The 56024-nt window shown below is 70.2% G+C and carries 53 protein-coding genes and 1 tRNA gene (1 of these 54 only partly in view); 24 read left to right on the top strand and 30 right to left on the bottom strand.

What is annotated here, in order from left to right; all coding sequences use genetic code 11:
* Nucleotides 1-362: the 3' portion of a hypothetical protein gene (locus I3V78_RS30290; RefSeq protein ID WP_204492819.1), read on the top strand. It extends 292 nt beyond the left edge of the window; the window shows 362 of its 654 coding nt (coding positions 293-654); the start codon falls outside the window, past its left edge; the stop codon is at nt 360-362.
* A gap of 17 nt (nt 363-379) precedes the next feature.
* On the opposite strand, the gene dnaB is transcribed toward I3V78_RS30290, so the two are convergent.
* The 9 genes from dnaB to I3V78_RS30245 form a co-directional block, all read right to left on the bottom strand.
* On the bottom strand, nt 380-1777 hold the full coding sequence (dnaB, locus tag I3V78_RS30285; protein WP_204492816.1) for a replicative DNA helicase: 1398 nt from the start codon (nt 1775-1777) through the stop codon (nt 380-382).
* A 167-nt stretch (nt 1778-1944) separates the two neighbouring features.
* Nucleotides 1945-2391 (bottom strand): 50S ribosomal protein L9, encoded by a 447-nt coding sequence (gene rplI, locus I3V78_RS30280; RefSeq protein WP_204492814.1) that lies wholly within the window; start codon nt 2389-2391, stop codon nt 1945-1947.
* 33 nt (nt 2392-2424) lie between these two features.
* Complete coding sequence (gene rpsR / locus I3V78_RS30275; RefSeq protein ID WP_204492811.1) at nt 2425-2757, bottom strand: 30S ribosomal protein S18; 333 nt, start codon at nt 2755-2757, stop codon at nt 2425-2427.
* Nucleotides 2758-2810: 53 nt separating this feature from the next.
* Nucleotides 2811-3275 carry a 30S ribosomal protein S6 gene (gene rpsF / locus I3V78_RS30270; RefSeq protein WP_204492809.1) on the bottom strand — a complete coding sequence of 155 codons (465 nt, stop codon included), beginning with the start codon at nt 3273-3275 and terminating at the stop codon, nt 2811-2813.
* 203 nt (nt 3276-3478) lie between these two features.
* Nucleotides 3479-4057 (bottom strand): aminoacyl-tRNA hydrolase, encoded by a 579-nt coding sequence (gene pth, locus I3V78_RS30265; protein ID WP_204492807.1) that lies wholly within the window; start codon nt 4055-4057, stop codon nt 3479-3481.
* Between the two features lie 75 nt (nt 4058-4132).
* Nucleotides 4133-4831, bottom strand: coding sequence for a 50S ribosomal protein L25/general stress protein Ctc (locus tag I3V78_RS30260; protein WP_204492804.1), 699 nt, complete (start codon nt 4829-4831; stop codon nt 4133-4135).
* 180 nt (nt 4832-5011) lie between these two features.
* The gene (locus I3V78_RS30255; RefSeq protein WP_204492802.1) at nt 5012-5962 is read right to left on the bottom strand and encodes a ribose-phosphate pyrophosphokinase; all 951 of its coding nucleotides are present in this window, start codon (nt 5960-5962) and stop codon (nt 5012-5014) included.
* Between the two features lie 45 nt (nt 5963-6007).
* Nucleotides 6008-6310, bottom strand: a complete 303-nt coding sequence (gene spoVG / locus I3V78_RS30250; protein WP_204492799.1) for a septation regulator SpoVG — start codon at nt 6308-6310, stop codon at nt 6008-6010.
* 91 nt (nt 6311-6401) lie between these two features.
* The gene (locus tag I3V78_RS30245) at nt 6402-6770 is read right to left on the bottom strand and encodes a DUF5658 family protein (RefSeq protein ID WP_204492796.1); all 369 of its coding nucleotides are present in this window, start codon (nt 6768-6770) and stop codon (nt 6402-6404) included.
* Between the two features lie 175 nt (nt 6771-6945).
* Between I3V78_RS30245 and I3V78_RS30240 the strand changes: the two genes are divergently transcribed.
* Together I3V78_RS30240 and hpt are read left to right on the top strand one after the other, a co-directional pair.
* A complete protein-coding gene (locus I3V78_RS30240) occupies nt 6946-7548 on the top strand; it encodes a thymidine kinase (RefSeq protein WP_204492794.1) in 603 nt (200 codons plus the stop codon).
* A 39-nt stretch (nt 7549-7587) separates the two neighbouring features.
* Nucleotides 7588-8121 (top strand): hypoxanthine phosphoribosyltransferase, encoded by a 534-nt coding sequence (gene hpt / locus I3V78_RS30235; RefSeq protein ID WP_204492792.1) that lies wholly within the window; start codon nt 7588-7590, stop codon nt 8119-8121.
* A gap of 91 nt (nt 8122-8212) precedes the next feature.
* On the opposite strand, the gene I3V78_RS30230 is transcribed toward hpt, so the two are convergent.
* The 4 genes from I3V78_RS30230 to I3V78_RS30215 form a co-directional block, all read right to left on the bottom strand.
* Entirely contained in the window at nt 8213-8365 is a 153-nt protein-coding gene (locus I3V78_RS30230) for a hypothetical protein (protein WP_204492789.1), read from the bottom strand.
* Nucleotides 8366-8550: 185 nt separating this feature from the next.
* Nucleotides 8551-9507, bottom strand: coding sequence for an ATP-grasp domain-containing protein (locus I3V78_RS30225; protein ID WP_204492786.1), 957 nt, complete (start codon nt 9505-9507; stop codon nt 8551-8553).
* A gap of 25 nt (nt 9508-9532) precedes the next feature.
* A complete protein-coding gene (locus I3V78_RS30220; RefSeq protein WP_204492783.1) occupies nt 9533-10000 on the bottom strand; it encodes an MmcQ/YjbR family DNA-binding protein in 468 nt (155 codons plus the stop codon).
* Nucleotides 9997-10779: an IF-2 protein gene (locus I3V78_RS30215; protein WP_239576765.1), complete on the bottom strand. Its 783-nt coding sequence runs from the start codon at nt 10777-10779 to the stop codon at nt 9997-9999. Before I3V78_RS30215 ends, I3V78_RS30220 begins: the two co-directional genes overlap by 4 nt.
* Nucleotides 10780-10881: 102 nt before the next feature.
* On the opposite strand from I3V78_RS30215, the gene I3V78_RS30210 reads away from it, so the two are divergent.
* The 6 genes from I3V78_RS30210 to I3V78_RS30185 all read left to right on the top strand — a co-directional run bounded on the left by I3V78_RS30210 (nt 10882) and on the right by I3V78_RS30185 (nt 22784).
* Complete coding sequence (locus I3V78_RS30210) at nt 10882-15558, top strand: plectin 1 isoform 8 (RefSeq protein ID WP_204492780.1); 4677 nt, start codon at nt 10882-10884, stop codon at nt 15556-15558.
* Between the two features lie 15 nt (nt 15559-15573).
* Nucleotides 15574-16425, top strand: coding sequence for a diaminopimelate epimerase (dapF, locus tag I3V78_RS30205; protein ID WP_204492778.1), 852 nt, complete (start codon nt 15574-15576; stop codon nt 16423-16425).
* A 39-nt stretch (nt 16426-16464) separates the two neighbouring features.
* Nucleotides 16465-18315: a response regulator gene (locus I3V78_RS30200; protein ID WP_204492776.1), complete on the top strand. Its 1851-nt coding sequence runs from the start codon at nt 16465-16467 to the stop codon at nt 18313-18315.
* Between the two features lie 14 nt (nt 18316-18329).
* On the top strand, nt 18330-19832 hold the full coding sequence (locus I3V78_RS30195; RefSeq protein ID WP_204492773.1) for a DUF4388 domain-containing protein: 1503 nt from the start codon (nt 18330-18332) through the stop codon (nt 19830-19832).
* Nucleotides 19833-20220: 388 nt separating this feature from the next.
* Nucleotides 20221-21828, top strand: a complete 1608-nt coding sequence (locus tag I3V78_RS30190; RefSeq protein WP_204492770.1) for an anti-phage dCTP deaminase — start codon at nt 20221-20223, stop codon at nt 21826-21828.
* 698 nt (nt 21829-22526) lie between these two features.
* The gene (locus I3V78_RS30185) at nt 22527-22784 is read left to right on the top strand and encodes a hypothetical protein (protein ID WP_204492768.1); all 258 of its coding nucleotides are present in this window, start codon (nt 22527-22529) and stop codon (nt 22782-22784) included.
* A gap of 27 nt (nt 22785-22811) precedes the next feature.
* Here I3V78_RS30185 and I3V78_RS30180 read toward each other — a convergent pair whose 3' ends face one another.
* Nucleotides 22812-23147 (bottom strand): hypothetical protein, encoded by a 336-nt coding sequence (locus tag I3V78_RS30180; RefSeq protein WP_204492766.1) that lies wholly within the window; start codon nt 23145-23147, stop codon nt 22812-22814.
* A 79-nt stretch (nt 23148-23226) separates the two neighbouring features.
* Between I3V78_RS30180 and I3V78_RS30175 the strand changes: the two genes are divergently transcribed.
* Nucleotides 23227-24510, top strand: coding sequence for a tetratricopeptide repeat protein (locus I3V78_RS30175; RefSeq protein ID WP_239576757.1), 1284 nt, complete (start codon nt 23227-23229; stop codon nt 24508-24510).
* 9 nt (nt 24511-24519) lie between these two features.
* Here I3V78_RS30175 and I3V78_RS30170 read toward each other — a convergent pair whose 3' ends face one another.
* The 5 genes from I3V78_RS30170 to I3V78_RS30150 form a co-directional block, all read right to left on the bottom strand.
* Nucleotides 24520-25008 carry a GNAT family N-acetyltransferase gene (locus I3V78_RS30170; RefSeq protein ID WP_204492763.1) on the bottom strand — a complete coding sequence of 163 codons (489 nt, stop codon included), beginning with the start codon at nt 25006-25008 and terminating at the stop codon, nt 24520-24522.
* 23 nt (nt 25009-25031) lie between these two features.
* Nucleotides 25032-25994 carry a class I SAM-dependent DNA methyltransferase gene (locus tag I3V78_RS30165; RefSeq protein WP_204492761.1) on the bottom strand — a complete coding sequence of 321 codons (963 nt, stop codon included), beginning with the start codon at nt 25992-25994 and terminating at the stop codon, nt 25032-25034.
* Nucleotides 25995-26004: 10 nt separating this feature from the next.
* A complete protein-coding gene (locus I3V78_RS30160; RefSeq protein ID WP_204492758.1) occupies nt 26005-26625 on the bottom strand; it encodes a DUF2378 family protein in 621 nt (206 codons plus the stop codon).
* Between the two features lie 127 nt (nt 26626-26752).
* The gene (locus tag I3V78_RS30155) at nt 26753-28048 is read right to left on the bottom strand and encodes a M16 family metallopeptidase (protein ID WP_204492756.1); all 1296 of its coding nucleotides are present in this window, start codon (nt 28046-28048) and stop codon (nt 26753-26755) included.
* The gene (locus I3V78_RS30150; protein WP_204492754.1) at nt 28045-29586 is read right to left on the bottom strand and encodes an ATP-binding protein; all 1542 of its coding nucleotides are present in this window, start codon (nt 29584-29586) and stop codon (nt 28045-28047) included. Before I3V78_RS30150 ends, I3V78_RS30155 begins: the two co-directional genes overlap by 4 nt.
* A gap of 138 nt (nt 29587-29724) precedes the next feature.
* Between I3V78_RS30150 and I3V78_RS30145 the strand changes: the two genes are divergently transcribed.
* Entirely contained in the window at nt 29725-31245 is a 1521-nt protein-coding gene (locus I3V78_RS30145) for a Kelch repeat-containing protein (protein WP_204492752.1), read from the top strand.
* A gap of 43 nt (nt 31246-31288) precedes the next feature.
* On the opposite strand, the gene I3V78_RS30140 is transcribed toward I3V78_RS30145, so the two are convergent.
* On the bottom strand, nt 31289-32356 hold the full coding sequence (locus tag I3V78_RS30140) for a coiled-coil domain-containing protein (protein WP_420840438.1): 1068 nt from the start codon (nt 32354-32356) through the stop codon (nt 31289-31291).
* Between the two features lie 219 nt (nt 32357-32575).
* On the opposite strand from I3V78_RS30140, the gene I3V78_RS30135 reads away from it, so the two are divergent.
* Nucleotides 32576-33454 carry a 2-oxo acid dehydrogenase subunit E2 gene (locus I3V78_RS30135; protein WP_204492750.1) on the top strand — a complete coding sequence of 293 codons (879 nt, stop codon included), beginning with the start codon at nt 32576-32578 and terminating at the stop codon, nt 33452-33454.
* 21 nt (nt 33455-33475) lie between these two features.
* Here the strand turns inward: I3V78_RS30135 and I3V78_RS30130 are convergent, their stop codons facing one another.
* Together I3V78_RS30130 and I3V78_RS30125 are read right to left on the bottom strand one after the other, a co-directional pair.
* Entirely contained in the window at nt 33476-34408 is a 933-nt protein-coding gene (locus I3V78_RS30130; protein ID WP_204492748.1) for a zinc metalloprotease HtpX, read from the bottom strand.
* Nucleotides 34409-34496: 88 nt separating this feature from the next.
* The gene (locus tag I3V78_RS30125) at nt 34497-34907 is read right to left on the bottom strand and encodes a hypothetical protein (protein ID WP_338023783.1); all 411 of its coding nucleotides are present in this window, start codon (nt 34905-34907) and stop codon (nt 34497-34499) included.
* Between the two features lie 177 nt (nt 34908-35084).
* On the opposite strand from I3V78_RS30125, the gene fni reads away from it, so the two are divergent.
* From fni to I3V78_RS30085, 8 genes are all read left to right on the top strand, one after another.
* On the top strand, nt 35085-36140 hold the full coding sequence (gene fni, locus I3V78_RS30120; protein ID WP_204492746.1) for a type 2 isopentenyl-diphosphate Delta-isomerase: 1056 nt from the start codon (nt 35085-35087) through the stop codon (nt 36138-36140).
* Between the two features lie 50 nt (nt 36141-36190).
* Nucleotides 36191-37519 (top strand): hydroxymethylglutaryl-CoA reductase, degradative, encoded by a 1329-nt coding sequence (locus tag I3V78_RS30115; RefSeq protein ID WP_204492743.1) that lies wholly within the window; start codon nt 36191-36193, stop codon nt 37517-37519.
* 5 nt (nt 37520-37524) lie between these two features.
* Nucleotides 37525-38472, top strand: a complete 948-nt coding sequence (mvk, locus tag I3V78_RS30110; RefSeq protein WP_204496849.1) for a mevalonate kinase — start codon at nt 37525-37527, stop codon at nt 38470-38472.
* A complete protein-coding gene (mvaD, locus tag I3V78_RS30105; protein WP_204492741.1) occupies nt 38469-39461 on the top strand; it encodes a diphosphomevalonate decarboxylase in 993 nt (330 codons plus the stop codon). The genes mvk and mvaD overlap by 4 nt, the downstream gene beginning before the upstream one ends.
* Nucleotides 39461-40540: a mevalonate kinase family protein gene (locus I3V78_RS30100; protein ID WP_204492738.1), complete on the top strand. Its 1080-nt coding sequence runs from the start codon at nt 39461-39463 to the stop codon at nt 40538-40540. The genes mvaD and I3V78_RS30100 overlap by 1 nt, the downstream gene beginning before the upstream one ends.
* The gene (locus I3V78_RS30095) at nt 40537-41409 is read left to right on the top strand and encodes a DUF4846 domain-containing protein (RefSeq protein ID WP_204492736.1); all 873 of its coding nucleotides are present in this window, start codon (nt 40537-40539) and stop codon (nt 41407-41409) included. The genes I3V78_RS30100 and I3V78_RS30095 overlap by 4 nt, the downstream gene beginning before the upstream one ends.
* A gap of 67 nt (nt 41410-41476) precedes the next feature.
* The gene (locus tag I3V78_RS30090) at nt 41477-42127 is read left to right on the top strand and encodes a hypothetical protein (protein WP_204492733.1); all 651 of its coding nucleotides are present in this window, start codon (nt 41477-41479) and stop codon (nt 42125-42127) included.
* A 198-nt stretch (nt 42128-42325) separates the two neighbouring features.
* Nucleotides 42326-42958, top strand: a complete 633-nt coding sequence (locus tag I3V78_RS30085; protein ID WP_204492731.1) for a hypothetical protein — start codon at nt 42326-42328, stop codon at nt 42956-42958.
* On the opposite strand, the gene omp85 is transcribed toward I3V78_RS30085, so the two are convergent.
* A complete protein-coding gene (gene omp85 / locus I3V78_RS30080; protein ID WP_204492729.1) occupies nt 42955-44139 on the bottom strand; it encodes an Omp85 family outer membrane protein in 1185 nt (394 codons plus the stop codon). The two genes, I3V78_RS30085 and omp85, sit on opposite strands and share 4 nt — an antisense overlap.
* Before the next feature lie 160 nt (nt 44140-44299).
* On the opposite strand from omp85, the gene I3V78_RS30075 reads away from it, so the two are divergent.
* Complete coding sequence (locus tag I3V78_RS30075) at nt 44300-45907, top strand: alkaline phosphatase family protein (RefSeq protein ID WP_338023782.1); 1608 nt, start codon at nt 44300-44302, stop codon at nt 45905-45907.
* Nucleotides 45904-46986 carry a lysylphosphatidylglycerol synthase transmembrane domain-containing protein gene (locus I3V78_RS30070; RefSeq protein WP_204492726.1) on the top strand — a complete coding sequence of 361 codons (1083 nt, stop codon included), beginning with the start codon at nt 45904-45906 and terminating at the stop codon, nt 46984-46986. The genes I3V78_RS30075 and I3V78_RS30070 overlap by 4 nt, the downstream gene beginning before the upstream one ends.
* A 59-nt stretch (nt 46987-47045) precedes the next feature.
* Here I3V78_RS30070 and I3V78_RS30065 read toward each other — a convergent pair.
* The 7 genes from I3V78_RS30065 to I3V78_RS30035 all read right to left on the bottom strand — a co-directional run bounded on the left by I3V78_RS30065 (nt 47046) and on the right by I3V78_RS30035 (nt 52411).
* A tRNA-Leu gene (locus I3V78_RS30065) sits at nt 47046-47129 on the bottom strand.
* A gap of 114 nt (nt 47130-47243) precedes the next feature.
* Nucleotides 47244-47621 (bottom strand): 2Fe-2S iron-sulfur cluster-binding protein, encoded by a 378-nt coding sequence (locus I3V78_RS30060; RefSeq protein WP_204492723.1) that lies wholly within the window; start codon nt 47619-47621, stop codon nt 47244-47246.
* Nucleotide 47622: 1 nt separating this feature from the next.
* The gene (hscA, locus tag I3V78_RS30055) at nt 47623-49467 is read right to left on the bottom strand and encodes a Fe-S protein assembly chaperone HscA (RefSeq protein ID WP_204492722.1); all 1845 of its coding nucleotides are present in this window, start codon (nt 49465-49467) and stop codon (nt 47623-47625) included.
* Nucleotides 49464-50093 carry a Fe-S protein assembly co-chaperone HscB gene (hscB, locus tag I3V78_RS30050; protein WP_204492720.1) on the bottom strand — a complete coding sequence of 210 codons (630 nt, stop codon included), beginning with the start codon at nt 50091-50093 and terminating at the stop codon, nt 49464-49466. The genes hscA and hscB overlap by 4 nt, the downstream gene beginning before the upstream one ends.
* 91 nt (nt 50094-50184) lie before the next feature.
* Nucleotides 50185-50580, bottom strand: a complete 396-nt coding sequence (locus I3V78_RS30045; protein WP_204492718.1) for a HesB/IscA family protein — start codon at nt 50578-50580, stop codon at nt 50185-50187.
* Nucleotides 50581-50608: 28 nt separating this feature from the next.
* Nucleotides 50609-51004 carry a Fe-S cluster assembly scaffold IscU gene (iscU, locus tag I3V78_RS30040; RefSeq protein ID WP_204492716.1) on the bottom strand — a complete coding sequence of 132 codons (396 nt, stop codon included), beginning with the start codon at nt 51002-51004 and terminating at the stop codon, nt 50609-50611.
* Between the two features lie 45 nt (nt 51005-51049).
* Nucleotides 51050-52411, bottom strand: coding sequence for an IscS subfamily cysteine desulfurase (locus tag I3V78_RS30035; RefSeq protein ID WP_239578580.1), 1362 nt, complete (start codon nt 52409-52411; stop codon nt 51050-51052).
* 355 nt (nt 52412-52766) lie between these two features.
* On the opposite strand from I3V78_RS30035, the gene I3V78_RS30030 reads away from it, so the two are divergent.
* Both I3V78_RS30030 and I3V78_RS30025 read left to right on the top strand, forming a co-directional pair.
* Entirely contained in the window at nt 52767-54419 is a 1653-nt protein-coding gene (locus tag I3V78_RS30030) for an SPFH domain-containing protein (protein WP_204492712.1), read from the top strand.
* 417 nt (nt 54420-54836) lie between these two features.
* Nucleotides 54837-55757 (top strand): FG-GAP-like repeat-containing protein, encoded by a 921-nt coding sequence (locus I3V78_RS30025; RefSeq protein ID WP_204492710.1) that lies wholly within the window; start codon nt 54837-54839, stop codon nt 55755-55757.
* Nucleotides 55758-56024: the final 267 nt, after the last annotated feature.

The following is a 56024-nucleotide window of genomic DNA, read 5'->3' as shown; positions in this document are numbered from 1 at the left end:
CTGGCCACCGCTACACGCTGCGCCTGACCCTGGACGGCCGACGCTATGGCGTCACGTTCCAGGACATCTCGGAGTACTTCAACGTGAACGCGGTGCTGGCGCTGCTCAACGCGGCGCTGGAGACGTGCGGCACGCCGCTGCGCTTCTTCGGCCTGGGCGACGTGGTCGTGGTGGGGCCGCTCCGGGGCGTCCAGCAGGCGCTGCGCGAGGGCTTCATCCCGGGCTACGAAGGGGAGGGCATCCTCGAGGCGTGGGAGCTGGAGTCCATCGACGCCTGGAGCGAGTCCGGCGACACGCCCGAGTCCCTGGCGCGCCAGCTCGACAAGGGCCGGCGGCGCGTCCAGGTCTCGCTCGTAGTGTAGCGCCGCGTGTAGCGCCGCTACTCCATGCGCGCCCGGCTCTCGAAGCGCGTGTACTCGGCGAGGAAGACCAGGTCGATGTCGCCGATGGGGCCGTTGCGCTGCTTGGCGATGACGAGCTGCACGGGAATGGCCGTGATGCCACCCCCTCCGCCGCCCCCGCCACCGCCGCCGCCTCCGGCGCCGCCCTCGCCCTCGCCCTGATCCTCGCGGTGGATGAACATCACCACGTCGGCGTCCTGCTCGATGGCGCCCGACTCACGCAGGTCGGAGAGCATGGGCTTGCCGCCCTTGCGCTCTTCCACCTTACGGCTGAGCTGCGAGAGCGCGACGATGGGCACCTCCAGCTCCTTGGACAGCTGCTTGAGCGCGCGGGAGATCTCGGAGATTTCCAGCTGACGGCTCTCCACCTTGCCCTTCTGGTGCATGAGCTGGAGGTAGTCGATGATGATGAGCGAGAGCCGGGGGTCGCGCTGCTTGAGCCGCCGCGCCTTGGCGCGCAGGTCGAACGGGGACAGGCCGCCCGAGTCGTCGATGTAGAGGGGCGCGTTGTAGAGCCGGCCCGCCATCTCCTGGAACTTCTCCTCGTCGTTGGGGGTGAGCCGGCCGCCGCGCAGCTTCTTCATGTCCACGCGCGCGCACGAGGCGAGCAGACGCATGAGGAGCTGATCCGCGGGCATTTCCAGGCTGAAGATGGCGGCCGCCTTGGCCTCCTCCTGCAGCGCCACGTGCGTGGCGATGTTCATGGCGAAGGACGTCTTGCCCACGCCGGGACGCGCCGCGAGGATGATGAGCTCGCCGGCGTGCAGGCCCGTGAGCTGGTTGTCCAGGTCGACATAGCCCGTGGACAGGCCGGTGATGCCCGTCGTGGCGGTCTTCATCTTGTCGAGCAGATCGAGCGTGTGCTCCATCAGCTCGCTCACGGGTCGCAGGTCGCCCTCGCGCTTCTTCTCGGCGAGGAGGAAGACCTTGCGCTCGGCCTCGTCGAGCAGCACGTCCAGCTCGCCGGTCTCCTGGCTGGCGAGGTCCTGGATCTCCCGGCCCACGCCCGCGAGCCGGCGGCGCAGGGCCTGATCCTTGACGATCTTCGCGTACGCCACGGCGTTGCCCGGCACGGGCACCACCTGATCCAGGCTCATCAGGTAGGCGGGACCGCCCACCGCGGCGAGCTGGCCGAGCACCTTGAGCTCCTCGGCGAGGGTGAGGTGATCGACCTGGCGCGAGGAGCCGTCCAGTTTGATCATCGCGGCGAAGATCTGCGCGTGCGCGGGGGCCGCGAAGTCGTCGGTGCTCACCACCTCCGCGAGACTGGCGAAGATGCTGTTGTCCGCCAGCACGGCGCCCAGCACGGCGCGCTCCGCGGCCAGGTCTTCGTGACTGCGCCGTCCACCTGTCCGAATGTCGAGGATGTTGTCCATGGGTCCTGGGCCAGTCTCCGCGCTACAGGGGTGTCGCGCAATCCTGTCCCTCACCCCTGACGTGCGCCCGTGGTTGCCCGCTTGGGCTCGCGGCCGGGCGGGAAAAGAAAAGGGCCGCCCGGGAGGATGTCCCGGACGGCCCTGGAACTTCACGCGGCGCGAGGGTTTCAGGCCTCGGCGGCGACCTCGACCTTGATCTTGGCCGTCACGTCGCGGTGCAGGCGCAGCTCCACCTCGTACTGACCGGTGGCCTTGATGGGCTCGGCCAGGTGCAGCTGGCGGCGGTCCACCGACTGGCCCTGGGCGGCGAGCGCCTCGGCGATGTCCAGCACGGTGACGGAGCCGTAGAGCTTGTCCTGCTCACCCACCTTGCGGCGGATGGTGACCTTCACGGCGCCCAGCTTCTTGGACTGCTCCTCGGCGGCGCCCTTGAGCTTGGCGTTGCGCGCGGCGATGGCGGCCCGCTCGTGCTCGAGCTGACGCACGTTCTGCTCGCTGGCCAGCACGGCCAGCTTGCGCGGCAGCAGGTAGTTGCGGCCGAAGCCGTCCTTCACCGTCACGAGCTCCCCGGACTTGCCCAGGTTCGCGACGTCCTCACGAAGAATGACCTTCATAGTGATGTCTCCGGTGTGGAGGTGGGGGGACTGCTAGCCCACCATCGCGTTGTAGGGGAGCAGGGCCAGGCCGCGGGCGCGCTTGATGGCGACCGCCACCTCGCGCTGGTGCTTGGCGCAGTTGCCCGAGATGCGGCGGGGGATGATCTTGCCGCGCTCGGTGACGAAGTACTTCAGGGTCGCCTGATCCTTGAAGTCCACCTTGGCGTTCTTCTCGGCGCAGAAGCGGCAGACCTTCTTGCGGCCAAAGCCGCGGCCACCGCCACGCTTCTCGTCGTCACCACCGGCGCCGCCCCGGCCCGCGTCCCGGTCACCCCGGTCGCGATCACCGCCGCGGGAGGAATTCCTGTCGTTGTTGCCAATCATGAGCGTTCTCTTTTTTCTCTAGGAGAGTGGATCCGTGGAGGACCGCGGGGGCACTAGGCCTCCTCGGTGCTCTCCTCCTCAGTCTCGGCGGCCTCGTCGGGGGCGCCCGCGCGCTCGGGGGCGCCCGTGGTGCCCGGACGGGACTCCTCGACGTCACCGGCCAGCTTCACGTCCTCGAGCGTCTGACGCGACTCGGGGTCCACTTCCTCGGCGATCTTCGTGGACAGGTAGCGCGTCACCTCGTCCAGGTTGCGCAGGTTGCGCTCGATCTCGGCCACCAGCGTGCTGCCACCCAGGTAGTGCGCGTGGATGTAGATGGCGCGCGGCTGCTTGGCCAGGGTGTAGGCGGTCTTCTTCTTGCCCCACACCGTGAAGCGGATGACCTTGCCACCCTCGCGGCCGACGATGCCCCGGACGCGCTCCTTGAGCTTGTCCACGTTGTCGTCGGTGAGGTCCGGCTTGACCAGGAAGATGGTCTCGTACTCACGAAGCCGCTTGGCGGCCTGCGTCTCAGCCATGTTTCTCTCCCCTTGGGGTTGGTGCCCCCCGGGAAGCCCGAGGAGCGGGGAAACGGTCGGAGAGTCCAAGGGGGACCTTCCGCCGGGGACGGGAAACCGCGCGCCCGTCACCCTCGCGCCATGAAAAAGAACAACGTCCCCCCAGCGTCCTGGCTTCCCAGATCGCGGGGAACGCGCCTTCTAAGGGGGCCCGCGCCCCAAAGTCAAGGCGCGCGCTTGTTGAAGCGGTTCATCGCCGTGGACAGGCCGTCGCGCACCCACGTCTCGGCCGCGTCCGCGGCCTGGGCGAGCAGGTCGTCCAACTGGCGGCGCTCGCCGTCATCGAAGTTGGACAGCACGTAGCCGGCCACCCGCTCCTTGGCGTTGGGGCCCTGGGGCTTGCCGATGCCCAGGCGCAGCCGGATGAAGCCGTCCTCGCCCAGGCACTGCACCGTGCTCTTCAGGCCGTTGTGCCCGCCGCTGCCCCCGCCCGCCTTGAGCTGCAGCCGGCCGAAGTCCAGGTCCAGCTCGTCGTGGATGATGAGCACGTCGGGCACGGCGATCTTGTAGAAGCGCGCCGCCTCGGCCACCGAGCGGCCCGACAGGTTCATGTACGTCTGCGGCTCCAGGAATATGACCTTCTCGCCGCCCAGGGTGCCCTGGCCCACGTGGGCCTGGAACTTCCCCTGGTGCAGCTCGGCGCGCGCGCGGGGCAGCAGGGTCTCCACCGCCATGAACCCGATGTTGTGCCGGTGCCGCTCGTACTCGCGCCCGGGATTGCCCAGTCCACAGATGAGCTTCATGACCGTTGCTCCCCGAAAAACAGACGGGGCCAGCCCGTTGGGCCGGCCCCGCGCAGTGCAAACGACGGGCGAGGACTACTTCTTGCCCGCCGCGGGCTTGGCCGCACCGGCCGCGGGCTTGGCCGCACCGGCCGCGGGCTTGGCCGCGCCCGCCGCGGGCTTGGCCGCCGCGGGAGCCGCCGCCGCCGCCGCGGGAGCCGCCTCCACCGCGCCCTCGGGCGCGCTGAGGACCGCGATGGTGTAGTTGACGTTCGTCTTCACCGTGGCGCCCGCGGGCAGCGTCACGTCGTTGATGTGCAGCGCCTGGTTGATCTTCAGCGGCGTGACGTCCACCTCGATCTTCTCGGGGATGGACTCCGGCTTGGCGTAGATCTCCAGCTCACGGCGGACCTGGGTGAGCAGACCGCCGTCGGCCAGACCCTCGGCGCGGCCCGTGAGCACGAGGGGCACGTTCACCTTGACGAGCTCACCGGCGCGCACGGCGATGAAGTCCACGTGCAGCATCTGCCGGGTGACGGGATCCTGCTGGTAGTCCTTGAAGAGCACCTGCTGGTCGCCCGCGACGCCCTTGAGCGTCAGCAGGGTGTTGAACTTGTGCGGGGTGTTGATGGCCGCGCGGACCGCCTTGGGGTCGACGGCGATGGACAGGGGCTTCTCCAGGTGCTTGCCGTAGACGACGGCGGGCACCAGGCCCTGGCCGCGCAGACGGCGCGCGGCGCCCTTGCCGTGGCCCTCACGCGACTTCACCTCGAGCGTGCGATTGTCAGTGGACATGGAAGTTCCTCAGGTGTGTGGACTGCGGTGGAGCCCTCGCCACGTCCCGGCGCCTCTGGCATCCCGCCCCCGTGGCGGGCCCCAAGAGCAGCGCCCGCGTTCCTCGTGAACAGGAGCGTGGGGGGTTGAGGACGCCACATGCCAGCCCGGGCGCCCGGAGTCAAGACCGCGCTCGTCCGGCTACACGAAGAGCGAGCTGAGCGAGTCGGCGCGGTGGATGCGCGCGATGGCCTCGCCGAAGAGCCGGTCGGTGTTGATGACACGCATCTTGCCGCAGGCCTGGGCCGCCGGGGACAGGGGCACGGTGTCGGTGAAGACGATCTCCTCCAGGGGCGAGTCCTGGATGCGCTGGATGGCGGGCCCGGAGAGCACCGGGTGCACCGCGTAGGCGAGCACCCGGCGCGCGCCCCGCTCCTTGAGCGCGATGGCCGCCTGGGTGAGCGTGCCCGCGGTGTCCACCATGTCGTCGATGAGCAGCGCGTCCTTGCCCGACACGTCCCCGATGAGGTTCATCACCTCGGAGGAGTTGGGCCGGGGCCGGCGCTTGTCGATGATGGCCAGGCCGCAGTTGAGCCGCTTGGAGTAGGCGCGCGCCCGCTCCACGCCGCCCGCGTCCGGCGACACGATGACGAGCTCGTGCGTGTCCGGGAAGCGCTCGCGCACGTCCTCCAGGAACACCGGCGAGGCGTAGAGGTGATCCGTGGGGATGTCGAAGAAGCCCTGGATCTGCCCGGCGTGCATGTCCATGGACACCACCCGCGTGGCGCCCGCGACCTCGAGCAGGTCGGCGATGAGCTTGGCGGTGATGGGCGTGCGCGGCGCCACCTTCCGGTCCTGCCGGGCGTAGCCGTAGTAGGGGATGACCGCGTTGATGGAGGCGGCGCTCGCGCGCTTGAGCGCGTCGCACATGATGAGCAGCTCCATCAGGTGATCATTGGCCGGCGGGCACGTGGACTGGACGATGAAGATGTCCTGTCCCCGGACGTTCTCGCCGATCTCGATATGGATTTCCCCATCCGAGAACCGGCCCACGTGGGCCTTGCCCAACGGGCGCTTGAGGTAATCGCAAATCCGCTGGGCCAAGACCGGGTTGGAGCTTCCGGCGAACACCTTGAAGTCGCGCGCGTCCATGAGGCGCGCTCCTAGCGCGCCCCGTGGCGGAAGGGAAGAGTTCTCTCAGTCCGCCTCGGCCGCGCTCATGAACGCGCCGAGGGCGCCCAGGCCCGTCTGCTGCTGGCGCTCGTACTCCAGCAGGATGGCGCGCTCCATCTGCGTGCGCGTGTCGGCGTTGAGCGGATGCGCGATGTCCTTGTAGGTGCCATCCTTGCGCCGCTTGGCTGGCATCGCGATGAACAGGCCCGAAGCCCCGTGGATCACCTTCAAGTCACGGATGACGAAGCAGTGGTCCAGGGTGATGGTCACGTAGGCCTTCAGCTTGTCTTCTTCAACCGGATACACCTTCACGTCGGTGATGTTCATGGTCCCCCCAAGGACCTCGCAGGTCCAGTGCTGGGGGGAGCCTGAGTCAGACCGGCCCGGAAAAGCAAGTCTGTCGGGGCTTGGTTGTGTGTCAGACGACGGTCTCCCGGACCAGGTGGGTCAGGAAGGCCAGGTGGTAGATGTCGATGACGGTGTAAAGCGCGGCCCCTGCCTGGATCGCCCGCTGGCTCATGTTCATGGAGCGGTGCAGGCACAGGAGCATCAGGCCCAGGCTCACGATAGTGAGCTTGGCGGCCATGAACGAGAGGGGCGAGTGCGCATAGGCCACGCGCATGAGCGGGTTGAGCTCCTCGGCCACGTTCATCTGCAGGAAGGTGAGGGTGAACAGGCCATCGAAGAGGTTGAGCACGAGCAGGAGCGCCGCCGCGGGGGTGATGTGAAAAGATGCACCCTCGATCCCCCAACCCGCCACCTGCGTCTGCGTCGTCGTCGTCGCCACCCAAGACCTCCCCGGTTTGAACCCGAAGCAACGTCATTCAAGATGCTTGCCACGGGGCCGGGGGCGGACGGCGCGTGTGGGGCCTCGGGTCGCGGGGGGCGGGAAGTTGACGTGCCAGGAGGGGCGTGTCAGAGCTGACCCGCGCTCCAACCCCCACCCCGATCGAGTTCCTCGCGTGCACCAATTCCCCAAAGACATCGGGTGGATAGAGGTCATCTGCGGGTCGATGTTCTCCGGAAAAACGGAAGAACTCATCCGTCGCGTCAAGCGCGCCGTCTATGGCAAGCAAGCGGTCCAGGTCTTCAAGCCGAGGATCGACAACCGCTACGACGAGACCCAGGTGGTCAGCCATTCCCAGTTGAAATTGACCTCCATTCCCATCGAACGGGCTGAAGAAATTTTCCGTCATCTCTCTCCCCACACGCAGGTGGTGGGCATCGACGAGGTGCAGTTCTTCGGCAGCGAGGTGGTGGCGGTGTGTGAGGCACTGGCGCACAGGGGCCTGCGCGTCATCCTGGCCGGGCTGGATCAGGACTATCAGGGCCGTCCCTTCGAGCCGATGCCGCAGCTGCTGGCGATCGCCGAGTACGTGACGAAGCAACTGGCCATCTGCGTCGTGTGTGGGAATCCCGCCAATCGCTCGCAGCGGCTGGTGGATCGCGGCGAGCGCGTGGTGGTGGGCGCGGCCGGCGCCTACGAGGCGCGCTGCCGCAAGTGCCACCGGGCCGAGCCCACCGAGGCCACGCCGCCTCAGACGCTCGAGCTGTTCGGCAACTGAACTTCATCACCCACGCGGACGCGTGGAAGGGGTCATCCCGTGGCTTTCTACGAGCAGGACGTCGGCATCCACATCGACGAGCAGAAGCTCCAGGCGCGCGTGCGCGAGCTGGGCGAGCAGATCACCCGTGACTACCAGGGCAAGGACCTCACGCTCATCTGCGTGCTCAAGGGCTCGGCCTTCTTCGCCATGGACCTGGCGCGCTACGTGGACCTGCCCCTGACGGTCGAGTTCCTCGGGGTGTCCTCCTACCACGGAGGCACCGAGACGACCGGCGAGGTGCGCATCACCACCGACGTGAGCAAGCCCATGGCGGGCAAGCACCTGCTCGTCATCGAGGACATCATCGACACGGGGCTCACCATGAGCTTCCTGCTGGAGAACCTGCGCGCCCGCCACCCGGCGTCGCTCAAGGTGTGCTCCCTGCTGGAGAAGCCCGCGCGCGCCCGGACGAAGATCCCCATCGACTACAAGGGCTTCGTCATCGATGACGTGTTCGTGGTGGGCTATGGCCTGGACTACGCCGAGCGCTACCGCAACCTGCCGTTCATCGGCCTGATGAAGGGCAAATAGGGCGAGCGGCTCGAGGCGCCCCAGGCAGACCGGCGGGGGAGCCCCGCCGTGCCTGTCCCGTGCCCATGACCTGGGCGCGGCTTGACTGAAACTATCTGCCCGATTCCTCACCCAAGGCGAGCGTGGTGTACTGATCCATCGCCGCCGCGTGAGTCGGTTGCACGTCGCCCTCGGCGCGGGCGAGCTCCTTCACGAACAGCTCCTTGATCTTCTTGACCTTCTGCTCCTGTTTCTCGTGCTTCATGACCGCCTCCTGAAGCCACTGAATCCCACGGGTCCATCCCATGGTGACGAGGGCGTCACGCGTGTCCGTTGTGCGCCCTCGAACACAAGCTGTGCCTTCGGGGTGGGGAGACCAAGCGGGGCGCATGGGCGGGCAGGCGTGATCGGCAGGCCCACGGCATGTCGGCCCCTTGCTCCCTTCCTCGTTCAAGGAGCAGGCAGGCGAGCCGCGCGGGCGAGTCCCCGGGCCAGGTGCCCCAGGATGTCCGTGCCGGCCCGGGCATCGAAGCCGAGGAACATGGGCGACTCGTTGAGCTCCAGGAAGCGCCAGGTGCCCTGGGCATCGCGCTTGAGGTCCATCCCCGTCCAGCGCAGGCCCAGCACCCGCGTGGCCAGCAGGCACTGCCGGGCCACCTCGTCGGGCAGCGTGATGGACTCGAGCCGCTCCTCGTGGCCGCGGAAGTCGATCGCGCGCGAGTGGATGCGCACGCTGGCGATGATCTCCCCGTCGAGCACGTAGACGCGGAGGTCCTCGCCCGTGAGCAGCTCCTGGAACGTCACCGGCGCGGCCTCCAGGGCGGCGAGCCGCTCGTCGCTCAGGTCTCCCGGGCCGAGCTCCAGCGTGGCCGCGCCCCCGTCCACGGGCTTGTAGGCCACGCGCCGGCCCTCGGCGAAGCGGCGCACCGCCACGGAGTCGTTGGTCCAGAGGGTCTCGGGCACCGGCAGCCCCGCCTGGGCCAGCAGCGCGAGCTGGACCGGCTTGGGCATGCGCCAGCTCGTGGACTCGGGGTTGTAGACGGGAATGCCCATCGCCTCCCAGCGGCCCACCAGCCCCCGCAGCAGGGTGGACTTCTCGCGGAAGGCCACCAGCGTCGTGCGCCAGTCGTCGTCCATGGCCTCGCGCGCGTCCACGCCGAAGGCCAGGGGGTGGCCATGGTAGCCGCGCAGGTAGACGGCGCCCGGGGTCGGCAGCGCGCCCCCGTTCACGTGGATGCCGTCGAGCGCGTCCGTGAGCGCCAGGCGCGTGTCCTCGGGGAAGGCGAGGGTGTCCACGACGAGCGCCACCACCCCCTCCTGCCCCAGCCGCTGGGCCAGGCGGGAGACGTGGGCATCGTCACGCGCGCCCAGGAGGACCACGGGGCGGACCTGCGAAGGGGAAGCCATGCGGAGAGACTCCTTGCTCGGAAGATCAGGACCGGGGGGAGCGGCGAGCGGCCTTCTTGGCGGCCAGCGGCTTCTTGGCGGCCGGGGGCTTTCGGGCCGAGGGCGTGCCTCCGCCGTCCAGGCCCGCCACGAGCTTCTTGGGCGCCACCGCGCGGTAGCTCTCGTCGAGCCACTGGCGCAGCAGCTCCAGGGGGGGCGTGTCCTTGGCGCCAAAGCGCGCCGACACCCAGCCGCTCTTGCCCAGGCCATAGCCGGTGGGTTGGGCGAACGGCAGCATCAAGGCCGCCTCGTGGGAGTGGGGCAGCTTCACGGACAGGGAGAGGCCCTCCGCGCTGAGCGAGAAGAACACGAACGCCTTGCCCTTGACCTTCACCGTGGGGTGGCCCCAGGGGAAGTCCTCGGTCGTCTCGGGGTAGGCACGGGCCGCCTCGCGCAGGGTCTTCTCGAAGGGCGCGAGCCGCTTCATCTCGGGGGGCACCGGGGTCGTCGTCATGGGGCGTTGGGGGGGGTGGAGGCGTCGGGCGTGGGCTGGGTCTCGGGGGCCGCGGTGGGCGTCGCGGCGGGGGGCGTCTCCCGGGGCGGCTGCTCGGCCGGGGTGTTGCCCAGGCTGGCCTCGGCGGCGCGCAGGGCCTGCTCCAGCGCCTGGGCGGCCGGCCCCACCGTGGTGAGGAACTGGTTGGCCAGGGGCGTGTTGCGGTTGCGGCTCTCCGCCGCGAGCTTGAGCTGGACCATGGCCTCGCTCACGCCCCGGCGCGCCTCCTCCAGCTTCTGCTTGGCCTGGAAGAAGGCCACGTCCGCCTTCATCGACGCCAGCGAGCGGCGCTGCTCGTCCGTGAGGCCCGAGAGCAGCTCGGCGCGCCGCAGGTAGTACAGCCCCCGCTCCAGCTCGGCCGGCTTGTCCGAGAGCACCTTGTAGCGGGCGAGCGACTCCAGGAGCGAGAAGAGCGCCCGGTCCAGCTCGTCCCGCTCGGAGAACCGGCGCTCGACCAGCCCGGACACGTCCTGGCCCTCCACCGTCAGGGGGGCATAGGCGTCCGCCTGGCGCGCGTCCCCGGGCTGGTAGGGCAGGGCCCCCATGGGCAGCATCCGGCCCTTCATCACCACGAGCTGGCCGTTCTCCTGGGCGAAGGAGAAGGTGCGGGCATTGAGCTGGGACAGCAGGAAGGCCACCGCTCCCCCCAGGCCCAGCACGAGCAGGGTGACGAGCAGCCGGGTGAAGGCCGTCGCGGCCCGATGGCCCAGTCCCGGGCGCGGATTCATCGTCGAGTTCATATCGCTTGCTCTCCCCTCGTCCGGGCGATGCGGCCAGGCACAAGCCCGGGTGCATTCCTTAGGGACATCCCTCCCCGGGGCTATACTCGGCCGCTCTACCGCATGCATCCTACATTCCGCCGCCTGGGGACCAGTGAGCTGTTGCCCCGGTACATCTTCGCGGAGAGCCTCTTCGCCCGCCGCCGCGTCCTGGAAGTGGACGCGATCGCCACCACCGGTGGGGAGAGCGCGCGCTTCCTTCTGGAGCGCGGCGCCCGCTCCGTCGTGGCGTGTGATGCCGACCTCCAGGCCGTGGAGGCCGCGCACAAGGCCCATGGCGGCCCCGCGCTGCGCTTTCGCGCCAACGTCTACGACGACCTGGAGCCGGGCAGCTTCGACCTCGTGCTCGTGGCGGACCTGGCGCCCTATGTGCGCGCCCCCATGCTGCTCGCCGAGCTGACGCGCCTGGTGGGCCGGCAGGGGCACCTGATCGGCGGCCTGCGCAACGTGGCGGGTCTGGCCCTCTGGCAGTTGATGGAGGTGGACGAGGGCGCGCCGCCCACGTACGGCCAGCTGCTCGACGCGCTCTCGCCGCACTTCTCCCACGTGGAGGTCGCCACCCAGTCCCCCGTCCTGGGCTACCAGCTCGCCTTCGAGAAGGGGGACGGGCTGCAGGTGGACGGCTCGCTCATCCGCGGCGGCGAGGCGGCCTATTTCCTCGTGGTGGCCGGCCAGGAGCCCGCCCGTGTCGTGGACCCCACCTGGGTGCAACTGCCCCCCGAGCCCCTGGCCTTCACGCGCGGCAAGCTGGACGAGGTGGCCCAGCGGGGCAAGGGCTGGGAGGAGCGCGCCGGACGGCTCAAGGAGTCCCTCACCCGCGTGCGCGCCGAGCTCACCGAGCGCGAGACCGAGCTCGTGTCGATCAAACCCGCGCTGGAGTCCTCGCGCGAGGACGTGGCGCGGCTGTCCGCCCAGCTCGAGCTGGCGCGGGGCTCGCCCGACTCCCTGCGCGAGCGGGATGAGCTGGCCTCGCGCCTGCGTCGCACCGGCCTGGAGCTGCAGGTGGCCCAGGAGCGACTGGGTGACGCGGACCGGCGCCTCGCCCAGCAGCGCCTGGAGGTGGAGACCGCCGAGCGCGCCCGCAAGGAGTCCGAGGTCCAGGCCCTGGCCGCCCAGGAGGCCGTGCGCCTGGAGCGCGCGCGCCGCGAGGAGCTGCACACCTCGCTGGAGGAGTCCCGGGAGCGGCTCACCCAGGCCTACGCCGAGCAGCGCGGCCTGCGCGACGAGCAGGCCGGTCTGCGCGTGGAGCGGGAAAGGGACCGGCTCGCGGCGGATCGCGCGCGCGAGCAGGCCGAGGCCCTGCGCCGCGAGGCGGAGGCCGCCCGCGAGCGCGAGGTGAGGCTGGCCGAGCAGCACTCGACGGCGCTCGCCGCGGTGGAGTCGCTCCAGGCCGAGGTGGCCCGCGTCGAGCAGGGACGCGAGGCGTCGGAGAAGTCGCTGCGCCTGCAGGACGCGGACGTGTCCCGGCTCACGCGCGAGACCGAGGCCCTGGCCCGGCGGCTGTCCACGGCCGAGGCCGCCCGGCGGGACGCGGAGATGCACCTCACCACGCGCGAGGCCGAGCTGCGCGGGCAGGTCACGGAGCTCACCGCGGCGCGCGCCGAGCGCGAGCGGCTGACGGCCGAGGTCCAGGAGAGCACCCGCCTCCAGGCCCAGGCGCGCGAGCTGGCGGCGCGGCTCGAGCAGGAGCTGCACGAGACGCGGACGCGCTCGGCCTCGCTGGAAGAGGAGCGGGTCCGGGCCGCGGCCGAGCTGGAGGACACCATCGAGGAGGAGCGCCAGCACGCCGAGCAGCGGCTGGCGCGGGCCCTCACCGAGGAGCGGGCCCGCACGCAGGAGGCCCGGGACGAGGCGTCCCGCGAGCGCTCCGCGCGCGAGGCCCTGGAGCAGGCCGCCGCCGCGCTCGAGCATCAGCTCCGGATGGAGGAGGCCGCGCGCGAGGAGGCCACGCACTCCGTCGCCGCCTTGAAGGAGCAGCGGCAGGACTGGGCGGACGAGCGCGGCGTGCTGCGGCGGCGCCTGGCCGAGGTCGAGGCCTCGCTCGCGGAGCTGGAGCGGGTGCGCGCCTCGGACGTGGAGTCCATCGCCCGACTCGACGGCGAACTCCAGGCGACCCAGGGCGGCATCTCCGCCGAGCGGGACGCCCGGCTCCAGGCCGAGGTGGAGCGGGACCGGGCCCACGTGGAGCTCTCCCTGGAGGTCGAGGCCCGCGCGGCCCTGGATGCGTCGTTCACCCAGCTCCAGGCAGGCCTCACCACCGAGCGCCAGCACATGGCCGAGGCCCAGGAGCAGCTCGCGCGCGTGCGCGCCGAGGCCAAGGCCGAACACCAGCGGCGGCTCCTGGCGCTCGAGGAGGGCACGAAGCTCCAGAAGGCCCTGGAGGCCGAGCGGCAGCAGCGCGCCCACCTCGAGGCGGGCGCGCGCGAGCTCCAGGAGGCCCTGGAGGCCGAGCGGCGGCAGCGGACCCAGGGGGACGCGGGCTCGCGCGAACTCCAGGCGGCGCTGGAGGCAGAGCGTCAACAGCGCGCCCAGCGGGACGCGGAGCTGCGCGCGCTTCAGGAGGCATTGAAGGCCGAGCGTCAACAGCGTGCCCAAGGGGATACGGGCCTGCTCGCGCTCCAGGCCACGGTGGAAGCCGAGCAGCGGCAGCGCGCCCAGGTCGAGGCGGCCCTGCTGGAGATCCAGGGGACGTTGGACGCCGAGCGGCAGCAGCGTGCCCAGGTCGACGAGGCCCTGGAGGAGACGCGGGGCGTCGTGAAGACGGGCCGGCAGCAGCGTGCCCAGGTGGAGGCGGCCCTCGCGGAGGCCCAGCGGGGGCTGGAGGCCGAGCGGCGCCAGCGCGCCCAGGTGGACGAGGCCCTGGCGGAGCTTCGGATCGCGCTGGAGGCGGAGCAGGGGGCCCGGAGCGGCTCGGAGGAGGCTCTCGCCCAGGCCCGTGAGGCGCTGGAGGCCGAGCGGCGGCGCGGCACCGAGAGCACGACCTCGTGGGAGGCCTCGCTGGCCACCGAGCGCGCGCACCGGGCCCGCGCCGAGGCCTCGTGGGGGCTCACCCAGCAGGAACTGGAGGCGGAGCAGCGCCAGCGCGCGGACGTCGAGGTGTCCCTGGCGAACACCGAGGGGGAGCTCGAGGCCGAGCGCGAGCGGCGCGCGTTCGCGGAGGAGTCGCTCACGGGCACCCGCTCCGAGCTGGAGGCCGAGCGCGAGCAGCGCGAGCGGGCCGAGCAGTCCCTGTCCCGCGTCCGGTCGGAGCGGGACACCGAGCGGCTGCGGCTCGCCGAGACGGATGCCTCGCTCACCGGCAAGGACGAGGCGCTGGAGGCCGAGCGGCTGCGACGCTCCGAGGCCGAGGCGTCGTTGGCCGGGCGGGACGCGGCCCTCGCCGCCGAGCGGTCCCAACTCGCGGCGGCCCGCGAGGAGCTGGAGGGCGAGCGCGAGCAGCGCGTGTTCGCCGAGGACGCGCTGACCCAGGCGCGCGTGGAGCTGGAGGGCGAGCGCGAGCAGCGCGCCGACGGCACCCGCTCCCTGTCCATCTTCCAGGAGGAACTCGCGGCCGAACAGCGGCGGCGCGCCGCGCTCGAGGTGGCGCTCGAGGAGAAGGACGAGGCCCAGGCGCGCGCCCAGGCGGAGTGGAGCGCCGAGCTCGACGCGGAGCGCGCGGGCAAGGCCCGGGTCGAGGTGTCCCGCGCGAAGCTCCAGGCGGAGCTGGGCACCGAACGCAAGCAGCGCGCCGAGCTCGAGACCTCCCTGGCGTCCATGAGCGCCGCGTGGGACGTGGAGCGCGAGACGCGGGCGCGGGCCGAGGCGGCGCTGGGCACGGCCCAGGCGGAGGAGCGCGAGTCGCTGGCCCGGCTCCAGGCGGAGCTGGACACCGAGCGGCGCCAGCGCGCCGAGACGGAAGGCCTGTTCGCCGCCGAGCGTGAGGAGGCCGAGTCCGTGCTGGCCGCGGTGCGCGCCGAGCTGGAGGCCGCCCGGTCGGAGCGGGCGGAGCTGGAGGCGTCGCGCGGGGTGCTCCGGCAGCTCGTCGAGTCGCTCGAGGTCCGGCTCGCCTCGGAGCGGGACACGCTCGCCACCGCCCAGGCGCGCGAGGCCGCCACCACCCTGGAGCGCGAGGCCCGCAAGCGCGAGGCCGTGGAGTCGCGCATGGAGCTGGAGGGGCTGCGCGAGGAGCTCACCCAGGCGCGCGAGGCCGCCACCCAGCTGGAGGCCTTCCGCTTCCAGGCCCATCAGGCCTCCATGGCCCTGCAGCAGGCCCACATGACCCTGCGCGAGCGCGAGTTGCTGGTGGAGGACCTCCAGACGCAGCTCGTCGAGACCAAGGCCAAGCTCTCCTCGGAGAGCGAGCACCAGGACCTGCTGGCCGTGAAGCTGGAGACGGCCCGGCGCATCGCGGGCAAGGCCACCTCGCTCGAGACGGCGCTGGAGGAGGCGCGCGCGGCGCGGGTCGCCGCCGAGGAGCGGCTGGCGCGACTGGAGGCGGACACGGCCCGGCTCTCCGCCGAGTCCGAGCAGCTCAAGACCGAGCTCGCCGAGGCGCAGGCGGCCCGGGAGCGGGCCGAGGAGCGCCTCTTGTCCCTGGAGGCCCCGCCCACCGCCCTGGCACGGGCGCCGGACTCCGTCCAGGATATCTACGCGCGGGCCAACGCCGAACTCAACGCGGTGAAGAATGAGTTGCTTCGCCGCCCCAAGGGGGGAACATCGTCGCCCGCCTCCCCCTCCTCGAAATCCGAGGAGCCCGGCTGAAGTGAGTCATCGCCCATGAGCACGACAGAGTTCTTCTTCAAGTACCACGGTCTCGGCAACGACTTCATCGTGCTCGACCGGCGCCAGAATGGCGTGGACATCGACGCGGACACCTCGCGCTGGCTGTGCGATCGGCGCCTGGGCGTGGGCGCGGACGGGGTGCTGGCCATCCTGCCCTCCGAGCAGGGCATGGCGCGCATGGTGGTGCACAACGCGGACGGCAGCATCGCCGAGATGTGCGGCAACGGCCTGCGCTGCGCGGTGAAGTACCTGGTGGACAACTCCGGCGAGAAGCCCGAGCGCATCGAGGTGGAGACGGGCGCGGGCGTGCTCTCGTGCGCGCCGGGGTTCGGCTCGGACGGGGTCGCCCAGGTGGAGATCTCCATGGGGCCCGCGCGGCTCGTGGCGCCCAACCTCCCCTCGGGGGCCACCCAGACGCCCTTCCTCGCGGCGCCCGTGCCGGGCCACCCGGGCCTCACCGGTTACGCCGTGAGCATGGGCAACCCGCACTTGGTGCTCCTGGACCAGCCCCTCGAGGACGCGGGCCGCCTGGGCCCCGAATTGGAGCGCCACCCGGGCTTTCCCGAGCGCACCAACGTGGAGTTCGTCCGGGTGGACGCGGACGGGCTCACCGTGAGCGTGTGGGAGCGCGGCTGTGGGCTCACCCAGGCCTGTGGCACCGGGGCGTGCGCGGCGGCCGTGGCGGCGGTGCTGGACAAGCGCCTGGCGGCCGATACCTGGTGGCGCGTCAGCCTGCCGGGGGGAGACCTGCGCATCCGTGTGCCCTCGGACCTGTCCGACATCCGCATGCGGGGCCCGGTGGCCTTCGTCTTCACTGGCGTTGTCCCGGACGCGCCGGGCCGGTAACCTGCGGGGTCTCCACTCCTGCTCGCCGAGTGTCCCGCCGTGGCCGGTCCCATCCTCGTCGTCGACGACGACAACTTCTTCCGGCAGGTCGCCTCCGACATGCTCACCAAGCGGGGCTACCGCGTCGTCTCCGCGGCGAGCGCCGCCGAGGCGCTGGAGGTGGCGGGCCGCGAGGCCTTCGATCTGGTCATCTCCGACGTGGTGATGCCCGGCATGGACGGACTCGCGCTCACCGAGCGGCTGCGCGAGCACGACCCCGCGCAGGAAGTCATCCTCGTGAGCACGCGCACGGACGTGAAGGGCTCCACCATGGCCCTGAGCGCGGGCGTGTCCGTGGTGCTCACCAAGCCCGTGGACGAGGCGGACCTGCTGCTGGCCACCGAGCGCAGCCTGGAGCGCGCCCAGCTGCGCCACGAGCGCGCCCAGTTGCAGAACGAGAACCTGGAGTTCGCCCGCTACCAGGACCTGCACCAGCGCTGCCTGGAGTTCCTCTCCCAGCCGGACCTGGAGTGGTTGCAGGAGCGCGTGGCCGCGGAGCTGGCCTCCGTGTGTGACGCCCAGAGCGCCGCGCTGTGGATCTCCGATGATCGGGGCCCCCTGGTGCTGCGCGCCTACCGGGGCCTGCTCGACCGCCACTTCCTCGCGGACCGGCTGAGCCCGGAAGGCCCGCTGGGCAACCGCATGCGCGAGGCCCTGCCCTGGGTGGTGCGCGAGGGCAAGACGCCCATCCTCTATGTCCCCTTCGTGAGCAACGGGGAGCTGATGGGCCTCGCCCAGCTGTCGGATCCGCTCGCCGGGGACTTCCGCATCGAGCACCTGCGCTACGCGAAGATCCTCGGGGACTCGGCGGCGGTGGGCGTGAAGAACGGGCGCAAGATGCTGGCCCTGCAGCGGCTGGGCCTGCGCGACCGGGACACCGCCGCGTACAACCTCAGCTACTTCACCGACTACGCCTCCAAGGAAATCTACAAGGCGCGCCGCTACGGCCGCATGTTCTCGCTCTTGACCTTCTCCGTGGACAACCTGCCCCTGGTGCGCATGCGCCTGGGGCCCGCGGACGCCAAGCTCGCGGTGCGCGGCATCATCAAGGCGCTCTCGCGCATCGTGCGCGACTCGGACGTCATCGCCAAGGCGAGCGAGCAGGAGTTCTACCTGCTGCTGCCGGAGACGGACTTCTTCGGCGCGATGATGTTCGTGCGCCGCGCCCTGGCGGCCGTGCGCGAGGAGCCCGAGGCCCAGGAGGTGGAGGCGCGGCTGCCGCTGGCGCTCGTGGGCGGGGCGAGCACCTTCCCCAAGGACGGCGAGGACTTCGACGAGCTGATGTACCGCTGCCGCCGGCGCATGGACGAGCGGCGCGCCTCCCTGCAGCGCAAGCTGATGCTCGACACGCTGCCCTTCTGGGACGAGGTGGACCTGCTGCTGGGCAACGCCTCCAGCCCCAAGCTGCCGGTGGAGGAGCACGCCGAGCCGAGCCGCCGGGGCAAGGTGTCCGACGTGCTCTTCGACGAGCTGCAGACGGAGATCGCCCGGGAGCTGATGCGCGACCCGAGCTCGCGCGGCCTGCTCTACGTGGGCGGCCCGGAGATCCGCTCGGACCTGCCCATCGCCCAGGGGCTGGAGTCGGCCTCGCCCGACCTGGCCTCGCGCATCTACCTGCTCGGGCGGCGCGTGGACCTGGAGTCGCACCGCGCGCTCACCCCGGTGTTCCTCGAGGGCGACGAGCGCATGGGCCGCCACGAGTTCATCCTCTGGCTGTCGGAGAACGCCGCCTACGCGCTCATCCAGCGCCGGGGGCTCGGCGCCACCTGGGGCTTCCACTCGTCCGACACCGCCGTGGTGGATGGGCTCATCACCCGCCTGCAGGCCGAGTACGACCTGCAGCCGTACTGACTCGCGAGCGTCCCATGGCCCAGGTCCGAAAAATCCTCATCGCCGACCCCGACCTCGAGTCCGTCCGTCCGCTGTCGCGCGCCCTGCGCACCCGCGGCTACCAGGTGCACTACGCGCCGGACGGCTCGCGCGCGCTGGAGGTCGCCGTGCTGCGCCACCCCGACCTCATCCTCTTCGACGAGGCGTGCCGGATGCTGGACGCGCGCACCTTCATCAACATCCTGCACACCAACCCGCGCACGGACGACATCCCCGTGGTGGTGTCCACCAGCCAGCTCGAGGCCGACAAGATGCGCGGCCTGCGCGATGGCTTCCTGCGCAAGCCCTTCAACCTGGACGAGGTGCTCTCGCGCATCGAGCACGTCTTCCGCCGCAGCGACGCGGCCAAGGATCTCAAGAGCGAGGCCCAGGAGATCGAGGGCTCGCTGAGCCAGCTGAGCATCCCGGACCTGATGCAGATCCTCGGGATGAACAAGCGCAGCGGCAAGCTGACGCTGGAGCGGGGCAACGAGCGCGGGGAGATCGTCGTGGTGGAGGGTCGCCCCTTCAACGCCCGGGTGGGCCGCGCGGAAGGGGAGAAGGCCCTGTTCCGGCTGCTCGTGTGGACCGAGGGCACCTTCACCTTCGCGCCCGGCAATACCTCCGGCAAGCCGCGCATCCAGCGGGCCATGGACAGCGCGCTGCTGGAGGCCATGCGCCAGGCGGACGAGGTGAACCGGCTGCTGCCCGGCCTGCCGCCGCGCCACACGCGCCTGGTGCTCGCGCCGGACATGGACCTGGCGGGCGACCAGCACCCGGTGACGGCGCAGGTGGTGGAGCTGTTGCGCCAGCCCCGGGCCGTGAACGAGGTGTTGGACCTGGCGCCCGCCACGGATCTGGAAGTGGTGGGCGTGCTGCACGCGCTCTTGCAGAAGGGCGTGGCGCGCATGGCCGAGGGCGACGCGGACGCCGGCACCAGCGCGCCCCTGCTCGCGCCCGCCGAGCTGCACGCGCTGCGCGGCCGCATCCTCCGGGGCCGGGGCGTGTCGCGCGAGGCCACCGCGAAGCTCTTCGTGTGTGGCAGCGGCCCGGCCGTGGCCCGGCGGGTGCTCTCCCAGCTCGCGGAGCTCGCCGCCGTGGCCGCCGAGCCGCCCGCGGTGCGCAGCGGCTTCGGCACGCTCGGCCGCATGGAGCTCAACGAGCTGCTGCACCTGGACTTCTGCGTGCTGCCGCCCGCCGAGGCGGCCCGGCCCCTGTGGCGGCCCTTCAGCTCCGGGGCGGTGGGAGCGCTCCTGTTCGACACCACCGAGGCGGCGGTGAAGCTCGCGCACTTCCTCGCCTGGGACATCCGCCTGCCGGTGGTGGTGCTGGGCCACGAGGTGCCGCCCGAGCTCCAGGACGCGCCCGCGGGCTCGGTCAGCGTGGGCGAGGACTTGAAGGACGCGCTGCGCAGCCTGCTCGTGCTCGCGCTCAACCCCACGCCCCTGATGCCCGGCATTCCCCAGCCCGCGCGCATCGCCACGCCCTCGGCGCCGTAGTTTATGGGAACACATAGGACTCAATCTATTTGTAGGAGTCCGGCTCTTTGTCCTGATCCGTCCGCCTGCCGCCCGAAGCTTAACCCCTTAAAACGCTAAATTGCTCAATGCGTACGTTCCATCCACAGTAGTTACGGGGACTTACGTAAATCAGAGCGTGAGTGGTCATGGCATCAAGAATGCAGCCCCGAAACCTCTTCGAGTATTAGGTCTCGCTCGGGGACTTCGTTCGCTCGTTCTGTGGCCTTATGTGTGTTCGCAAATCCCCTTTTCCTACATCGCGCTGGTTGATGGAGAGTTCGGAACGGGACAGCGTTGAGTTCGTTGCTTCAATGCGCACTTCCCCGATGTGCCCGAAACCAGCATCTTAATCTGGTACGATTTCGTCATGTCCGCTGCCGAAACCGTTGTGTCCCTCCAAAGTAGAAGGCGCCCGGGTACCGGCGCTCAAGAGCTGTTCAAAGAGCACGCGTCCAACGAACTTGTCTTCGCTGTCGTCGGCCATGTCGGCTCAGGAACCTCGTTTATCGCCGAGGCACTCCAAAACCTACTATCGAGCCGAAAGGGTTACGAAGTTGAGATGCTAAAGGCACGAGAAGTAATTGTTGATTGGGCACGCCGGAGCGGCAAACTAACAGAAGAGCCCAAAAAGACAGATTTAAAGCACGCTATCAATCTGCAGGATTGGGGAGATGAGATGCGCAGCAGTGATGCTACTGCTGTCGCTCGTTCGATGGTCGAAAGAATCCGACTGGCTAGGGCCCGAATGCAACGTATAGAAAACCCTGGCGTTGGAGCTGTTCTTCCAGATGGAAAACCTCGCGCTTACATCATCGACGCTATACGGCATCCGGCGGAAGCACATCTGCTGCGAAGCTTGTATCGGAACGCATTCGCGCTTGTTGGGGTTGTGTGTCAAGAAGACATTCGTCTGGAACGTTTGCAAAAGACGAAATTTACTGATGCGGGTCAAGTCCACATCAAAAAGTTCATGGAACGTGATGCTAAAGAGAAGGACCCAAAAAAGAAGAAGCACGGCCAGCGCGTCTCGGACGCCTTCCATCTAGCGGACTTCTTTGTTGATAATAGTGAGGAGCGTCAACTAGAGGATGGGGGGCAGCTTAAAGATAATCCGAACTGGCGAGTAGATGAACATCTGGTTCGATTGGTGCGTATAATTACGCAATCGAGTATTGAGCGACCAACTTCAAGCGAGACGGCTATGCATGCGGCATATGGAGCCCAAATGCGTAGCGCGTGCTTGTCTCGTCAAGTTGGGGCCGCCCTGATTGATGCGACAGGTAATATCGTTTCGACAGGAGCAAATGAAGTCCCTAGGGCGGGGGGAGGCGTGTATGCTCAGGATTCCGACGAAATTGCACCGTCGAACGATAATCGCTGCGCATTTCGTCCCGAGAAGTACTGCAGTAATACTCGCGAGCAAGCCGACATTATTGAGAAAGTCCTCGAAGTTATTCACGAGGAAAAACCGCTAAGCGCAGCAGAGCGTGACGCGCTTAAAGCCAAACTTAGAGATAATTCCCCAGTCGGAGAATTGATCGAGTTTAGTCGTGCAGTTCATGCCGAGATGGATGCCCTACTGAGTGCCGCGCGCCAGGGTGCTTCTCCTCAGGGATGTCGACTGTTTGTAACCACTTATCCTTGTCACTACTGCGCCCGACATATTGTTAGTGCTGGAGTAGATGAGGTTCAATACATTGAGCCTTACCCCAAAAGCCGCGCTCTAAAGCTTCATGGTGATTCGATTAGTCACCGGGCTCATGAAAAAGGGAAGAAAATCCCATTCCTTCCTTTCACTGGTGTTGCGCCGCGGCTCTATTGGCGTGCCTTCCTTAAAGACCGGGAATTTAAGAGCAAGGACGATGGCGCGATGAGCATTGGAGAACCTGATTGGGGATCCGCCTGGGATATTAGCAAACTGAGTCACGCCGAAATGGAAGCAAAACTGCTTGAACCGGGGCCTTCGAATGTCTAGGGGCAATGCCGTTTCGCACCTCAAGCTGATTGTTTCTCCTGAGAGATTGGACGTATCGGCGAGTTCGCCTCGTTCTTTTCGAGAGCCGTTGCAGTTGCCGTTGTTTTTGATGTCCAGTCCTAAGTTGTTGTGTTTTATTGATATGGCTGCGATGCCAGCTGCGCCATTTGTTTCTCTGTTGCGTGATTTGCGGCCCCGCTGGGTAATGGACCTTCGAACTCTCCCTCTGTTGGATTTGGGGGGAACAAATCGAAGGTGGTTCTTCGACTTGTTCGTTCAGCTTGGTGTGCAGTATCGAGATATCGCGGGTCGCTTGAGTAGAGACGCGGGCCGCGACTTTGATGGTTTCTCTGAGGAGTTGGTTGTTTTGGTTAATGCGCTGCTTTCGCAGGAGTTGAACCCTGCTGGCCCAGGGCCTGTTCTAATGTTGCTGGACGGGCCTTCTCATTTGTCGAGGGCGGAGCATGTGCTTCCCTCCAAATTACGGCCAAGTCCAGCCGAGGGATGGGAGTTCTACTCAGTTGATGCTCGCGTGCTTTCTCGTGCGCGGTGATTACTGCTTGGGTGAGTAGTGGATGTGGGCTTGTTTGGGGTGTAGTTTAGTGCTGGAATTTGGAGGCATGCGTCAGAGGGCGTTGTTTCCCCGACGCTAGACTCTTCGGCTATGGCCCCTGTGGCGGCCCTTCAGCTCCGGGGCCGTGGGGGCGCTCCTGTTCGACACCACCGAGGCGGCGGTGAAGCTCGCGCACTTCCTCGCTTGGGACATCCGCCTGCCGGTGGTGGTGCTGGGCCACGAGGTGCCGCCCGAGCTCCAGGACGCGCCCGCGGGCTCGGTCAGCGTGGGCGAGGACTTGAAGGACGCGCTGCGCAGCCTGCTCGTGCTCGCGCTCAACCCCACGCCCTTGATGCCCGGCATTCCCCAGCCCGCGCGCATCGCCACGCCCTCGGCGCCGTAGCCGCGGCGCCCGGGCCTCGGCCGGGTTTCAGAGGTCGCCCGCGAGGGCCTCGCTCACGCCTGGCAGCTGGGCGAGCAGCTCCAGCTCGGCCTTCTTGAGGTGGGACACGCGGCGGCCGGCGATGCGCTCGAAGTGCAGCTCGAGCCGGTGCTCGCCTCCGGGCTCGAGGTGACGGAAGAGCCGCGCCCGGCGCCCCTCGCGCACACACGCGAGGATGTCCTGATGCAGGCTCTTGAGCCGCTTCGACACCTTGAGGGCCAGGCGGCCCTCGGGCGTGTCGAACGTGTGGAAGTGGCGGTTGCGCGACAGGGGACGCGCTGGGTCATGGAGCCTCTCCACGAGGCGCCGCACGAATGGGTCCATCGACGCGGCAGGATAACATCCGCTACCCTGCATCTCAGCGATGCATTTGAGACTCCTTCGCCCGCTCTGGGCCCTACCCTTGTTGCTGTCGCTTGCCTGTAAGGACGCCGACACCCGTTCCTCCGACTCCCAGGAGAAGAAGTACCAGGCGAAGATGGACGAGGGCCGCGCGCTCATGGCCAGTGAGCAGCCCGCCCTGGCCGCCAAGTCCTTCATGCAGGCCTCGGGCATGGCGCCGGACCGCACCGAGCCCCTGTTGCGCATGTCCGAGGCGCACCACCGCGCGGGCAACTCGGGCGCGGCCATCCTCGCGCTCAAGCAGGCCATGTCCGTCAACCCCGCCGAGGCGCCCGACATCAAGCGCAAGCTCGCCGAGCGCTACGAGCGCGACGGCCTGCCCCGCCAGGCCATCGCCGTGCTGATGGAGATGCGCGAGGCGGAGCAACTCGGGGACCTGGATCTCCTGCGGCTCGCGCACCTGCAGACCCAGGATGGCCAGCACGACGCCGCCTTCAAGACGCTCGAGCGCATCCAGAAGAACCGTCCGGACGACCTGGACGCCAAGGTGGTGGAGGCGGAGATCCTCCTGGCCAAGGGCGAGGAGGTGCTGGCCGCCAAGCTGATGGACCGGCTGCTGCAGGAGCAACCCGGTCTGACGGCGGCGCGCGTGCTGCGGGCCCGCTACTTCCTGCGCAGCGGCTACGCCGAGTACGCCCAGCAGGACCTGGAGCAGCTCGCGCCCGAGGTCTCCCTGCGGCCGGAGATCGTCACCCTGCGCGTGGAGGTGCTCTCGGCGCTGGACCGTCGGCCGGAGGCGGAAACGCTGCTGGGTCAGGCGGTGGCCCAGTACCCGCAGAACGCGGACCTGCTGGCGCGGCTCGGCCAGATTCAACTCGAGCTGGGCAACCCGCCCGAGGCCCTGGCCCGGGTGGAGCAGGCGCTCCGGGCCCAGCCCGGCAGCGCGCGTGCCCTCTACGTCCGGGGCCTCATCGCGGAGACGGCGGGGGATCTGCCACGCGCCAAGCGCGACTTCGGCATGGCGCTCGACGAGAACGGCCGCTTCATCCCCGCGCTCAACAAGCTCTGGCGCATCCACCGGCAGGCGGGGGACGTCATCCTGGCGCGCGAGTCCCTGGAGCGGCTGGTGAACCTGGGCGCGGGCTCGCTGGAGGACAAGGTGACGCTCGCGGAGATGTACGCCCAGGCGCGCACGCGCACGGACCTGGGCCTCAAGCTCATCGCCGAGGCGCTCAAGCAGGAGCCGAAGAACACGCGCTACCAGGCCATCGAGCGGGAGCTGAAGAAGTCCCAGCCCGCCAAGAAGTCCTCGGGGCCGCTCATCATCCGCGGCGGCCGGCGCTGAGCGCGCCGCTCAGCCGAGTTCCTGGAAGGGCGGCGCGTAGGCCACGCTGCCCTCGCCGGGAATCAGCCGGGCGCCCCGCAGGGACAGCGCCAGGAAGTGGGGGCCCGCGTAGGGGGAGCTGAAGCCCGAGGCCGTCGCCGCGCTGAAGCCGAAGCGCTCGTAGTAGCGCGGCTCGCCGAGGACGAACACCGCCTCCCAGCCCGCCTGCCGCGCCCGGGCGAGCCCCTCGCGGATCAACGCCGCGCCCACGCCCCGGCGCTGGGCCTCGGGCAGCACCGCCACGGGCGCCAGGCCCAGGGCCCGGAAGGGCGCGTCCAGGGGCGACAGGAGCACGTGACCGATGACGGCGCCGCCCTCCTGCGCCACGAGCGACACCACCGCCTCGCCCCGCTCGCGCAGGGTGTCCACCAGCCGGGCCTCGTCCGCGCGGCCGAAGGCCTGGGTGTGGACGTGGCGGACGGCGGCGGTGTCGGGGGGAATCTCGTCGCGCAGGCGCATGCGGTTCTTCCTTGTCGGGCACGTCAACGGCCGGCGAGCACCACCACATGGCCTTGGACGGGCTGCCCCGCCTGCCGCCGCAGACCGCGCTCCCACTCCACCACGGGACGCAGGCCCGCGTCATGGGCGCACCGCCGCACGTAGTCCAGGTGGTGCGCATACCGCGCGCTCGGCTGGAGCCGGTAGCCGGGCGCTTCACCCTTCTCCACGGTGAAGGCGAACACGCCTCCGGGTGCGAGTCGCCGGGCCACCCCGGCCATCACCGCTTCCAGTGCGCCGAAGTAGACGAGCACGTCCACGGCGGTGATCAGATCGTACCGGGAGGTGCCGGCCTCCAGGTCCGCGGAGATCTCCGCCACCCGCAGCGTGTCGTACACCCGCCGCTCGCGGGCCTTGTCGATCATCAGCGGGGACAGGTCGAGCCCCTCCAGGAGGCGGGCGAGGGGCCTCAGCAGGGGGCCCGCCAATCCGGTGCCACAGCCCAGGTCCAGCACGTCGAGGTGGCGGCGGGGGCCCAGCACCTCCTGGACGGCTTCCATCAGGCACTCCGGGGCGCGGTACGCCAGCAGGCCGCGGAGGCTGTCGTCGAAGGAGGGCGCGTAGACGTTGAACAGGGCGGTCACGTAGGCCGCGACCGAGCGCGCCGGGGCGCCCAGGCCCGTCTCGGCCGCCTCCAGGTAGGCGGCCACCGCGTCCCGCTCTTGCTCGGGTACGCCCAGTTGCTCGCAGCGCCGCTCGAGGAGGTGGCGGCGCACGGCGGACTCCTCGTCGGCGCGGCCCAACTCGCGCAGCACGGCCACGAGCGTCTTGAGGGCGTCCTTGTCCTCGGGTTGAAGCTCCAGGTGCTCGCGCAGCGCGGCCTCGGCGGCCAGGGGCTCGCCCCACGAGCGCAGCAGCTGGGCGCCCAGGCTCGCGGGCACGTCCGCGCCCTCCGAGATGCCCAGGGCTTCCAGACGCGCGCGCCAGTCCACGCTCGGGGGGGTCATGACCGCGCGCTCAGGAGTTCGAGGCTCGAGGAAGAGGCACCTTGCGTTCCATCACGAAGACGGCGCGCTGGGAGTGGGGCTCCCAGTGCTGGAGCTTGCCGGGCTGGAAGGGGGCGTCCACCAGGGCCATCATCGCGTCCATGTTGCCGTTCATGAAGTGGGGATCGATGCCCGAGGTGGGACCGAGCGCGGCATGGAACTCGGGCAGCACCTCGAAGGTCATCTCGAGCGAGCCATCCTCCAGGAAGCGCGTCCGGGCCGAGAGGAAGTTGATGCCGGAGTTCAATCCCTTGTTGATGCGCGAGAGCGAGTGCTCGAAGCCCAACATGCGCATCATCATGAAGACCGCCCGGCCCATGGTGGTCCGGCCATAGGCCGCCACGAACGCGAAGCCGACGCGGTAGTGGGCCCGCGCAGGGTCCAGGCCGGGATGGAGCAACTCCGCGCACACCCGGACGAAGCCGAACCAGGTGGGCAGCGAATAGGCGACGAGCAAGGGTTGATCCAGATCAATCCCGATGGCCTTGAGCCATTTGCGTTTCTCGGAGTCGAAGCGCTCCCGCCCGCCCACGAGCTTGATGAGCGCTTCCACCATCGTGCTGAAGACCACGGGCTCTCTCGGTCCGGTCATGACTCGCTGAATCCCCCGCACGGCGGCCCCCGGAACGTCTGGCCCCCGCCGCGCTACGCTGCGCGGGCAGGGTACCCCCCTGGGGGGGGCTCCGACCACCGCCCACGAGAGAAAGACGCCCACATCGTCATCTGGCGGATGGCAGGGCCTCGGCGGCGTCCACGACCTTCTCCAAGGCCTTGATTCCCTTGCGCTGGCCCACCGCCACCACCGTCAGGTTGTCCCGAGCGAAGTAGCGCCGGGCCACCGCGCGCACCTGCTCGGCGCTGGCGGCGTCCACCCAGTCGGCCCGCTGGCCGAAGGATTCCGGAGCGCGGAAGAGCTCCGTGCCGCCAAACCACCCGGACAGCTCGCCGGGCGAGTCCTGGGAGAACTCCAGCAGCATCCGGTGGCGCCGCTTGGCCCGGGTGAGCTCCTCCTCGGTGACACACTGGGTGGACAGCTCGCCGAGGACCCGGAAGGTCTCGGCCACCACGAGCGAGGCGCGCTCCGGGGCGCTCGCCGCCTCGATCTCGAAGATGCCCGCGTCGTGGAAGGCCTCCAGCGAGGCGTGGACGGAATAGGCCAGCCCCCGCTTCTCGACGATCTCGAAGGGCAGGCGGGAGGACAGGCCGTCGTCCAGGAAGCGGCGCAGCAGTTGCAGGGCGGGCCAGTCCGGGTGGTGCTCGGGCACGGTGCGAAAGCTCAGGCGGAACTCCGTCTGGGCCTCGTCGTGGGTGACCACGTGCAGCCGGGGCCCCCGGGGCGTCGGGGGCGGGGGGACGTCCTGGCTCGCGGGGCCCTGGGGCAGCCCGGAGAAGTGCCGGTGGACGAGCTCCAGCACCTGCTCGCGCTGCACCCGGCCCGCGGCCGTCACCACCAGGTTGCCGGTGACGTAGTGGCGCGCGAAGTGCTCGAGCACCTGGGCGTGGGTGAGCCGGGAGACGGACTCGCGCGTGCCGGCGATCTTGAAGGCCAGGGAGTGCTCCGGGAAGAGCGCGCGCTTGGACAGGTTGTCGATGTCGATGTCCCGGCCTTTCTCGTCCACCTCGTCGAGCATCTCCTCGAGGATGATGCTGCGCTCCACCTCCATGTCGGTGAGCCGGGGGCGGGTGAGCATGTCGCCGAGGATGGCCATGCCCACGTCCAGGTGCGCCGGGTGCAGGGGGGTGTAGTAGTAGCCGTGGTCGCGCGTGGTGACGCCGTTGAGGTTGCCGCCCACCTCCTCAACCGCGGAGTTCATCCGCACGGTGTCCGGCCAGCCCTCCGAGCCGCGGAAGAAGAGGTGCTCGAGGAAGTGGCTCACGCCGTTGTTGGCCGGCGTCTCGTGGCGGCTGCCGGCGCGCACGTACACGGCGAGCAGGGCGGTGTGCAGGTGGGGGGTCTCGACGGTGACGACCCGCAGGCCGTTGGACAGCGCGTCGCGGTGGTAGGTGAAGCTCATGCGCGGGGAAGCCTGACGAAGAAGGTGGTGCCCTGGCCGGGCGCGCTCTGACACGAGAGCTCGCCGCCATGGGCCTTGAGGATCTGCTGACAGACGGCCAGGCCCAGGCCCGTGCCGTCCTCCTTGGTGGTGAAGAAGGGCTCGAAGAGCCGCGAGCGCACGGCCTCGCTCATGCCGTGGCCCGTGTCGCGCAGGGCCACCTCCACCTCGCGCGCGTGGGCCAGGGTGGTGATGGTGAGCCGGCCGCCCTCGCGCATGGCCTCGCGCGCGTTTCTCAGCAGGTTGAGGAAGACCTGGCGCAGCTGGCCCTCGTCGGCGAGGGCGCGGGGGTTGGTCGGGGACAGCTCGCGCACCACCTCCACGCCGGCGCGCTCCAGCTCCTCGCGTGAGAAGTCCAGCACGCTGGCGAGCACCTCGGTGACGTCGGTGGGCTCCAGGCTGGGGCGGGGCGGCCGGGCCATGCGCAGGTACTGCTCGGTCACCTCGGCGAGCCGGTCCACCTCGCGCGTGACGGCGCCGAGGATCTCCCGGGCCTCGCGCGCCTCGGCGGGCGTGTCGAAGGTGGCGTGCTCGAAGGCGTCCTGGAGCAGCTCGGCGTTGAGGCCGATGGAGGACAGGGGGTTGCGCACCTCGTGGGCCACCTGGGCGGAGATGCGGCCCACGGCGGCGAGCTGCTCGGCGCGCATGAGCGCCTCGGCCTGGGCCTTGAGCTGGGCCTCGCGCGCCTGGAGCGAGCGCGCCATGGCGTCGAACTCGCGGGCGAGCACCGCCACCTCGTCCTGGCCCGCCACGCCGAGCTGGGCGCTGTAGTCCCCCCGGCCGATGCGCGACACGGCCTCGATGAGGGTGCGCACCGGCCGCAGCGTGCGCGCCGACCAGGCGGTGGCCATGAGCCCCACGATGATGGCCAGCACGGACAGGGTGATGATGGCCAGGCCCGTCCTGCGCTCGCGCTCCTCGGCGCCGTCCACGCGCTCGCGGATGCGGTTGTTGAGCGCGGCGCGCAGGAAGCGGATGTCGCGGCCGATGGCCGTCTCCTGCTGGCGCAGCTCGGCGCCCACGCGCGCCACCTCGTCTGGCGCGGGCGCCTCCCGGGCGAGCACCGTGAAGACCGCCTCGGCGGCCCGCCCGTAGCCCTGGGCGCGCTGGGTGAGCTCGCGCAGGCGCGACTCCAGATCCGCCACGAAGCGCACCTCACCCGCGGGCGCGAGCGCGCGGACCTCCTGGGCACGGGCCTGGGCCTCGCGCAGGCGCTCCAGCATGAGCGAGGGCACGTAGAGCCGCGCCAGGCGGATGAAGCCCCGCCGGGTCTCCGCGAGGGGCTCCTCGAGGATGCGCTCGGTGTCCTTCTCCTGGTTGGTGTGGAAGGACTCGAGCGCGGCGGCGTCCTGGGACAGCTGGAGGTAGCCCTGGCTGACGAGCCGGATCTCCAACTGGTTGCGGTGCAGCTCCGCCACGCTGAAGAGCGACACGGCACCGAAGGTGACGAGCACCACCGCGTAGCCCAGGAAGATGCGGGTGGCGAGCGAGAGCTTCACGGGAGCGTCACGAGGGGCGGACGGTCGCGTTGACCGGGGCCAGAAGCCATCGCTACGCTCGCGCCGGTCCGAGCGCAAGCCCTCTTTCGTCCGGGCCGGGACTGGTTGGGCGCGAAAGGGAATGACATGAGGCGTGGGATGGCCCGGGGACGAGGACGACGGCTGGGCTGGAAGGCGCTTGCCCTCTCGCTGGGGTGTTGGGTGCCAGGCTGCGCGTCGACGGGCGAGGACGGGCCCACCGTCCTCCTGGAGACCCGGGCGTGCGCCGGGACGCCCGTGTTGCAGGGGGTGCGCTACCTGCGCTGGCGGGTGACGGGCCCGGATCTGGAGCCCCAGGTGGTCTTCACGCCCGTGGAGGAGGGGGCGGCGGGCGCGCCCTCCCTGGCGGGGGGCGGTCGGACCCTGGAAGTCCGGGGGTACACGGAGCTGCCGCGCGCGGGCGGACGGGTCGTGGCCCTGGGCCGCGCGGACACCGTCGCCCGGACGTCGGGGGACGGGGCCGCGGTGCGGATCGTGCTGCGCCGGGTGGGCGAGTACGCGCCGCCGGTCGACGCGCAGGGCAAGTGCCTGTCGCTCGGGACCGCCCGCGCGGCCCACACGGCGACCCTGCTGGAGGATGGGCGGGTGCTGCTCGCCGGCGGCTTCGCGCTGGACAAGGACGGTCGGTCCACCCCCCTGGGCGTGGTCCAGGTCCTCGATCCCGCGGGGGGGACCCTGAGGGCCCTGCCGGCGCTGAACCCGGCGCGCGCCTTCCACACGGCGACGCGGCTGTCCGGGGGCCAGGTGATGCTGGTGGGGGGCGAGACCCAGACGGAGGACGGTCCGCTCCCGCTGCGCGTGGCCGAGGTGCTGGACGAGACGGGCCAGGCCTCCTCGCGTGTGGAGTGGGCCCGGGAGCGCAGCCGTCACGTGGCGGTGGTGGACTCGGGGGGGCGGGTGCTCGTGCTGGGGGGCGTGGGGGCGGACGGGGCCGTGGTGGCCGAGGCGGAAGGCTACGACAGCGCCTCCGGGCGGCTGTTCCCCGTGGCGACGCCGGTGCCGCGCGTGGGCATGGCGGCGTACCTGCTGGGCGATGGGCAGCGCATCGCGGTGGTGGGGGGCTCGGATGGGCTGGAGCTCCAGCCGGAAGTGCTGGTCCTCGCGTACCAGGAGGACGGCTTCGCGCCGGTGGCGGGCGGGGGCGTGCTGCGCGAGCCCCGCCGGGACGGGGCGCTCGCGGCCTTCGGTCCCTCGGGGCGCCTCGTGTACGTGGGCGGCAGCTCCGCGCCCGGCGAGACCCAGACGGACTCGGTGCTGGCCTCCTCGGAGTTCGTGTTCGCCTCCGAGGAGCCGACGGCGGGCGCGACGCCCCAGGTGTTCGCCCGGAGCGAGCCGTGCGCGGTGACCCTGCTGGATGGGCGCGTGGTGGTGCTGGGCGGGCGGGGCTTCGGGCCCGGGGGCCTGGTGAGCGACGCGCACGCGGAGCTGCTGGTTCCGGGCGGGGCGGGGGAGGCCTCGGGGCTGCTCGGGATGCCGAACCTGACGCTGTCGCGCTACCAGCACACGTGCACGGTGCTGCGGGACGGCGCGGTGCTCGTCGCGGGCGGGGTGACGGACGACGGGGGCGAGCGCGCGACGCTCGGCGACCTGTTCGTCTACACGCCTCCCCCGCTGGACTGAGCGCGGCTCGCTCCTTCCGCGGAAGGAGCGAGCCAGCGGGGAACTACGTCGTCGCGGGCTTCTCCTCGGCGGGGGCCTCGGAGGACGGGGCCGGCTCGGTGGCGGCGGCCTGGGGCTCGGCGGCGGCGGCGGCCTGCTGCTGCGCGGCCTCGGCGGCGGCGCGGGCCTGGGTGGCCTCCTCCACCTTGCGGTCGCTGGCGGCCATCTCGTCCGGCGTCAGCTCCGTGCGCTCGGCGAGCATGCCCGTCTTCTTCTCCAGGTCCTTGATGGCGCGGCGCAGCAGGTCGCGCTCCAGCAGGGTGCGGTTGAGTCGCTTCTCCAGCGCCTTGTACTTGTCCTTCACCAGGTCCAGCTCACGCGAGCCGGCGGAGAAGATGCGCTGCTGCGAGTCGGCGCGGCCCTTGATGCGCTTGAGCTCGCGCTCCAGCTCGGAGGCGCGGGTGCGCTCCTTGTTGGCCGTGGTCTCCAGCCGCTCCATCTTCTCGCGGTCCGCGTCGTTGAGCTCCCGGTAGCGGCGGGGGCCCTTGTCGGCGGCGGGGGCCTCGGCCGAGGCGTTGGGCGTCACGGTCGTGGCGGCGGCCACCACGGTCTCGCCGGGCTGGGCGGGCGCGGACAACTGCTGGGTCGGCACCACGGGCGCGGGGGTGGGGGCCACGGGGGCGGGGGCCGGGGCGGGGGCGGCGCGGCGGTTGCCCCGGGCCAGCTCCAGCTCCGAGCGCAGGCGGGACAGCTCCGACTCGGCCTGGGACAGCTCGCCCCGGACGGCCTCGAGCTGCAGGGACGCGCCGCGCTCCACGTCGGCGCGCGCGCGCGCCAGCTCCCGCTCGCCCTTCTCGGACTCCTTCTGATCGTAGTTCTTGCGCTTGGCCTGCTTGAGCTGCTCCTTGACCTCCTGCAACTGAGTGCGCTGCTCGCTCAGCTCCTTGTTCTTGCGCTCGACCTCCGACTCCAGTCGCGCACGCGCCTTCGCCTCGGACTCGGCCGCGTCGCTCCGGGAGGAGGACGAGGAGGAGGCGGGCAGGGCGGGCGCGTCCGGGGCCTTGCGGAAAATCAAGAGGCCAAGCGTGGTCAGAAAGCCGATCGAGACGGCGACGAGGAGTATTTCCAGCACGAGGGGGATCTCCAGGGACAATGCAAAAAGCGGCGCAGCCTAACGTCGGCCGGGGGGACGTCAATAGGAGTCGTCGCTCGCCCTCCTGGGGACGGGCCGGACGCTCGCCGGGGGGTCGCCCTGGGATGACGCGGCGCGGCTTGGGTGGGGGGCTATCTCCGGGCGGCGGAACACGCGATGCTCCGGGCTCCGCTCTCGTCTCGGAGGAACCCCCGCCTCATGGCGCACCTGGAGCTCACCCCGAAGGACAACATTTCCAGCTTCCGCAAGCTCGCCATTGGCAGCTGGAAGACGGCGTACGACCCGACGGTGTACGGGACGATGACGCTGCGCATGGAGAAGGCCCTGGCCTACATCGAGGCCTTCCGCCAGAAGACGGGCATCCGCCTGACGGTGACCCACCTGGTGGCCAAGGCCATGGCGGAGGCGCTGCGCCGCTGCCCCGAGGCCAACGCCATCCTGCGCTTCAACAAGATCTACCTGCGCAAGCGCATCACCATCTCCATGCTGGTGGTGCAGACGGACGGCGGCAAGGTGGACCTGAGCTCGGCGAAGGTCGACGACGCGGAGCAGAAGAGCCTGCGGGACATCGCCACGGAGATGGAGCTGGCGTTCCAGCGGGTGCGCGAGCGCAAGGACTCCATGATGGAGAAGGGCAAGGGCACGGTGCAGAAGGTGCCCTACCCGCTGCTCAACCTCTTCACCTGGCTCATGTCCTTCTTCATGTACACGCTCAACTGGGACATGCGCTGGGCGGGCATGCCCCATGACGCGTTCGGCTCGGCCATCCTCACCAACATCGGCTCGCTGGGCCTGGACACGGCCTACGTGCCGCTCGTGCCCTACTCGCGCGTGCCCATCCTCATCGCGCCGGGCGCGGTGAAGGACGCGCCCGTGGTGGAGAACGGCCAGGTGGTGCCCGGCAAGGTGATGAACATCAACGCCACGTTCGATCACCGCTTCATCGACGGCCTGCACGCCGCCATCCTGTCCAAGACGCTGCGCGAGCTCCTGGAGGACCCCTTCGCGCACTTCGATCCGCTCGACGAGGTGCCCGCCCAGAAGGATGCCCCCACCCCGCTCGCGGTGGCGGGGTAGGGGCGGTCTAGGGGCGGAGCCTCACGCCCAGGCGCTGCGCCAGGCGCGGCCTCCACCGCGCGGGGCGCTCATCGCGCGCAGGCGCCGCACCCGCTCGTCCATGGGCGGGTGCGTGGAGAACAGCCCCATGATGGCGCCGCCGGACAGCGGGTTGACGATGAACAGGTGCGAGGTGGCCGGCGCCCGGTCGTAGGGCATCAGCTCCGCGCCCCGCTCCAGCTTCATCAGCGCGTCGGCGAGCGCGTCCGGATCCCCGCACAGCTCGGCGCCCGTGGCGTCCGCCCCATACTCCCGCGAGCGGCTCACCGCGAGCTGCAGGAGCGTGGCCGCGAGGGGGGCCACCAGCAGCACGCCCAGGTTGCCGAGCGCGTGGCCCAGGCCGTCCTCCTCGTCGTCGCGGCTGAGCAGCGAGCCGCCGAACCAGAAGAGCGACTGCGCCGCGTAGCTGATGACGCCCGCGATCGTGGCCGCCACGGTGCCGATGAGCGTGTCGCGGTTCTTCACGTGGCCAATCTCGTGCGCGAGCACCCCCTCGAGCTCCCGCCGGTCGAGGATCTCCACGATGCCCTCGGTCACGGCCACCGCGGCGTGCGCGGGGCTGCGGCCCGTGGCGAACGCGTTGGGCGTCCGGGTGGGCAGCACGTACACCTGGGGCTTGGGAATGCCCGCGCGCGCGGCCAGCCGCTCCACCATCTGGTGCAGCCAGGGCGCATCCGCGTACGCCACCGGCCGCGCCCCGTGCATGGCCAGGGCGATGCGGTCGCTGAACCAGTACGAGCCGAAGTTCATCACCACGACGAAGACGCCCGCGATGACGAGGCCCTGCGGCCCGCCCAGCCGGGCACCCACCCACAACAGCAGCGCCGTGAGACCCGCCAGCAGCACGGTCGTCTTCAACGCGTTGCTCAGCCGGTGGCCCCAATTCTCGGAGATGCGCTTGTCACCCGCGCTCATGGACACGCCTCGACTTTCCTTTCCCGTTGCTTGGTTCTGGAACCAACCTAAGCAGGCGAAAGGACACGTCAAATGGCGGCGGCGGCCCTCACAGGTAGAAGCGGTCCACCACGCCCGCGGTGCGCTGCAGGATGGCGCTCCAGCCCACCCAGCCGTCGATGGGCGCGCCCTCGGTCGAGCGCTCGGCGCCCAGTGCCCCCAGCGAGCCCGTGCACCCCTGGATGGTGCACAGCCCCGAGTCCGCCAGGTGCTCCAGCAACTCGCGCAACGTGGGGATGCGGCGCGTCTCGAAGCGATCCGCCACGTCCTCGCGCGGGGGGTGGAAGTCGGGCGCGTCCAGCCGCCCCTGGAGGAAGCGCTCCAGGGCCCACCAGAAGAGGTACACCTCCGCGCGCCGCCCCGACGCCACGGCCGCCGCGGCGATGGCCAGTCCCTGGTGCACGCGGTCGTAGTCGCCGCTGTGGAGGAAGACGGCCACCTTGGATGCGGGAGCGTTCACGGCGCCCTCCTTACCGTCGTGTCACGGACGCGTCCACCGGCGGGGCGCCTTCATGCGACAAGGAGTCGTGGCTTGCGCCGGTAGTGCCTCCTTGCTAGGCACACGTGTGGTCGGATAATCTTGGCGTTCTTGCATTTTTCCAGACAGATGGCTCGGACAGAGGGCAGGCGGGACGAGATGGAAGAGGCGACGGCGAAGCGGAAGGACGCCCACCTTGACCTCTGCGCGACGGGCGACGTCGAGCCGGCGGGCAACAGCACGCTGCTGGAGGATGTGCGGCTCGTGCACTGCGCGATGCCGGAGATGGCCGTGGAGGACGTGGACCTGTCCACGGAGTTCCTCGGCAAGCGGCTGCGCCATCCGCTGCTCATCACCGGCATGACGGGTGGGACCGAGCGCGCCGGGGTGGTGAACCGGGACCTGGCGCTGCTGGCCGAGCGGCACGGCCTGGCCTTCGGCGTGGGCAGCCAGCGCGCCATGGCGGAGAAGCCCGATCTGGGGAGCACCTTCCAGGTGCGGCAGGTGGCGCCCACGGTGCCGCTGCTGGGCAACATCGGCCTGTACCAGGCGGTGCAGATCGGCGTGGACGGCGTGCGGCGGCTGGCGGACGCCATCGGCGCCGACGGCATGGCGCTGCACCTCAACGCCGGCCAGGAATTGACCCAGCCCGAGGGCGACCGCGACTTCCGGGGCGGCTACACGATCGTGGAGGCGCTGGTGAAGGCCTTCGGCGCGCGCCTGCTCGTGAAGGAGACGGGCTGCGGCATCGGTCCCGAGGTGGCGCGTCGGCTGGTGGAGCTGGGCGTGCACAACGTGGACGTCTCGGGGCTCGGCGGCACGTCCTGGGTGCGCGTGGAGCAGCTGCGCGCCTCGGGCATCCAGGCCGAAGTGGGCGCCGAGTTCTCCAGTTGGGGCATCCCCACCGCCGCGGCCATCGCCTCGGTGCGGCGCGCCGTGGGTCCCGAGCCCCGGCTGGTGGCCTCCGGCGGCCTGCGCACGGGCCTGGACGCGGCCAAGGTGATCGCCCTGGGCGCCAACGTGGCCGGCATGGCGCTGCCGCTCTTCCGTGCCCAGCAGGCAGGAGGGCTGGAGGGGGCCGAGCGCGCGCTCGGCGTGATCCTGTCAGGATTGCGACAGGCCCTCGTTCTGACGGGCAGTGCGTCCTGCGTGGAATTGCAGCGCCGGCCTCGAATCATCGTGGGCCAGTTGAAGGATTGGCTCGCGACACTGTAGGAATTGTCCGAGCGGTGCGCGCGACGCACCTCCGTGGAGAAGAACAGATCATGTCCGAAACGTTGACGTCCCGGTTGGCGGGGTTCCACAAGCTGTCCATGGTGGCCCGGCACGAGAAGCTGGCGCAGATGCTGGGCCTGGACGACGCGGACCTGGCACAACTGCAGGGCATTGGCGCGCTGCAGCCCGGCCTGGCCAACCAGATGATCGAGAACGCCGTGGGCACGTTCTCGCTGCCGCTGGGCCTGGGGCTCAACCTCCAGGTCAACGGCAAGGACTACCTCGTGCCCATGGCGGTGGAGGAGCCGTCGGTGGTGGCCGCGGTGTCCTTCGCCTCGAAGATCGTCCGCGAGTCGGGCGGCTTCAGCGCCGAGACCGATGAGCCCATCATGGTGGGCCAGGTGCAGCTCACCGGCTACGGCGACCCCACCGAGGCGACCCGGAAGATCTACGCCGCGCGCGAGGCGCTGCTGGCGCTGGCCAACAGCTTCCACCCGTCCATGGTGAAGCGCGGCGGAGGCTGCCGGGACATCCAGGTGCGCGTGCTGCCGGCGCCCGAGGGTCCGCGCGGCGAGCCCCTGCTCGTGGTGCACCTCATCATCGACACCCAGGACGCCATGGGGGCCAACCTCATCAACACCATGGCCGAGGGCGTGGCGCCGCTCATCGAGCAGCTCACCGGCGGCAAGGTCTTCCTGCGCATCCTGTCCAACCTGGCCGACCGTCGGCTCGCGCGCGCCACGTGCCGCATCCCGCTGGAGGCGCTCGCCGACTTCGACATGCCGGGCTCGGTCATCGCCGAGGGCATCTATCAGGCGAGCCGCTTCGCGCTGGCGGACCCCTACCGGGCGGCCACGCACAACAAGGGCATCATGAACGGCATCGACTCGGCGGCCATCGCCGCGGGTCAGGACTGGCGCGCCATCGAGGCGGGCGCCCACGCCTTCGCGTGCCGCGACGGGCAGTACCGGCCGCTGTCCACGTGGCACGTGGACGAGGGCTTCCTCGTGGGCCGCATCGAGCTGCCCATGGCGCTGGGCACGGTGGGCGGCCCCATCAAGGTGCACCCCGGCGTCCAGGTGAACATGAAGATCCTCAACATCACCTCGGCGCGCGAGCTGTCCATGATCTTCGCCGCGGTGGGCCTGGCGCAGAACTTCGCGGCGGTGCGCGCCCTGGGCTCCATCGGCATCCAGAAGGGCCACATGGCGCTGCATGCCCGGTGCGTGGCGGTGACGGCGGGCGCGCGCGGTGACTGGGTGGAGAAGATCGCCGAGCTGCTGGTGACCGCGGGACACGTGAAGGTGGAGAAGGCCCGGGAACTCATCGCCTCGCTGTCGGAAGAGGACTTCCGCGCGGCCACGGGGACCGAGGGTTGATGACGATGGACAAGAACAGCGGTTTCGTGGGTTTTGGTGCCGGCAAGGTCATCCTGCTGGGCGAGCACAGCGTGGTGTACGGCTACCCGGCGCTGGCCGGCCCGCTCTCGCGCGGCGTGACGGCGCGGGGCGAGGCGTCCAACAAGTGCCAGCTCGTCATTCCGGACGCGCTGATGCCCGAGCAGCGCAAGGTGCTCAAGGCCGCGTTCGGCCGCGCCATGGCGGTGTGTGACGAGCCGGGCGTCAAGGTGACGTTCAACACGGACCTGCCCCTGTCCATGGGCCTGGGCAGCTCCGGCGCCCTGTCGGTGGCGTGCGCGCGGGTGCTCCTGCAGGCCGCCGGGCGCAAGGGCTCGCCGGCCGAGGTCGCCAGCGTGGCCTGGGAGATGGAGCAGGAGTTCCACGGCACGCCGTCCGGGGTGGATCACACGACGAGCACCATGGAGCAGCTCATCCTCTACCGCCGCAAGCCGGGCGCCGAGACGGGCCGGGCCAAGGTGGTGGAGAGCCCCAAGCCGGTGCGGCTGGTGGTGGTGATGGCCGGCGCGCGCAGCCCCACGAAGACGACCGTGGGCGCGCTGCGCGAGCGCCAGAAGCGCTGGTCGGATCGCTACCAGCGCGTCTTCCGGGAGATCGGCCTGTTGGCCTCCGAGGGCGCCGAGGCGGTGGAGGAGGGCGACCTGGAGGGGCTGGGGGACGTGATGAACGTCAACCACGGCCTGCTCGCGGCGCTGGGCCTGTCCTCGCCGGGCCTGGACGACATGGTGCACCGGCTGCGCGGCATGGGCGCGCTGGGCGCCAAGCTCACGGGCGCCGGCGGTGATGGCGGCGCGGTGATCGGCCTGTTCCCCGAGACGGAGCCGGTGGTGCACGAGCTGACCCGTCAGGGCTACCGCTGCTTCGACAGCCAGCTCGCGGGGCCTCGCTCCGAGGGCGCGCGGGGCGCGGCATGAAGGCCACCGCCCTGGCGCATCCCAACCTCGCGCTGGTGAAGTACTGGGGCAAGCGCGACGACGCGCTCATCCTGCCCCACCAGTCGAGCCTGTCGCTGACGCTCTCGCCCCTGGCGGTGCGCACGTCCGTGGCCTTCGGCGTGGGCGAGTCCGACGCCGTGGAGCTCAACGGCTACGTGGCCCGGGGCAGCGAGCGGGACCGCGTGCTGCGCGTGCTGGACCACGTGCGCGCCGAGGCCAAGGACAAGAAGCTGGGGGCGGCGCGCATGGTGTCGCGCGGCGACTTCCCGGCGTCCGCGGGGCTGGCGAGCAGCGCGGCGGGCTTCGCGGCCCTCGCGGTGGCGGCGCGCGCGGCGGCGGGCCTTCCGGCGGACCCCCGCGCGGCGAGCCTCCTGGCGCGCCTGGGCAGCGGCTCGGCGTGCCGCAGCGTGCAGGGCGGCCTGTGCGAGTGGATGCGCGGCGAGCGTCCGGATGGCACGGACAGCTACGCGGTGCAGCGCTTCGACGAGAAGCACTGGCCGGAGCTGCGCATGGTGGTGGCCATCGTCAGCCGCGACGAGAAGGAAGTGAAGTCGCGCGACGGCATGAAGAACGCCGTGGAGACGAGCCCCTACTACGCGGCGTGGACGAAGGACGCCGAGGCCGAGGTGCTGCACGCCCGCGACTACATCGCGCGCAAGGACTTGCAGGCGCTCGGCGAGATGTGCGAGCGCAACGCGTGGCGGATGCACGCCACGTCGCTCGCGGCGGATCCGCCCCTCTGCTACCTCATGCCGGCCACGCTCGCGCTCATCCACTCGCTGCGCGAGCAGCGCAAGAAGGGCGTGCCGGTGTGGTTCACCCTGGACGCCGGTCCCAACCCCTGCATCCTCACGGACGCGGCCCACGAGGTGGCGGCCGAGGCCGTGGCCCGCGCCTGCGGCGCCACCGAGGTGGTGCGGTGCGTGCCGGGCGGTGACGCGCGGCTGCTCGAGGAGCACCTGTTCTGATGGAGCGCGCGCTCTCGGCCCCGGGAAAGCTGTTCGTGTCGGGCGAGTACGCCGTGCTGTGGGGCGGCGTGTCGCGCGTGGCGGCCATCGGTCCCCGGACGGGAGCGCTCGTGCGCCGTCGCCCGGACAGCCGCGTGCACGTGTGCCTGGAGGAGGGCACGCTCGCGGGCCGCACCACGCCCCTGGGCGTGAAGTGGGAGCGCGAGGTGCCTCCGGGCTTCTCCTTCGTGGCGCGCACGCTCGACGAGGCCCTGCGGCTGCACGGGCGCGAGAGCGTGGGCTTCGATCTGGCGCTGGCGCCCTCGGCGGTGGGGCCCAACGGCCTCAAGCTGGGTATGGGCGGCAGCGCGTGCGCCACGGTGCTCGCGGCGGACGCGGTGCGCTTCGTGTTGGAGGAGCGCTTCGACGCGCTCAAGCTGGCGCTCGTGGCGCACACCGCGCAGCAGAACGGCAAGGGCAGCGGCGGCGACGTGGCGACGAGTCACGCGGGCGGCATGGTGCGCTACCGGCGCTACCCCGTGTCCGGCCTCATCGAGGCCTCGAGCGCCGGGGGCTATCGCGCGGCGGTGGACGCCGCCCCGTCGGTGGACGTGTGGCGGCTGCCTCCGCCCCAGGTGTCCCTGGGTTATGCCTTCACGGGGGAGAGCGCCTCGACGCGCGTGCTCATCTCCCAGGTGGAGGCGAAGTGGGGCGAGACGGGCCGCCAGGACTTCGTGCGGCGCTCGGACGCGGTGGGCCAGGAGATCGAGCGCGGCCTGGGCGGCGGGGACTTCCGCGCCTTCGCCGAGGCGGTGCGCGAGCAGCAGGCGCTCTTGCTGGAACTGGGCCCCCTGGAGACCGAGTCCATGCGGCGGGTGCTGAGCCTCGCCGCGTCCTACGACTGCGCGGGCAAGCAGTCCGGCGCCGGGGGAGGGGACGGGTGCATCCTGTTCGCCCCCGACGCGCAGAAGCGGGCCGCGCTGCTGGAGGGCATCCGCGCGCGGGGCTTCCACACCCTGGAGCTCGACTTGGAGCCCGGGGTGCGGGGAGAGTCCCACGTGGAGCCGGCCCTGCGCTCCTGGCTCGACGCCGTCCGATGACGCCGCGCCCGGGTCGCCTCCTGGGGCTCGCCCTGGTGCTGCTGGGCTGCGTGCCGGGCGTGGCGGCCTCCTCCGAGCCGCGGGTGCCCACGCGCGAGGAGCGGGCCCGGTACGCCTGGCTGACGCCGACACGCGCCGTCCTCCCACTGGCCGAGGCCTTGCCCGCCCCCGAGGGCTCCACGCGCCTGCCCGTGGAGCCGGGGTCCTTCGGGGCGTGGCTGCGGGGCCTGCCCGTGCGCCCCCCGGGGACGCCGGTGCGCGACTTCCGCGGGGAGGAGATCCTCCCGGCCGGGCACCCGGCGCTGGGCGCGGTGGCCGAGCTGGACGTGGCGCCGGTCAACCTCCAGCAGTGCGCGGACTCCATCATCCGCCTGCATGCCGAGTGGCTGTGGTCCCGGCGCGAGCCGGAGAAGATCGCCTACCGCTTCACCAGTGGGGACGTGGCGGCCTGGTCGAAGTACGCGGCGGGCGAGCGCGCGCGGGTGTCCGGCAGCAAGGTGACGTGGGTGAAGAACGGCCCGGTGGACGCGTCACGCGCCGCCTTCCAGCGCTACCTGGACCTGGTCTTCACCTACGCGGGGACGCTGTCGCTAGAGACCGTGAAACAGCGGCCCTCGCGCGAGGACGTGCGGCCCGGGGACTTCTTCGTCCTGGGGGGCAGCCCGGGCCACGCGGTGCTGGTGCTGGACGTGGCACGTGACGCGCGCGGTCGACGCGTGGCGCTGCTCGGCCAGGGCTTCATTCCCGCGCAGGACTTCCACGTGCTCTCGCCGGGCGGGGACTCGGCGCCGTGGTTCTCCCTCGATGGGGACACGGTGGCCACGCCGTTCTGGAAGCCCTTTCCCTGGACCGCGTTGCGCCGCTGGTGAATACGCGCCCGCGCGCGCCGTGTAACGTCTCCCTCGCGGCACCACCCCCCCGCGAGAGGCTTTCACCATGCGCATGTCCGGAGCGTTCGTCGTTGGTCTGATGTCTTTGCTGGGCTCGGAGGCGTCCGCCGATCTGCCCATCGTCCAGCAAGCCCAGACGACCTGGGGGGGCTGCGGCTACTTCATCCAGGTGGAGCAGGACGTCGACCCGATTCCCTATCCCCAGCCGCTCTACCGCATCGTGCTGCGCAGCACGGTGGTGTCGGCGGACACGTGCACGCTGCCGCCCCAGCGCATCGAGCTGGGCACGTCCAAGCTCGAGCCGGGCATCGCGATCGCGGCCGGAGAACAGGGGCTCGTGACGGCCCACTCCTACGGCACCTATGTCCGGACGCTGGGCCCCGACATGTGGACCAAGCTGCTCCGGTGGGATCCGACCACCCTGGCGATCCGGCGCACGGAGTGGATCCGGGTGGGCAACGTCCCGTACCCGGGCGCGGCGGGGGGGCCGGGGAGCGCGCGGGTGACGCGTCTCACGATCTTCCCCAAGCATGTCGAGGTTCGGGGCACGCGCGGAGGCAACTTCCTGTACGTGGACAGCGACTACACGAACCCGGACCGCGACTACCGCTTCGAGGAGACGGGCACGGGCTTCGCGGTCCTCTTCCCCGACTTTTTCGGAGTGAACCAGAAGCCGCCCTATCTGTACGCCTACTGATAGGGATTGAACCCCGTCCCGTCCTGGAGGGAGGGGCGGGGGCTTGTGGCCCGTCATTCCCCTGGGAGCAGATGTCCACTCCTCCCTGGAGACGGAGGTGCGCGTTGCCCGGGCACCTCCTTCCCGCGGGGGCCTCCTTAGGTTCGCAGGGGCCCTCCCTTCCCGCGGAGGGCCCACCTGTCAGGGGGGACTTCGTCCATGCGCGTTCTCGCAATGAGTGTCGTGACCATCGTGGCGTTGTGGGGTTCATCGGTCTGGGCGCAGCCGTCCGTCGTCCAGGAGGTCCACGCCGTCTGGGAAGGCTGTGATTACGCCCTCCGGGTGGAGCAGGATCTCAATCCCATTCCCTCTCCGCGGCCGTTCTATCGGATCTCCGTGCGCAGCACGGCGGTTCCGGGGGGCAGCTGCGTGCTGGCGGCCCGGAGCATCGAGCTGGCCACGTCCCCACTCGAGCCGCGCATCGCGATCGCGGTCGACGCGCGGGGGCTCGTGGTGGCCTATACCGAGAAGCACTCCGTCCGGGGCGTGGGCACCTACGCTGTGACGTGCCTGCAGCGTCTGGATCCCCATTCCCTGGCGAGCTTGCGCTGGGAATGGGTCTCGGCGGGGTGGACGTCGACTCCGGGCGCGGCGGCGGTGCCCGGGTTCGCGGAGGTGAGCCGTCTGCTGCTCTATCCCTCGCACGTGGAGCTCACGGGCACGCGGGGCGGCAACCTGGTGTCCGTGACGCCGAGCGGAGACTACCGCTTCGAGGACGGCACGGGCTTCGTGGCGCTCTATCCCGACTTCTTCGGCGCGGAGCGCAAGCCGCCCTACCTGTTCGTCTATTAGAACATGTGGCCGAAGTTGAGGTAGATGCGGTGGCGCAGCGTCTCGGGGGACATGGCCCAGTCAAAGCGCACCACGGCCGCGCGCCGGGCGACCCGCACGCCCGCGCCCACGCCGGGGTGCCACTTCCACCACGGACCATCCACCGTGCCCGGGTGCCACACGCGGCCCACGTCCACGAACGCCACGCCGCCCGTGTACACCGGCGCGCCGAACAGGTTGAAATCGAACGCCCGCACACGCACCTCCGTGTTGGAGAAGGCCTTGACGTTGCCCGCGAAGCGGTTGCGCTCGATGCCGCGCACGCTGCTCATGCCGCCAATGCCCTCGGTGAAGGTGACGCCGCCGGTGTTCACCCACTCGAAGAAGGGCACCTCGCCGAACAGCGCGTCCAAGGTCAGCCGCTGGGCGAGCACCACGCGCGAGCCCACCTGCCAGAAGCGCCGCTCGCTCAGGGTGAGGCCGCCATACTGGTAGCGGCTGCCGGTGGCGCTGCCCGACACGCGCAGGCTCACCTCCTCCACGCCGCCGCGCACGGGATCCGACTCGTTGTCGCGCGTGTCCCAGAGCGCGCCCACGGTGAGCTGTCCGGTGGCGCCGCCCTCGTAGCCCACGGGCTTGGTGTCCTGGAGGATGGAGGCGTCGAAGGGGGACACCTGGGTGTAGCGCCAGCCGTAGCCCACGTAGGACTGGAAGGGGTGCGTCTCGCCCCAGGGCTTGCCGCGCAGCCGCAGCCACGCGCCCGGCGAGCCCTTGCTGTAGTTGAAGCGCTCCTGGTTCTCGTTGCCGGAGAAGTCCTGCGCGGACACGTTGCCCGCGCCATAGAAGGGGCTGCGCAGCTCGCGCCGGTACTCCAGGCGCATCTCCAGCCGCAAGGGGCCAATGAGGCGCGGCCCGTCATAGCGCAGGTAGTGGTTCTGCTGACCCCGGCTGGTGAACAGCGCCTGGATGGCGATGGCGTGCCGGTAGGGCGCGTAGCCCGAGCCATACAGGTACGCGCCGGCCACGCCGCCATAGGTGAAGCCCAGGTCCGAGTTGTAGGCCACGAGCGGCAGCACGATGGCATCCGCGCCGTTCTCCTTCCGGGGCGCGACCGGCGCCGGCGCGGTGGCCGGGGCGGGCAGCTCCAGGGAAGGGGAGGGGGCCGTGGCCAGCGTTGTCAGCAGCAGCGCGGTCGAGAGCATCCCGCCAAGGTGCCATGCCCCGCGCTCACCGCACTATCGTCCCCGGCCGGGTGCTGTTCCCCTGGTTGCTCTCCAGAGGAGCCCTCGTTGGATCCCCGACCGCCCGGCTGGCGGCTCACCGCGTGTGCATCTTCTCCCGGGGCCACGGGGAGGACACACGGTGAACGAGGTGATGGAGGCGCAACTTCAGTCCTGGGCACGGCGCTACGTGCGTCAAGTGGCCTCGCGGGTCCGTCCGGTGTCGGCTTCCCGACGGCGCAAGCTGCTCGTCGTCCACCTCGACGGCGTGCCCAAGACGGCCCTGGAAGAGGCCTTGCGCTCGCGGCAGATGCCCTTCCTCGCGGGCCTGGTGAACTCGGGGGCCTACGCGCTGGACGAGGCCTTCTGGGGCTCGCCCGCATCCACGCCGGCCTTCCAGGGCGGGTTCCTCTACGGCCACCGCCATCCCAACCTGCCCGCCTACAGCTGGTTCGATCGGGAGTTGGGCCGCCGGGTGCAGATGAACACCCCAGCGGACGCGCTCGCCATCGAGGCGCGGCTGGGGGCTCGCCCGGGCACGAGCCTGCTGTCCGAGGGCGGCCACACCTACTTCTCGCTCTTCCAGGCCCAGGCCACCAACCGCCTGTGCATGAGCACCCTGGCGGACTTCAAGGTCATGAAGCGCAGCCTGCGCTACGAGATGGACGGCGTGCTCGCGGGCCGCACCCGGGGGCCGCTCGACTATCTGCGCTCGCTGGGCCGGGACGCGTGGAACGCCTTCCACGAGGTGCGCCGGTGGGCGCGCGCCCAGGGCGACTGGCGCCACGAGCACGGCTATCTCCTGAGCCGCGTCTTCCTGCAGCGGCTCGGCTGGAGCTTCGCGCACACCAAGGCGATGGTGGACATGGTGCGGGGGGTGCCCATCGTCTACCTCGTCTATGGCAACTATGACGAGGTCGCCCACCGCCGCGGGCCCCGCTCCGAGCAGGCGCTCGAGGAGCTGCGGCGCGTGGATGCATACCTCGGCGAATTGCACGCCGTGGCCCACGCGGTCGAGCCCGGCTACGACGTGGTCATTCTCTCGGACCACGGCCACGTGGACAGCGAGGCCATCGAGAAGCGTACCGGCCAGCGCCTGGAGAAGCTCCTCTTGGAGGGCGCGCCCCTGCCCGTGGCCGAGGACGTGCGGCGAGGGCTGCTCGATGGGCGGAGCCCCGAGGCCTCCCTGGCCCCGCGCGCGCCCTCGGAGCCCGTGGTGGTGGAGTCCGGCAACTTCTCGCACGTCTACCTGACGCGGGAGCGGCAGCCGCTGGAGGCCGCCGAGCTGCTCGCGCACTTCCCGGACGTGCTGGGCCGGGCCACGCGCCATCCGGACATCGGCATCGTGGTGGTGCGCCGGCGCGACGAGGCGGTGGCCCTCATTGGCGGCCAAGTCTACGGGGCGGAGGACGTCGTCTACGCGCCCCTGCCCGCGGAGTTCTCGCCCCGGGCGGTGGCGGACTACCTGCGGGAGCTGCCCCACATGCCCACGGCGGGCGACCTGGTGCTCTTCGGGCAGGCGGTGCCCCAGGGCGGCACGGTGGGCTTCGCCTGGGAGTTCGGCTCGCACGGCGGGCTCACCCGCACGGAAACGGGCAGCCTCATCTGCTGGCCACGCTCGTTGCCGGTGGACCTGTCGTCCCTGGGCCACTGCGCCGAGCTGCATGAGCGGTTGTCGAGCGTCTATCGCGACGGGCCCCGTCCCCGGCGGGAGGCGGGGCTCCTGGAATGGGAGGAGGCCCATCCATGAAACAACCCGGCGGACGTGCCGTGCTCAAGGCGCTGCTGGTCGTGGTGGGGGTGGTGCTGTCGGTCATCCTCGTGGCCAGCGCGTTCTTCACCTGGAACCCGGGGGGCCCGGGGCCCTTGCTCGTGCCGCGCTTTTCCTGGGGGCGCTTCCTGCGGGAGCTGCCCTCGCACCTGGCGTGGTTCATCCCGTTCCTCATCCTGTCCGCGGCCATGCTCCCGCTGCGGGCCATCCAGTGGCAGACGACGCTGAGCAAGCGGGTGCCCCTGCTGGAGCGCTACCACCTGGTGGCCATCGGCGCCTTCACCCACAACGCGCTGCCCGGCAAGCTGGGGGACTTCATCCGCTGCTTCCTGCTGTCGCGCACCCAGCGCATTCCCTTCGTGCAGGCGCTGGGCTCGGTGGCGGTGTGCAAGCTGCTGGAGTTCGTGGCCCTCATGGTGCTCGTGTTCGTGTCCTTCCTGGGACCCTTCGGCGACACCATGGCGAGCTTCGCGGGGCCGCTGCGCATCGCCCTGGGGGTGTGCGTGGGCCTCATGGCCCTGGTGGTGGTCCTGGCCCACTACGCGCTGCCGATGGCCCGCTGGCTGGACCGCAAGCGCCGGCTGCCCCGGGCGAGCAACCTGTTGGCCCACGTGTCCGAGGGCCTGGGCACCGCGCGCAGCTTCCGGGGCATGGCCCGGGCGCTCGTCTTCTCCGTGGGGCCCGTCCTGGCGCCCGCCCTGGCCTATGGGCTGGCGTTGCACGGCCTGGGGGTGAAGGGGGGGCTGTTCGCGGGCGCCGTGGTCCTGGGGGCCATCGCGCTCGGCCAGGCCATCCCCGGCGTGCCCGCGGGCATGGGCATCTACTACTTCGTCACCAGCTGGGCGGCGCGCTCCCTGGGGGCCTCGGACGAGGACGCGGCGGCGTTCGCGGCCCTCACCCACCTGGGCACGGCCTTCTCCCAGGTGTCGCTCGGGGCCCTGTCCGTGCGCCTGCGCGGCATCCGGATCCGCGACCTGCGCAAGGGCGGCAGCCTGGCCCGGGACGCGGCCAACCACGTGGCCCACGAATCGGTGAGTCCGCACCACAGCCCGGCGTGAGGCCCGGGGGGAGGCGGAAAAAGAAAAAGGCCCCCGCTTTTCAGCGGGGGCCTTCTTTGTGCCCAGGAGAGGACTCGAACCTCCATGCCCTTGCAGGCGCTAGACCCTGAATCTAGTGTGTCTACCAATTCCACCACCTGGGCGGGTGGTACGGCTACGGCTGTTGCTGCGTCGCTGCGGCGTCTCGGCGGTGCATTGCGTCGACGGGGGCGGTGTATAGATGCCTCTTCGGCCCCCGTCAAGCACCTTGTTTCAACCTACTTCTTCAGGGGCCATTTTCCCTCGGACGTGAGCTGCCGGCGCAGGACCGGGTTCTCGTCCAGGTAGGCGGTGATGGACTCCTCGGTGATCTCCACCTGGACGTCCTCCGCGCCCACCTCCGTCTGGCAGGACAGGCGGGAGTAGGGGCGCACGTCGAAGCCCATGTCCAGCCGGTCCGCCTCGTCGTCGCGCTGCTCGGACAGGGACTCCATGCCCTTGCGGATCCAGATGTGGCAGGTGGAGCAGGCGCAGACGCCGCCACAGGAGTGGCCCACGTGGGCGCCGGCCTTCTCGGCGGCGTCCAAGAGGGTGGTGTGGGGGGCGACGTCCACGGTGACGTCATCCAGGGGGCTCTTGAAGTGGACCTTGGGCACGTCAGAACTCCTCGACCGAGTGGCCCGCGACGACCTGCGTCACGGCATGGTTCATGATGCGCTCGACGAAGGGCTTGCACCCCTCGTCCAGGGCGTGGATGGCGTCCTTGATGGCCTGGGAGTCGTTGCCCTGGGCCCGCTCGCGCACCCGGGCCATGTCGGCCTCGATGCGGGCGCGCTCCCCCTCCTCGAGCAGGGTGGCGTGCTGCCCGAGCTGCCGCTGGGCCTCGGTGAGCACGCGCTCGGCCTCCACCCGCTGCTCGCGCACCTGGCGCGCCTGGATGTCGTCCTCGGCGTGGTCGATGGAGTCGAGCAGCATGGTCTCGATCTCCTCGTCGGACAGGCCATGGCTCGGCTTGACGGTGATGGTCTGGGTGGCGCCGGTGCTCTGCTCCTTGGCGCTCACGGACAGGATGCCGTCCGCGTCCACCTGGAAGCGCACCTCCACCCGGGCCATACCCGCCGTCATGGGCGGAATGCCACTCAGCGTGAAGCGGGCGAGGCTCCGGCAGTCCTCCACGAGGTCGCGCTCGCCCTGGAGCACGTGGATGTCCAGGCCCGTCTGGCCGTCCTTGAAGGTCGTGAAGACCTGGGCGGCGGCGGCGGGGATGGTGGAGTTGCGGGCAATCAGCCGCTCCACGATTCCGCCCATGGTCTCCAGGCCCAGGGACAGGGGGTTCACGTCGAGGAGCAGCACCTCGTCCTGGCGGTCCTCGTTGGTGAGAAGGTCCGCCTGGACGGCGGCGCCGAGCGCCACCACCTGGTCCGGGTCGATGTCGCCCAGGGGCTCGCGGCCGAAGATTTCCGCCACGTAGGCGCGCACGGCGGGCACCCGGGTGGAGCCGCCCACGAGGATGACGCCGTCGAGCTCCGAGGCCTGCACGCCCGCGTCCTTGAGGGCCCGGCGGCACACCGCGCCCGTCTTCTGCAGCAGGGGGCGGATCCACGTCTCCAGGTCCTCGCGCCGCACCGTCTGGCGGTGGGCGCCCACGGCCACCTCCACCTCGGCCTGGAGGGTGAGGGCCTCCTTGGCCCGGCGGGAGGTGGCGAGCACCTCGGCCACGAGGCCCGCGCCGGGCGCCGTCTCCCCGAGCGCCTCCAACACGCGCTGGGCGATGGCCCGGTCGAAGTCGTCGCCGCCGAGCGCCGAGTCGCCGCCGGTGCTCTTCACCTCGAAGACGCCGTCCACCAGCTTGAGGATGGAGATGTCGAAGGTGCCGCCGCCCAGGTCGTACACCGCGAAGGTGCCCTGGCTGCCCTTGTCCAGGCCGTAGGCGAGCGCCGCCGCGGTGGGCTCGTTGAGCAGGCGCAGCACGTCCAGGCCCGCCAGCCGCCCCGCGTCCTTGGTGGCCTGACGCTGGGCGTCATCGAAGTAGGCGGGCACGGTGATGACGGCCTGCTCCACGCGACCGGAGAAGTGCGTCTCCGCGCGGCGCTTGAGGGCGCGGAGGATTTCGCCGGACACCTCGATGGGCGTCACCGGCTGGCCTCCGGCCACCTGGAAGCGCACCACCTTGCCGCCGGGCACGAACTGGTAGGCGCCGAGCTTGCGCGTCTCGGGGTCGTCCGGGCCGCGGCCCATGAAGCGCTTCACGGAGACGATGGTGTCCGTGGGGTGCTCGGCCACGAGCCCCCGGGCGCGCGCGCCCACCACCACGCCGCCGTCCTTGCCGTAGTGCACCACCGAGGGCAGCAGCAGGCTGTCCCCCTCGTCCGCCACGAAGCAGCGGGGCTTGCCCTGGAGCACACTCGCCACGAGCGAGTTGGTGGTGCCCAGGTCGATCCCCACCGCGTGCCCCTTGGGCTTGAGCGGGTCATGAATCTGCAGGTAGCCGTTCTTGCTCACGCCAGCATCTCCTCCTCGAACGCGTCCACCTGCTCGAGGAAGCGCGTGAAGTAGCGCACCCGACCCAGGGCGTGCGACGCCTTTTTCACCGTCTCGGGCTCCCCGGGCGACTTCTCCAGCCCCCGCAGGGCCTCCACCGCCTCCTGGAGCGCCCCGGAGCGCCGCGTGCCCACGTCCTGGGCCATGCGCTGCACGCGCCCGGCGTCCCGGGCCGCGATGGCCGCGTCGAGCGCCTCGCGCAGGTCCATCACCTCCTCGAGGAATTCGAGGGGCATGCGCTTCTGGGCGTCCGTGTCCTCGCGGTCCAGGTCCACCCCGTGCAGGGAGAGCAGGTAGAAGGCGCGGCGCGTGGTGTCCTTGAGCGTCTTGTAGGCGTCGTTGAGCGCGGTGGTCTGCTCCAGCGACAGGCGGCGCTCGCGCGCCTCGGCCTGGGCGAAGCGGTCCGGGTGCAGCTTCAACGACAGCTCCCGGTACTGCCGCTCCAGCGACTCCACGGCCACGTCATGGCTCGGCGGCAGCCCGAAGATGGCGAAGTGGGAGGTGCCCGCGATCCGGCCCGCGATCTTCCCGCAGGCGTTGCAGAACGGGCGGCCCTCCGACTCCTTGTCACAGTTCCAGCACTTCACAGGTGGCGTCCTTCCCGACGGACGAAAAACGACGAGGGCCCGACCTGTCGCGGCCGGGCCCCCCGATGGGACTGCGTTCAGGCGACAGCGCTCAGATGGAGAAGCTCTCGCCGCAGCCGCACGCGCCCTTCACATTGGGGTTGTTGAGCTTGAAGCCGCTGGCCATCAGCGTGGACTCGTACACGATCTCCGTGCCGAGCAGGTACAGGTAGCTCTTCGGGTCCACGAAGACGCGCACGCCCTCGCGCTCGAAGATCTTGTCCTTCTCGCGCGCCTTCTCCGACCACTCCATCACGTACGCGAGCCCCGAGCACCCACCGCCCCGCACCGCGATGCGCAGCCCCGCCTCGGGCGTGCGCCGCTCCTCCAGCAGCCGGCGCAACTGCACCACCGCGCTGTCATGCAGCGTGATGCCCCGCGCCGGCTTGGGGGCCGGGGTGGCAGGCGCCGTCGTCTGGCCCGTCTGTCCTGTCGCCTGCTCGTTCATCCCGCGTCTCCTCGCGTGCCGTCTGGACTCAGGCCTTGTTGCGCGCCTGGCGCTTCTTCTTGAAGTCGTCGATGGCCGCCTTGATGGCGTCCTCGGCCAACACCGAACAGTGGATCTTCACCGGCGGCAGCGCCAGCTCCCGGGCCACGTCCTTGTTGGAGATGGTCAGCGCCTCGTCCACCGTCTTGCCCTTCACCCACTCGCTCACCAGCGAGCTGGACGCGATGGCCGAGCCGCAGCCGAACGTCTTGAAGCGCGCGTCCTCGATGATGCCCTCGTCGCTGATCTTCAGCTGCAGGCGCATCACGTCGCCGCACGCCGGCGCGCCGACCAGGCCCGTGCCGACGTTGGGGTCCGCCTTGTCGAGCGAGCCGACGTTGCGGGGGTTCTCGTAGTGGTCGATGACTTTGTCGCTATAGGCCATGGGGGGCTCCGAAAAGGGGGGGAACAGAAGGGGTGGGGGAGGGACTCAGTGCGCCGTCCACTCGATGCTCTTGAGGTCGATGCCTTCCTTGGCCATCTCGTACAGCGGGCTCATCTCGCGCAGACGGTTCACCTTGTCCACCATGAGCTGGATGACGAAGTCGACTTCTTCCTCGGTGTTGAAGCGGCCCAGGCCGAAGCGGATGGAGCTGTGCGCCATCTCCTCCTCCACGCCGCAGGCGCGCAGCACGTAGGACGGCTCGAGCGAGGCCGACGTGCACGCCGAGCCCGACGACACCGCCACGTCCTTGATGGCCATCATCAGCGCCTCGCCCTCCACGTAGGCGAAGGAGATGTTCAGGTTGCCCGGCAGCCGGTGCTCCTGCGAGCCGTTCACCGTGAGCAGATCCAACTTCTCCGCGATGCCCTTGCGCAGCCGCTCGCGCAGCCGGTTGAGGCGCACCGCCTCCTCGGCCATCTCCTCGCGGGCGAGGCGCGCCGCCTCGCCGAAGCCCACGATGGACGCCACGTTGAGCGTGCCCGAGCGCATGCCGCGCTCATGCCCACCGCCGTCGATGAGCGGCGCGATGCGCACCCGCGGCTTGCGGCGCACGTACAGCGCGCCCACGCCCTTGGGGCCATACATCTTGTGCGCGGAGAGCGACACCAGGTCCACCTGCATCGCCTCCACGTCGAAGGGCACCTTGCCCACGCCCTGCACCGCGTCGCAGTGGAAGAGGATGCCGCGCTGGCGGCACATCCGGCCAATCTCCGCGATGGGCTGCACGGTGCCGATCTCGTTGTTGGCCAGCATGATGGAAACCAGGATGGTCTTGTCCGTCATGGCCGCCTCGAGCTTGCGCAGGTCCACCCGGCCGTCCTTCTCCACCTCCAGGTACGTCACGCGCGCGCCGCCCGTGGGCAGCGCCGCCCACTGCTGGTAGGCCGCGTCGTTGTCCAGGTCGTGCTTGATGGCGAGCGTGGCCAGATCCTCGCGCGACACCGGGCCGCCCGTGAGCTGCATGAGCCGCAGCATCTTGAGCTCGTCCAGCCGCTCCTGCCGCACGCGCTCCAGGCGCTTGCAGGTGTCGAGCACCGCCTTGTGCTCGGTCTTGAGCGTGATGATGTGGTCGCCCTTGTCCTTGTAGAACTCCACCACGCCCTTGATGGCGAGGTTGTCCGACTCGGTGGCGCCCGAGGTGAAGACGATCTCCTTGTCCGACGCGCCGATCAGCGCGCCCACGTGCTTGCGCGCCAGCTCCACCGCCGCCTCGGCCTTCCAGCCAAACGCGTGATTGCGCGACGCGGCATTGCCGAAGTCCTCGCGCAGGTAGGGCAGCATGGCCTCCAGCACGCGCGGGTCCATCGGCGTGGTGGCGTGGTTGTCCATGTAGATGGGCAGCTTCAGCATCGCGTAGAGCCTTCCAGACAGCCGTCGGTCTGGGACGCCTCGGGTGGATAACCCCGCGACGTCCCTGGGGTGCCTACATTGGCACACCTAAAGTGGACTGGACTGGTCAATTATAAAATCGACCCCCCCTCGGTCAAGGCGACATGCGGGCCGGGGGTGACCGCCCGGTATCAACCCCGAATCGGACCGATTCAGTCCTCTTTCAGACACCGCCCTGCTCTGGCCCGCTCCAGAATGGGGCAGTCGCGCCACCCCGGCCCACCCCCCGGCGCCAAGTGCCCGATTTCAGGGCAGTCGTCGGTTGGCCAGGGGTCTGCAATCCGGGATCTCCACGAGTTCTGGAGGCACACGGATGAGCACGAACGACAAGCGGATGGTGAAGGTGAACGCGGCGGGTTCCCTGGCGGTGTCGGTGGGAGAGCCGCCGCCCCTGCCGCGCAACGAGGTGCGCCAGGACCTGGCCCGGGTGGAGCCCGAGGGGCGCTACCCGAACGGTTGGCGGGCCGGCAAGCCGGAGGAGGATCCGGAGAAGATGAAGAAGTGGGGCCTCATCACCGCCCGCCCGAGCGAGTTCCTCATCCACATGCGCCGGGGCCGGGTGCGCGAGGTGAGCGGGCAGGGCGCCTCCTGCTTCAAGCTGCCCGGGGACGCGGTGGCCATCGTGCCCACGAGCGTGCAGCGGCTGCGCTTCACGGCGGATCAGGTGACGAGCGAGAAGGTCGGCGTGCAGGTGACGGGGCTGGCGGTCTACCGGATCGTCGACCCGTTGGTGGCCTTCCGGATGCTCAACTTCTCCTTTCCCGAGCGGGCGCAGCAGAAGCTGGCCGAGCTGCTCGGGGAGATGTTCGTGGGCGCGGTGCGGCGCCTGGTGGCCAACCTCACCGTGGAGGAGTGCCTCACGCGGCGCAAGGAGGGCCTGGCCGAGGAGCTGATGCGGGAGATCGCCCCGGTGGTGTCGGGGCGGGGGCGGCTGGAGGACCGCGCGGACACGGGCTGGGGCGTGGTCCTGGACACGATTGAGATTCAGGACGTGCGGGTGCTGTCGGAGGTGGTGTTCGCGAACATGCAGGCGCGCTACCGCCAGGAGCAGGAGCGGGTGGCGCGCGAGGCGGAATTGGCCAAGGAGCGCTTCATCCGCCGCGAGGAGGCGGAGGTGGAGCGGCAGATCTCCCTCACGCGCCTGGCGACGGAGGAGGAGGTCCGCCAGAAGCGGCAGGAGGCCGAGGAGCAGGCGAAGCTCGAGTCCCTGGCGGTGGAGTCGCGCGTGGAGGAGGCGCGGGTGGCCAAGGAGCGGGGCACGCGGCAGGCGCAGGTGTCCCTGGAGCGCGAGGTGGCCCTGGCGAAGCTCAACGCCGAGCGCGAGGTGCGCGAGCAGAAGGCGCGCTCGGAGGAGGCGCAGACGCTGACGCGGCTGGAGTCCGAGCGGCGCATGGCGGAGGCGCAGCAGGAGAACGAGCGGGCCCTGGCGGCGGCGCAGGCCAAGGGCGCGCTGGAGCGGATGCAGCTGGAGCAGGAGGCGGAGGCCACGCGGGTGGAGCACGAGCGGCGGATGAAGGCGCTCCAGGCGCAGGCGGAGGCGGAGGCGCTGTTGCTCGAGCGGCAGGCGCTGGCGTCGCGGCACGAGTCGCGCATGGCGGAGCTGCACCAGGAGGAGGAGCGGGCGCGCTCGCAGGCGCGGGCGGCGGAGGCCCGGTGCGCCATCGCCGAGGCGGAGCTGTCGCTGGCGGAGATGGACGCGCGCAAGGCGCGCATGGCGCAGGAGCCGGAGCTGGCGCGGGCCAAGGCGCTCAAGGAGATCGACAACACGCTGTCGCCCGAGTCCATCCAGCTGGTGCTGGCGCAGCAGTTGCCGCAGGTGGCGGCGGCCTTCCAGCAGAAGATGGGCGAGGTGCACGTGACGGCGGTGGATGGGGCCAATCCCTTTGGCTACATCGCCGCGGCGGTGGAGGGCGTCATGGGTCTGGCGCGCTCGGCGGGCCTCCAGGTGCCGGAGAAGAAGGGGTGAGCGACCGTCTGGTGTGACACGACAGAAACTTGCCTGCCTGCCAGATAGCCAGGCCACACGGAGTGTGTGGGTTTTGGTGTTGTGCAGGCAAGTCCAGCGCGCTCCCTCCTGTTGGTACGGACAGGAGAGCACTGTTGTCGTGGAGGGTTCGTGATGGCCAGGACGAGTGATTCGAGTCCGCTGTTCCTCTGGAGTCATGGGCGCAGGGCATTCTCGGTGTTTGTTCTGGGAGGCCTTTTTTTCCTACCAAGCCCTGCTGGAGCAGCCGCGGTCGAGACGGTTCCTCATGAACACGTTTCCGCTGCGACGGCCAATACCCGAGTCTGGATGTTCCCTTCGACGGGATCAGGTTTCTCCTCTCCTTACTCCGCTTGGTGGAGTGGTGCGGGAAATTGGGCCTGGGCCGCGAGCAAGGAGGTGGCGGGCCTCTTCTCGAACGATCGTCAGGCCGACATCGCGGCGTTCTATGATTATGGCAACGCGAACACAGGCCTCTGGCTGCTCACCGCGACAGAATCAGGCGCTTTCTCTCCTTCGCTGCTTTGGAAGAGCGGTGCTGGCGGTTGGGCGTGGGACAGAACCAAGCTGGTCTCTGGTGATTTCACGGGTGATGGGAAGGAAGACATCGCGGCGTTCTACGATTATGGCAACGCGAACACGGGCCTCTGGATCTTCCGGGCGACGGGTAAAGGGTCCTTCTCTGCGTCCCTGGTCTGGACGAGTGGCCCTGGGAACTGGATCTGGAGTCAGTGCCAACTGGTCGCCGGCGACTTCACGGGCGATGGGAGGACCGACATCGCGGCATTCTACGACTACGGCAACGCGAACACGGGCCTCTGGTTGTTCACTCAGACGGAGACGGGCACGTTTTCCCTCTCCCGGCCGTGGTTGAGTGGCCCGGGTAATTGGATATGGAAAAACGCCTCTCCCGTCGCCGGTGACTTCACGGGCGATGGCAGGGCCGACATCGCGGCGTTCTACGACTATGGCAACGCGAACACGGGCCTCTGGTTGTTCACCGCGACGGGGACGGGTGCGTTTTCCCTCTCCCGGCCGTGGTTGAGTGGCCCGGGTAATTGGATATGGAAAAACGCCTCTCCCGTCGCCGGTGACTTCACGGGCGATGGCAAGGCGGACATCGCGGCGTTCTACAACTACGGCAACGCGAACACGGGCCTCTGGTTGTTCACCGCGACGGGGACAGGTGCGTTTTCACTCTCCCGACCGTGGTTGAGTGGGCTGGGCCAATGGGACTGGAACAGAGGTCGGCCGGTGGCAGGGGATTTCACGGGTGACGGCAAGGCGGACATCGCGGCGTTCTACTTTTACGACTACTGACCACCCAGGCAGGCGGTGGCCATGACGCGCCTTACCGTGCTGGCGCACTCCAATGACGGTTGGAACGGCGAGTCCGCAGTGGCTTCCGCTCCATCCGTTCCTGGGGTGAATCGGAACGAGGGCTTCAATCGACAAGGTCAGTCGGGCGTAGATTTCAAGGCAAGCACGCCTGGCTACTTATTTGACGTCGAGCGGCTGCGTCCGCGGCCCTGGACTGTGGACGCAATCGTGCACGACGCAGTAAGTAGTTTCCCCTGAATGACCCTC

The sequence above is a fragment of the Archangium primigenium genome, from assembly GCF_016904885.1.
GTDB lineage: Bacteria > Myxococcota > Myxococcia > Myxococcales > Myxococcaceae > Cystobacter > Cystobacter primigenius.
The sequence above is the reverse complement of the archived record's forward strand: the minus strand, read 5'-3'. Positions and strand labels throughout refer to the sequence as shown.

Coding starts and splice junctions, on each gene's coding strand:
- I3V78_RS30070 (WP_204492726.1), top strand. CDS start 45,904: ATGAAACAACCCGGCGGACGTGCCGTGCTCAAGGCGCTGCTGGTCGTG.
- pth (WP_204492807.1), bottom strand. CDS start 4,057: ATGAAGCTCATCTGTGGACTGGGCAATCCCGGGCGCGAGTACGAGCGG.
- I3V78_RS30100 (WP_204492738.1), top strand. CDS start 39,461: ATGGAGCGCGCGCTCTCGGCCCCGGGAAAGCTGTTCGTGTCGGGCGAG.
- I3V78_RS30030 (WP_204492712.1), top strand. CDS start 52,767: ATGAGCACGAACGACAAGCGGATGGTGAAGGTGAACGCGGCGGGTTCC.
- I3V78_RS30095 (WP_204492736.1), top strand. CDS start 40,537: ATGACGCCGCGCCCGGGTCGCCTCCTGGGGCTCGCCCTGGTGCTGCTG.
- rpsR (WP_204492811.1), bottom strand. CDS start 2,757: ATGATTGGCAACAACGACAGGAATTCCTCCCGCGGCGGTGATCGCGAC.
- I3V78_RS30215 (WP_239576765.1), bottom strand. CDS start 10,779: ATGAACTCGACGATGAATCCGCGCCCGGGACTGGGCCATCGGGCCGCG.
- I3V78_RS30225 (WP_204492786.1), bottom strand. CDS start 9,507: ATGGCTTCCCCTTCGCAGGTCCGCCCCGTGGTCCTCCTGGGCGCGCGT.
- mvk (WP_204496849.1), top strand. CDS start 37,525: ATGGACAAGAACAGCGGTTTCGTGGGTTTTGGTGCCGGCAAGGTCATC.
- rpsF (WP_204492809.1), bottom strand. CDS start 3,275: ATGGCTGAGACGCAGGCCGCCAAGCGGCTTCGTGAGTACGAGACCATC.
- I3V78_RS30045 (WP_204492718.1), bottom strand. CDS start 50,580: ATGAACGAGCAGGCGACAGGACAGACGGGCCAGACGACGGCGCCTGCC.
- I3V78_RS30165 (WP_204492761.1), bottom strand. CDS start 25,994: ATGACCCCCCCGAGCGTGGACTGGCGCGCGCGTCTGGAAGCCCTGGGC.
- iscU (WP_204492716.1), bottom strand. CDS start 51,004: ATGGCCTATAGCGACAAAGTCATCGACCACTACGAGAACCCCCGCAAC.
- mvaD (WP_204492741.1), top strand. CDS start 38,469: ATGAAGGCCACCGCCCTGGCGCATCCCAACCTCGCGCTGGTGAAGTAC.
- I3V78_RS30090 (WP_204492733.1), top strand. CDS start 41,477: ATGCGCATGTCCGGAGCGTTCGTCGTTGGTCTGATGTCTTTGCTGGGC.
- dnaB (WP_204492816.1), bottom strand. CDS start 1,777: ATGGACAACATCCTCGACATTCGGACAGGTGGACGGCGCAGTCACGAA.
- I3V78_RS30190 (WP_204492770.1), top strand. CDS start 20,221: ATGTCCGCTGCCGAAACCGTTGTGTCCCTCCAAAGTAGAAGGCGCCCG.
- I3V78_RS30220 (WP_204492783.1), bottom strand. CDS start 10,000: ATGACGACGACCCCGGTGCCCCCCGAGATGAAGCGGCTCGCGCCCTTC.
- I3V78_RS30155 (WP_204492756.1), bottom strand. CDS start 28,048: ATGAGCTTCACCTACCACCGCGACGCGCTGTCCAACGGCCTGCGGGTC.
- I3V78_RS30085 (WP_204492731.1), top strand. CDS start 42,326: ATGCGCGTTCTCGCAATGAGTGTCGTGACCATCGTGGCGTTGTGGGGT.
- I3V78_RS30135 (WP_204492750.1), top strand. CDS start 32,576: ATGGCGCACCTGGAGCTCACCCCGAAGGACAACATTTCCAGCTTCCGC.
- fni (WP_204492746.1), top strand. CDS start 35,085: ATGGAAGAGGCGACGGCGAAGCGGAAGGACGCCCACCTTGACCTCTGC.
- I3V78_RS30115 (WP_204492743.1), top strand. CDS start 36,191: ATGTCCGAAACGTTGACGTCCCGGTTGGCGGGGTTCCACAAGCTGTCC.
- I3V78_RS30130 (WP_204492748.1), bottom strand. CDS start 34,408: ATGAGCGCGGGTGACAAGCGCATCTCCGAGAATTGGGGCCACCGGCTG.
- I3V78_RS30230 (WP_204492789.1), bottom strand. CDS start 8,365: ATGAAGCACGAGAAACAGGAGCAGAAGGTCAAGAAGATCAAGGAGCTG.
- I3V78_RS30260 (WP_204492804.1), bottom strand. CDS start 4,831: ATGTCCACTGACAATCGCACGCTCGAGGTGAAGTCGCGTGAGGGCCAC.
- rplI (WP_204492814.1), bottom strand. CDS start 2,391: ATGAAGGTCATTCTTCGTGAGGACGTCGCGAACCTGGGCAAGTCCGGG.
- I3V78_RS30255 (WP_204492802.1), bottom strand. CDS start 5,962: ATGGACGCGCGCGACTTCAAGGTGTTCGCCGGAAGCTCCAACCCGGTC.
- omp85 (WP_204492729.1), bottom strand. CDS start 44,139: ATGCTCTCGACCGCGCTGCTGCTGACAACGCTGGCCACGGCCCCCTCC.
- spoVG (WP_204492799.1), bottom strand. CDS start 6,310: ATGAACATCACCGACGTGAAGGTGTATCCGGTTGAAGAAGACAAGCTG.
- dapF (WP_204492778.1), top strand. CDS start 15,574: ATGAGCACGACAGAGTTCTTCTTCAAGTACCACGGTCTCGGCAACGAC.
- I3V78_RS30210 (WP_204492780.1), top strand. CDS start 10,882: ATGCATCCTACATTCCGCCGCCTGGGGACCAGTGAGCTGTTGCCCCGG.
- I3V78_RS30195 (WP_204492773.1), top strand. CDS start 18,330: ATGGCCCAGGTCCGAAAAATCCTCATCGCCGACCCCGACCTCGAGTCC.
- I3V78_RS30180 (WP_204492766.1), bottom strand. CDS start 23,147: ATGGACCCATTCGTGCGGCGCCTCGTGGAGAGGCTCCATGACCCAGCG.
- I3V78_RS30145 (WP_204492752.1), top strand. CDS start 29,725: ATGGCCCGGGGACGAGGACGACGGCTGGGCTGGAAGGCGCTTGCCCTC.
- I3V78_RS30170 (WP_204492763.1), bottom strand. CDS start 25,008: ATGCGCCTGCGCGACGAGATTCCCCCCGACACCGCCGCCGTCCGCCAC.
- I3V78_RS30160 (WP_204492758.1), bottom strand. CDS start 26,625: ATGACCGGACCGAGAGAGCCCGTGGTCTTCAGCACGATGGTGGAAGCG.